The following is a 57,671-nucleotide window of genomic DNA, read 5'->3' on the forward strand; positions in this document are numbered from 1 at the left end:
TCCTCTAAAGCAACGCCACAGACACATCTTCAGGTGAATAACCACGATTTTATTGATCTAAGCAACTCCACACGCGCTCGATCACAGGGATAACCACGTTTTGCAACTTTGAGATACTTATATAATTCCAAATTGCAATCACCTATTCAAATATTATCCAGACATTTCCCCAATTGTTAAAAAAACTTACAAAAACCTATTGCTTTTCTTTTCTGAACTTTCTATAATAATAGATACATATTTCATAAATATAAATAAAAATTAATAAATATACATTCAATAAAGGATGAGATGATGAAAGCTTCTATTATTGGAACAACTGGTTATGGTGGGGCGGAGCTGCTTCGAATCTTAAATCAACACCCTGAATTTGATATCCAGTCGATCCATTCTACAAGAGACGATTTACCTATTTGGCATGAATATCCACATCTTTATAATGTTATCGATAATACATTACAGGCAATCGATCCAGAGAAAATTGCATTAAAAGCGGATGTTGTTTTCTTGGCAACTCCTTCCGGCATATCGGGGGAACTGGCAGGGAAATTTGTTGATAAAGATATTAAGGTCATTGATTTATCAGGTGATTTAAGATTGGATGCGAATCAATATCAACAATGGTATAAAAAAGAACCAGTGAATCAGGCGCTAATAAACAAAGCGGTATACGGATTATCAGAATGGAATAGTGAAGAGATTCAACCTGCGCATCTCATTTCAAATCCGGGCTGCTATCCAACAGCAGCACTGCTTAGCTTAGCACCTGTCATTAAAGAAGATATCGTCCAAGTTGACAGCATTATTGTTGACGCAAAATCGGGCATTTCCGGAGCTGGCAGATCGTTATCACGAAGCTCAAGTTTTTCTGAAGCGAATGAGAACTTTTCTGCATATAAGGTGAATCAGCATCAACACACCCCAGAAATAGAAAAGCAGTTGCATAAGTGGAATGAGAATATCCAACCAATTACTTTTACTACACAACTGTTGCCAATCACGAGAGGCATTATGGCAACAAGTTATGTCAAGCTTAAGGAAAGTTATACATCTCCGCAATTATTGGAATTATATGAACAAACATACAATAGCTGTCCATTCATTAGAATCCGTCCGGAAAACAATTATCCTTCCGTAAAAGAAGTTGCTGGCTCCAATTATTGTGATATCGGCATGCATGTCGATGAGAGAACGGGCAGAGTGACGATTATTTCAGTGATTGATAATTTGATGAAGGGTGCAGCTGGGCAGGCTGTCCAAAATGCAAATATTATGTTTGGGATGAATGAAACAACGGGGCTAAATTTTATCCCGCTTTATCCATAAGGAGGAAAAATTAAAATGCAAGCTTTGACCCAGTCAGCAAAGATAACAAAAATAGCAGAAGGAAATATTAATACGCCTAAAGGGTTTCAATCTTCAGGAATTCATGCAGGCTTACGTTATTCAAAAAAGGACCTTGGTGTAATTTTGAGTGAATCACCAGCAAGCTGTGCAGCTGTTTATACAACGAGCAGCTTTCAAGCGGCGCCTCTGATTGTAACCAAGGAAAGTATTGCTCAAGAAGGGTTGATTCAAGCGATAGTCGTTAATAGTGCTTGCGCAAATGCTTGCACTGGTCAACAAGGTTTAAATGATGCCTATTTAATGAGGGAGCTGGCGGCGAAAAAATTTGACTTAAAAGAAAATTATGTTGCGGTTGCTTCCACCGGTGTAATTGGTGAATATATGCAAATGGAAAAAATTGAGGCTGGCATTCAAACTTTAGTGCCTAGCTCTGACCAACAAAGTGCTGAGGCATTTCAGACAGCAATTTTAACGACTGACTTGGTAATGAAAAAGACTGGCTATGCAGCTATAATTGACGGAAAAACTGTTTATATGGGTGGTGCGGCAAAAGGCTCAGGAATGATTCATCCTAATATGGCGACGATGCTGGCATTTATTACTACAGACGTTCAAGTGAATAGTGCTGATTTAAGAGCTGCTTTAAAAGCAGTGACTGACCACACTTTTAACCAAATTACCGTAGATGGAGATACCTCTACTAATGATATGGTTCTAGTTGTGGCAAATGGTCAAAGTGAGACAGCTGCCTTAACACCTGAGCATCCTGACTGGCCGATATTTTTGGAGCTGCTCACAAGAACATGTGAAGATCTAGCAATGGACATTGCTAAGGACGGAGAAGGAGCTACAAAGCTTATTGAAGTGGAAGTGTCAGGGGCAGAGACAAACGATGCAGCGCGAACAGCTGCAAAGCAAATTGTCGGATCTAATTTAGTGAAAACCGCGATTCATGGAGCTGATGCTAACTGGGGAAGAATTATCGGCGCACTTGGACAAAGCGGGGTAAAAATCAATCCAAACAATGTCAATATTACAATCGGACCGATAGCTATGCTTAAAAATAGTGATCCTCAAGTGTTTTCTGAAGAAGAAGCAACTGCCTATTTGCAAAATGACAAAGTCAATATTTTTGTCGACCTAAACCTAGGAGAAGGAAAAGGAAAAGCATGGGGCTGTGATTTATCTTATGAATATGTAAAAATAAATGCCAGCTATCGAACTTAAGGAGGCGTTAACGTTTGAAAAGCATCGTCATAAAGTGCGGCGGAAGTGTAATGAATGAATTGGCCCCTTCCTTTTTTGATAGCATGAAAAACCTTGAAGTTGCTGGCTATCATTTAATTTTTGTTCATGGCGGTGGTCCTGATATTAATAAAATGCTTGAGCTTCATCAAGTGCAATCCGAATTTGTGAACGGGTTAAGAAAAACAACGAATGAAGTGATGGAAATTGTGGAAATGGTCTTATCTGGGCAAGCAAATCGAAAACTAGCTACGAAGCTGCATCATCATGGTTTTAAAGCAATTGGCATGAACGGCAGTGATCATGGATTTTTGCAGGCAGATTATATCAATGAGCAAGAGTTAGGGCTTGTCGGCGAGATAAAACAAGTAAAATCTGAATGGCTGAAAGTGATGTTAGACCATCAGTACCTCCCAGTTATTACTCCGATAGCAATGACGGAAAAGGGAGTCAAGCTTAATGTTAATGCGGATGTAGCGGCGGCTTCAGTTGCAAAGGCAATCAATGCGGAAAGCTGCATTTTCGTAACGGATGTAGAGGGTGTACTTATCGATGGAAAACGCGCCAATGAGCTCGATACCGTTGAAATCAAACAGCATATTGATTCAGGGGAAATATCTGGTGGGATGATTCCGAAAGTATTATCTGCTGTATCTGCATTAGAGCACGGTTTACAAAGCGTGATGATCGTATCAGGTAAAAATGAATTTTATGATGGATCAAAGTGGATCGGTACAAAAATTAAAAAGAGAACAGAGGTGTTACAGTGAGTCATTTATTTCCGACTTATGCTAGATGGGAAGTTGAACCGGATATGGCAGAAGGTTCGTTTATAGTTGATAAAGCTGGAAAGAAGTATTTAGATTTTACTTCAGGCATTGGGGTTTGCAATCTTGGACATCGACCGGAAGCAGTGCAAACGGCGATTACAGATCAGCTCAATCAATTCTGGCATGTATCAAATTTATTTGAACAAGGGCAGCAGGAAAAGGCAGCAAAAATGTTAGCAGATGCAGCGGGATTAGATGCTGTTTTTTTCTCCAATAGCGGTGCTGAAGCAAATGAAGGAGCGATTAAACTTGCACGAAAGGCAACCGGCAGAGAAAAGATTATTACATTTAATCAATCCTTTCACGGTCGTACATTTGCGACGATGGCTGCAACAGGACAGGAAAAAATAAAAAGCGGATATGGGTCGATGCTGCAAACATTTAAATACGCTGAGTTCAATAACATTGATTCGCTTAAGAAGCTTATAGATCAAGATACAGCAGCGGTTATGCTGGAAATCGTGCAAGGAGAAGGCGGCATATATCCAGCAAATGAAGACTTCTTGAAGGAAGTACAGACACTTTGCAAAGAAAATGGTGCACGATTAATTATTGATGAGATACAAACAGGAATCGGACGTTCAGGGCAGCCATTCGCATTTCAGCATTACGAGCTACAGCCGGATATTATTACTGCTGCAAAAGGTTTAGGAAGCGGTTTGCCGATTGGTGCGGTTGTTGGGAAAAAAGAATTAAAGGATGCATTTGGACCTGGAAGTCATGGATCTACTTTTGGCGGTAATCCACTCTCTATCGCTTCAGCACTTGCGACCATGAATTGTATTTTCAATGAGTCATTTTTAAAAGAAGTTCAACAGAAGAGTGATTACCTTGTGAAGAAATTACAAGAAACACTGCAAAAAAATAATCATGTGTTAGAAATCAGACATTTAGGTTTAATGGTTGGTATTGAACTTAACGGAGATTTATCAGGCCTATTGCAGGAATTAAGGGAGGAAGGGCTTTTAGTTCTAACTGCAGGTGTAAATGTCTTAAGGCTTCTCCCGCCATTAACAGTGTCTAAGGAAGAGATTGACTTGGCGATTCATACGATCTCCAAAATTTTAAACAAGCAAACGGTCGCAGCCATATAGGCTGAATTTTTAATCAATTAAATGTATAAAAATTTATAATGATACATGAATATTCAGGAATGCATGAGGTGCATAAAATGGAAGGTTATTTGCATTTAGAAAGCGGTCAATGTTTTGAAGGTGAATGGCTCTCAGAACCACCTAAAGAAAACATTAAAGGAGAAATTGTTTTCTTTACTGGCATGACAGGATACCAGGAAGTGTTAACAGATCCTTCCTATAAAGATCAAATCATTGTTTTTACGTATCCGCTAATTGGAAATTATGGCATAAATGAGTCAGACTTTGAAAGTAAAAAGCCGCATGTGGCAGGGGTGATTGTCTATGAAGGCAGTTCACATCCTTCACACTATCAATCAGCATATACATTAAAGGACTATTTAACAAAGTGGAATATTCCTTTAATGGGCCATATAGATACAAGGGCAATTGTTAAAAAAATAAGGTCAGTTGGAACAATGCCTGCGATAATGGCTTCACATCCTGAAATGGATCAAAACGATATAGTTCTACTGAAAGATGAAAAGGTTTATAAAGTATCTTCAACGAAAACAGAAATTTATGGAAATGGAGATACTCATATTGTCCTTTTTGATTTTGGTTCAAAGAAATCTATTGTTGATTCATTAGTGAAGCGAGACTGTCTTGTGACATCAGTCCCTTACAATACAAGCTTTGAAGATGTGGCTGCTTTAAAGCCTGATGGAATCTTATTGTCTAATGGCCCTGGCGATCCTAAGGAGCTTTCGCATTATTTGCCAACTATAAAAAAAGTAATCGAGAAGTACCCTACATTCGGTATTTGTTTAGGTCATCAGCTTGCTGCTTTAGCGATAGGGGCCAATACAAAAAAGCTATCTTTTGGCCATCGGGGTGCAAATCATCCAATAGCCGACTTGCAAACAGGAGCAGTGATGATGTCATCTCAAAACCACAGCTATGTTGTTGATGAAGTAAGCTTGATTGGCACAGGTTTTAAGAAGCGATACGTAAACCTTCATGACCAATCAATTGAAGGGTTAATGCACGAGTCTCTTAAGCTGCACACAGTGCAATTCCATCCTGAAGCACACCCGGGACCTGCAGATACTAATTATGTATTCGATGAATTTTTAATGATGATTTCTGAAGAAAAGGGGAGAGTAATCGCTTATGCCTAAAGACACCAGCATCCAATCCATCCTAGTTATTGGATCAGGCCCAATCGTCATTGGGCAAGCAGCAGAATTTGACTATGCAGGCACACAAGCATGTGCAGCTCTTAAAGAAGAAGGTTATAAGGTAATATTAGTAAACAATAACCCGGCAACGATCATGTCGGATGAAAATTTTGCAGATAGTATTTATTTCGAACAGTTAACAGTAGAAAGCTTGGAAAAAATTATTGCAAAAGAAAAGCCTGATGGGCTTTTAGGAACGTTGGGAGGACAAACTGGACTAAACTTAACATTTCAATTAAGTGAAGCAGGCATCCTTGAAAAATATGAAGTAAAGCTTCTTGGCAGCAGTATTGAAGCGATAAAAAAAGGGGAAGACCGCCAAAGATTTAGGCAGTTAATGAATGAACTAAATGAGCCTGTCCCTGAAAGTGAAATTGTCCATAAAGTGGAAGAGGCGATTTCTTTTGCTGAAAGCATCGGTTTTCCGATTATCGTTCGTCCAGCCTATACATTAGGTGGTACAGGTGGAGGTATTGCGAATGATATGGATGAGCTCACATCGCTTGTAAAAGGCGGACTAAAAGAAAGTGCCATCACTCAAGTGCTCGTTGAACGAAGTATTGCAGGCTTTAAAGAGGTTGAATATGAAGTCATGCGTGACAGCAATAATACATGCATTACCATTTGCAATATGGAGAATATTGACCCCGTTGGCATTCATACCGGAGATAGCATTGTCGTAGCACCAAGTCAAACCTTGACAGATGATGAGTATCAAATGCTCCGTTCGGCCTCTATTAAAATTATTTCCGAATTGGGGATTATTGGCGGCTGCAATATTCAATTTGCACTGGATCCTAATAGTAAAAACTATTATTTAATTGAGGTCAACCCAAGGGTCAGCCGCTCATCTGCTCTAGCATCAAAAGCAACAGGCTATCCAATTGCCAGAATGGCTGCAAAGCTGGCAGTTGGCTACCATTTATCAGAAATTATCAATCCGGTCACTGGGGATACATTTGCCAGCTTTGAACCCGCTTTAGATTATGTCATTGTTAAATTTCCAAAATGGGCTTTCGATAAATTTCCAAATGCTGAGCGCAAGCTAGGCACTCAAATGAAGGCGACAGGCGAAGTAATGGGGATCGATCGCAATATGGAAAGAGCGTTGCTTAAAGCTGTGCATTCTTTAGAAGGAAAAGGCCTGGACTTAACGTATCCATCGATTAGTGGGCTTGCAACCGAAGAATTGGAGGCTATTTTACTTAAACAAACAGATGAACGTTTTTTTGTCATCATAGAACTAATTAGACGCGGTATTTCTATTGAAAAAATAAAAGATGTGACGAAAATAGATTACTTTTTCCTCCACTCCTTTAAGCAATTAGTAGAGCTGGAGAAATGGATTGCTTCCACCTCATTAAGTGCAATTAATAAAAAGGAGATGCAGCACCTTAAGGAAAAAGGCTTTGGTGATGAGTATTTATCCTCTGTTTGGGGTGTTTCAGAACTTGAGGTCCGTCAAAAAAGAAAAAACCTCGGCATTATACCAGTATATAAAATGGTTGATACCTGTGCAGCAGAGTTTGCAGCAGAATCAAATTATTTTTACTCAAGCTATTTTGGGGAAAACGAACAAACCGAGAGTGATCGTCGCAAAATATTAATAATAGGGAGTGGCCCGATCAGAATTGGTCAAGGTATCGAGTTTGATTATTGCTCTGTTCAAGGAGTATTTGCGTTAAAAGATGCAGGAATAGAGACAGTAATGATCAATAATAATCCAGAAACAGTTAGTACAGACTTTACAACCGCTGATCGATTGTATTTTGAACCTCTCATATTAGAAGACATATTAAATGTCATCGAAACAGAAGGAATAACAGAAGTAATTGTCCAGCTTGGTGGGCAAACAGCTTTAAATCTTGCAGAAAAACTGGAAGACTGCGGCATTACTTTATTGGGTACGAACGCTCAAACAATCGCTACTTTAGAAGATAGAGAGCTGTTCTATCAATTATTAGATGAATTAAAAATTCCTCATATTGAAGGGTATGTTGCAACCTCTGAAGCACAGCTGAATGAATATGTGCAAAAGATTGGCTACCCTGTCCTTATTCGTCCTTCCTATGTTATCGGTGGAAAAGGAATGGAGGTTATTAAGAATGAGGAAGAGTTTAATCACTATCAAAATAAACTTGATATTCCATACCCTGTCTTAGTTGATAAGTTTTTGCAAGCATTTGAGGCAGAATTGGATTTAGCGGCAGATGGCAATAATATCGTCGTTCCAGCAATTATGGAGCATGTGGAAAAAACAGGTGTCCATTCTGGCGACAGCATGTCAGTTTTACCGCCAAAAAGCTTATCACAAGCTGTGCAAGATAAAATGATAGCCTATGGTAAAGCAATTGTTCAAAAACTGGATTATAAAGGAATAATGAATATCCAATATATAGTTGATGACGAAGCTGTTTATTTATTGGAAATTAATCCAAGAGCGAGCAGAACTGTACCGATTGTAAGCAAAGTGACAAGTACTCCGCTCGTGCAAATCGCAACAAAGATTTTGCTTGGAGAATATACCTTGTCAAAAGATGAGCTTCCGATGCTTGAGCAAACTCCATTCGTCTGTGTGAAGTATCCAGTTTTTTCAAACTATGCCCTTAAAGGTCTTGATGCAAAAATAGGGCCAGAAATGAAGTCAACTGGAGAAGGAATTGCGCTAGCTGCATCGTATAGCCAAGCGATGAAAAAAGCATTTAATAAAAGCAAGAAAACTGAAGAGACAATTGTATACAAAGGTGAACTTCCTGAACAATTGGTGATTGCAGCTGCAGCTTCCAATATAAAATTAATCTTTGCAAAAGCAGATTGGTTAGAGCATAAGCCTGCTGCTGTTTACAACCCATATACATTAATAGAAGATAAGGAAATGCGTGAGACAGCGGTGAAAAATAGAATTTTAACTTTCTCAGAGCCTGAGACATTAGAGGCGTATTTAGTTGCTGGGACCGAGGATATATGGGAAGCCCATTCAATACAAGATTGGCATAATGAAAAAAATGAGGAAGTGAGTGTATCATGATTGCGGCATCTGTTTGTGCAAAAAAATTCAATTTAAAAGGTCACCATCTGTTAACATTAGCTGATTATTCTCCAGAGGTCATTAAAGGTCTTGTGGAAAAAGCATATATAATGAAAAACACAGATCATCTGGAAGAGGCACCATTGAAAGGGAAAATTCTTGGAATGATTTTTGAAAAGTCTTCAACGAGAACGAGGGTGTCATTCGAAGCAGGTATGCTTCAGCTTGGCGGGCATGCACTTTATTTAAACAGTCAGGACATGCAGCTCGGCCGTGGAGAAACAATTGCCGATACGGCTAAAGTGTTATCTAATTATGTAGATGCCATTATGATCCGTACTTTCTCACATGATATCATTGAGGAATTAGCTGAACACGCAACGATTCCAGTAATTAATGGGCTGACTGATTTATATCATCCATGCCAAGCTTTAGCTGATCTGCTAACAATAAAAGAAATAAAGGGAACAATCGAAGGAATTAAATGTGTATATGTCGGAGATGGCAATAATGTGGCTCATTCTTTAATGATTGCTGCTGCAAAAGTAGGAATGGATATGACAATTGCCTGTCCAAAAGGATACGAGCCTGATGAATATGTTGTTAAGATAGCTAAAGGTTTTGCCGCAGAAAGCGGAGCTGCGATTGTTGTTGAACATGATGTAAATAAAGCGGTAAAAGGGGCGGATGTCATTTATACAGATGTTTGGACCAGTATGGGACAGGAAGAGGAGAATGAATGGAGGCTTCAGGCTTTCAAAGATTATCAAGTAAATGCTGCATTAGTGCAGCAAGCAAAGGATGACTACTTATTTCTGCACTGCCTGCCGGCGCATCGTGGAGAGGAAGTTTCTGCCGAAGTAATTGATGGAGATCATTCTGCCGTCTTTCAGCAAGCAGGTAATCGTCTTCATGCGCAAAAGGCGTTATTATCAGAACTCCTATAATTGAAAAGAGCCAAATGGATTTTTCCGCTTGGCTCTTTTATTTATGTTCTTTCGCTAAGAAAACAATATAACCAACGGCCCGGCGATAAAGCAATAAATAGCAAAATATTTTAAGTTTCCGCGCGCCATAATCCCCATAAACCATTTTAAAGCAAAATAGGAAGCAATAAATGATGCAGCAAAAGCGATTGTATAAGGTAAGACAAGCTTGTCTAAATTAGGATCGGCGAAAATATCACTAAAGCCTAAAATCATGCTTCCTACGCTGACTGGAATATAAAGCAGAAAAGAGAACCGCAATGCAGTTTCTTGTTTCATACCTAAGCCCATTGCAGCGACTATCGTTGCACCTGAGCGGCTAATACCAGGAATAAGGGCAACTGATTGGGCAAGGCCAACTATGACAGCATCCTTTAAAGTGAGATCTCTATCGCTTTTTCGTCCTTTAAAATTGCGAATAAGCCAAAGAGCAATCCCGGTAACGATTAAAGTGAACCCAACGGTCTTAATATTCCCATCTAAGTAATCGCCGAATAATACGCCTAGCACGCCTGCAGGAATGGTAGCAATGATTAAGTATATAATAAACCGGAAGTCAGCCTTAGTTTTAGGATCTTTTGTTTTAATATAGGTCATGCCATTTTGAATTAATCTTATTATGTCATGGCGGTAAATAATCAATACTGCAAAAAGTGAAGCAGTATTGACGAGTATCGCAAAGCTCATCCCTTGAATATCAACGTTAAAAAAATAAGCTGCAATTTCCACATGTCCGCTTGAAGAGACTGGGATAGGTTCAGTAAATCCTTGCAAAAGACCTAAAAACAAATATTTAAGAATAACAATGAAATCCTCCATTTATACCCCCCTAAAAGTCTTATTTTCCTCATTTAACAACAAGATTTGAATCGTGTACACTATATTTACCAAAACATTACATATATAATTAATAGTTCAATCATTCCCTTGATTTACCTTTATGATGCCAGATCTTATGGAAATAATAAAACTGTACCAATTTATCGCAGATTAATGGGCAGTAAGCCCCCAACCTTTTAGTGATGGGGGATAACTGCCTGAAAAAGCCGGATTGGTTATCAGTGGGGGATGAAGGAAAACTCCCACTGATTGAAGTTTCACTTTAGTTTAAGGGAGGGTCTGACCTTGGGACAAAATCGACAATTTAAAGCTGGACAAAAAGCGCCAAATAATGGTGTATATATAGAGATTGGTGAAACGGGGAGTAATGTAAATGACCCGCAGACAATTAAATTGAGTGCTGGAGATAGCTTCCCTAGAAACTCCAACCATAACCGAGTTTGGACATATCAAAGGAAACCTTAATGAAAGTTAAACGTATTAGTATTAACTAAAGCCATCCACAGCTTAGCGGATGGCTTTACATTTGCATATAAACGATTATAATAAAAATAAAGGTCAAAGATGGTCAAATAGGGAGGCGGACTAATTGGATTTACATTCGATGACAGAAAAGTTGCAAGAAGGCTTTTTGGAAGCGAAGAGAATCGCTGTAGAAAATCAGCATCAGGAAGTAGATGTCCCGCATTTATTCGTCGCACTTCTCAATCAACAAGACAGTTTATTGAAAAATATTTTAACTAGATCTGGAATCAGCCTTGAAGAGCTGGATCAATCATTACATAATCTTTTGCGCAAAATGCCTCAAGTGACCGGATCTGGGATAGATAGTGAAAAATTTTACGTTACATCAGAGCTGCAGCTGTTAATTACTGAAGCGGAAAAATTAACAAAGAAATGGCAAGATGATTTTTTATCGGTTGAACATGTATTGCTAGCTGCCATTTCAAAAACACAATTAAAATCCCTTCTTCACTCCAATGCGGCTGATATTGAAAAAACAATACATGAGATAAGGGGGAATCAAAAAGTGACATCGCAAAATCCAGAATCTACTTATGAGGCATTAAAAAAATATGGTCGTGATCTCGTTCAAGAAGTGAAGGCTGGAAAGCTGGATCCTGTTATAGGACGGGATCAGGAAATCCGCAATGTAATTAGAATTCTTTCGCGAAAGACGAAAAATAACCCGGTATTAATTGGTGAGCCGGGGGTTGGAAAAACAGCAATTGTAGAAGGGCTAGCACAAAGAATAGTCCGCAGAGACGTTCCAGAAGGGTTAAAGGATAAAACGATCTTTTCTCTTGATATGAGTTCACTAATTGCAGGGGCAAAATTCAGAGGGGAGTTTGAAGAGCGTTTAAAAGCGGTATTAAATGAAATAAAGAAAAGCGATGGCCAGATTTTATTATTTATCGATGAAATCCATACAATTGTTGGCGCAGGTAAGACAGAAGGAGCGATGGACGCAGGTAATATGCTTAAGCCAATGCTTGCCAGAGGAGAGCTGCACTGCATCGGAGCAACAACGCTTGATGAACACAGAAAATACATTGAGAAGGATCCTGCATTAGAACGTCGCTTCCAGCAAGTGTTAGTAAAGGAACCGGATGTGGAAGACTCCATATCAATACTGCGCGGTTTGAAGGAAAGATTTGAAATCCATCATGGGGTAAATATTCATGATCGTGCCTTAGTCGCCGCAGCAACCTTATCAGACCGGTATATTACTGACCGTTTTCTCCCTGACAAAGCAATAGATTTAGTTGATGAAGCCTGTGCAATGATTCGCACTGAAATTGATTCAATGCCAAGTGAATTAGATGAAGTCACCCGAAGAGTGATGCAATTAGAAATTGAAGAAGCAGCCTTAAGAAAAGAGAATGATGAAGTAAGTAAAGAACGACTACTATCATTACAATCAGAACTGAGTAATATTAAAGAGAAGGCGAATGTAATGAAGGCAAAATGGCTTGCTGAAAAGGAAGGTATACAGCAAGTACAAGAAAAAAGAGAGCAGTTAGAACTTCTTCGCAGAAAATTAGAGGAAGCTGAAAATAATTATGACTTAAATAAAGCTGCTGAATTAAGACATGGTCAAATACCGGCTGTTGAGAAGGAATTAAAACAGTTAGAAAAAGAAGTAAATGAAAATGAATCGGATCGTTTGCTGAGGGAGGAAGTCACAGAAGAGGAGATTGCTGGAATCGTCGCGAGATGGACAGGAATTCCTGTCACTAAGCTAGTTGAAGGCGAACGGGAAAAGCTTCTTCGCCTTGAGTCCATTCTTCAGGAAAGAGTAATTGGGCAAGATGAGGCGGTACAGCTTGTGGCAGATGCTGTATTGCGTGCAAGGGCAGGAATTAAAGACCCGAATAGACCTATTGGCTCTTTTATTTTCCTTGGGCCTACAGGAGTTGGAAAAACTGAGTTAGCAAAAGCTTTAGCAGAATCGCTGTTCGATAGCGAAGAACATATTATAAGAATTGACATGTCAGAGTATATGGAAAAGCACGCTGTATCAAGGCTGATAGGTGCACCTCCAGGATATGTCGGCTATGAAGAGGGCGGCCAGCTAACTGAAGCAGTGAGAAGAAACCCTTATTCAGTCATCCTTTTGGATGAAATTGAAAAGGCTCATCCTGAAGTATTTAATATACTTTTGCAAATGCTTGATGATGGAAGAATTACTGATTCGCAAGGCAGAACAGTAGATTTTAAAAATACTGTGATTATTATGACATCTAATATCGGATCCCACTTTTTACTGGAACGCGCTGAAGTAGAAGAGGGGGACAATATAATGGAAGAAACTCGGAATAAAGTGATGAATCAATTGCGTTCACATTTTCGTCCTGAGTTTTTAAATCGGGTTGATGAAACGATTCTTTTCAGACCTCTAGGGGTAAAAGAAGTGAAAGGGATTGTTGAAAAACTAATAAAAGATCTACAGCATCGATTATCAAATCAGCAAATCTATCTAAGCATAAACGATGAGGCAAAAGAATATATTGCAGAAAATGGATTTGATCCTGTTTATGGAGCAAGGCCGTTGAAGCGATATATACAAAAACATGTAGAAACAAAGCTCGCACGGAAAATCATAGCCGGAGGCATTCGGGAGAACAGCGAAGTGATTATTTCTGTAAGAGATGGGGAACTAGTATTAGAGGGAAGCTTGTAAAAACAAAAAGTCATCCTTAATGGATGACTTTTTGATACATTTTAATGTATACTTTCTTTCTCTGCTGGTACTTCCGGTATCACAAATGGGAAAATAAAAAGTATAATTGTCATACCTACGGATAGAATTGTAGCAGTTTGGAAGTCATATGCTACACCATTCATATTACTAACAACGTAAGTCATCATATGGACTAAAAGGAACGTCCAGATAAATGTCCAAATGTATTTCATCTTTTTCACCTCATACGTATTTCAGTCTATTTAATATTATCATACAACCATTAATTAATAAACGCGTTTAATTCAATTTATCACGCTTTTTTTAGACAAATAATTAACCACAATTTCTTCAATATTCTTTCATGTACATTCCAAAAATAAGTTTTCTAAAATTAATAGGCACCTCCCTATGCAATTTGCCTGTACAATCATACATTAGTATGAACAATAGTAAAGGGGTTTTTAACATGGAAAGCCGAAACTTTAAATTGGATACAGAATGGAATATCATCCATTACCCCGATAAGCCAAGTGGTTTCGGTATTCTTATTATTGGGGACGATCGCCATTTTGTAGATGAAAAAAGCAGTTTTTGGACACAGAATGAAGGAAAAGCAGCTATGCTAACCGATTTGAAGAAGGCAGGATATACAATATTTTATTCTAATCTATATAGGAAGAATTGGGGAAGCCGGCAAGCAATTGAAATGGCAAAAAGCTTGTATGCACATGTAATTCGCAATGAAATCATTAATGAAAAGGTTCACATTGTAGCAGAAGGAATGGGCGCGTTAGTGGCAGGCAGGCTGATGCAGGAAATGGGTGAACATATTAGATCCTCCACTTTAATCAATCCAATTCTATCTCTGCAAAGTCATTTAGAACAAGAGAAAGAGCATAAATTCTTTTACAAAAAACTAGTTAAGGAACTTGAAAACTCGCATCAAACGGAAAGAAAACCTGTAATGAATGAAGTGTTGAAGAGGAATGAGGACATTATTCAAGATATCAACATTCCAACGAAAATCATTCATATTTTATCAAGCGGAAGAGCTTACAAGCAATCAAATATGTTGAAACAGCTGTCTATCAAGTGGCAGGATAAAGACATGCCAGTATCAATTAGCTATATGCTGCCAGAAAAGAAGCAATCTCTTGCGAAACAAATCATCAGATTTTTAAAAGAAAATGAACAAGAATTATAAACTGGAGGACGGCATCAAGCCGTCTTTTTCATTAGGCAATAACTCGAACCGGTTTGCATAGTATACAGTAATAATAAGTTTAAGGGGGCATTTTTTTGGACAGGGCAGTTATTGCAGATACCTATAGTTTTATCGGGTTTTCCTTTTGTAAAGCTTTACTGGACCAAGGGGTTACTGTTATAGGAATAAACGAAATAAATGATGCATTTATTTTAGATAAACAATTAGAAATAGGCAGAAATGCAAATTTCACAGAAACGGATTTAACTGCAGCCGAGATTCTTATTGATAAAGAATCCTTCATATTTGTCGATCTTTATAGTATGTTTGTGGATGGTTTACTTCCAACAAACAAGCTCTTTACAGATTTTTTATCGCTAATAAAGAATGTAGAGAACAAGGTAGTATTAACTTTACCAATACAATGGCTTTCAGTTGATAGCCCGTTCATAAAAGAGATCAAAAGCATGAGAAATAAAGTATACAGCTATTATTTGCCAACAGTATATGGACCGTTTCAGCCAAAATCACTTCTTTTTCAACAAGCATTTTTAATGAAAATGAAGCAGTGTGATCAAATGAAGCTTAATTATCAGGAATGGCGACATGATGCTATTTACATTGAGGATGTGACGGACGCAATCCTATTCTCAGTTAAAAACGATCTTCCGGATGAGCGTGTATTAAAAAGCTCAATTGATAATCATTGGCTTAAGTGTGCTCAATATTTAGACGTTGAAAAAGATTTAAATAATGAATCTGCTATCATCGATGGAAATGAGGGGAGAAAGATTAAGTCATTAATCGTAAAAAATCGATGGGGGCTTCACGAATCTTTAGATAAACAAAGGGAACATTTATCGTTTTTATTGAACAGTTAAGTGCGTTAAAAAGAAAAAAACTTTTCAATACCAATGATATCGGGGTAGAATGATGATAGGTTAGCAGATAAGCAAATAATCTGCTGCAAAAAAGGGGCGAAGATAAAGGACATGCAAAGGAGCATAGGAAAATTTGGGTGCTTGTTTTTATGCCTTCTTTTATTAGCCTCCTGTGGACAAGCTGGTTCAACAGGCGAACTAAAAAAAGCAGGTTTGCTTGTACCGGATACGGTGAATGACCAAGTATGGGGGACTAAGGGCTATAAAGGAATGTTAAAAATACAATCTACTTATAATATTGATGTGTATTATAAAGAGGGGATGAATACACCTCTTGTTGTAGAAAGAGCTGTAAAGGAATTCTCGCAAAAAGGAGTAAACCTAATTTTCGGTAATGGGAATGAATATGCTGAATATTTTAATGAGCTATCGTCAAAATATCCTGATATACATTTTGTCAGTTTTAATGGCGATGCAAAAAATGCTAATACTACGAGTTTAAACTTTGAAGGATACGCCATGGGTTTTTTTGGAGGAATGGTAGCTGGAGAAATGACTGAAACAAATATAGTTGGAATCATTGCAGCTTTTGAGTGGCAGCCTGAAGTTAAAGGATTTTATGAGGGCGTTACCTTCCAAAACAAAGATGCCGATGTTAAAATACAATATGTTGGCCATTGGGATGATACGATAAGAGCTAGTGAACTGATGGATTCATTAATTGAGATGAAAGCAGATGTTGTCTATCCTGCGGGTGATGGCTATAATGTACCTGTGATAGAAAAAGTAAAAGAAGAAGGACTATACGCCATTGGCTATGTATCAGATCAGTCAGATTTGGGAAAGTCAGCTGTTTTAACGAGTACCATTCAGCATGTTGACGTATTATATGAACTAGTAGCTGAAAAATTTAATAATGGTGAATTAGATTCAGGCAATCTTTCTTTTGATTTTCAAGATGAGGTGATTTCACTTGGCACCTATAGTTCTGAAATGGATCAAGAATTTATCAATCAATTGAATGAAACAGTTGAAAACTACAAAGCTACAGGAGAACTTCCCAATCAATAGTTTAGTGCAGAAACAAAAGGAGCGGTGCAGCATGCAAAATGACAAGACGATGGAATTTATGCAATTGGCAATGAAGTACATGCCAGAGGCGAAAGAAGAGCTAGAGAAATCAGGGATTGAATTATCACTTGAAATGGTCCAGCCGTTTATGAATCTCTTTTCCAAAGTAATGAACGAAGCATATGAAATGGGAAAAGCAGATGCGTTAAAGGAGCAAGAGTAATTAAAAAAGCTAACGAAAATAATTCGTTAGCTTTTTTGATTAAAGAAATTTTTTATAACAGGTCCAGCTTGCTTAAGCAGTGGTTTAAGCTGTTCTGTAGAATCCATTAAATCTGATACATGAGTCATTAACTCATCGTAGTCCAGATTATTAATTATTTGTTCAACTTTGTTCTCCTTCTTCTCATATTGCGCTGTTTTTTCCTCTTGCCGGTTTCTCCCTAATATCCAATCATCACCAGAATGTCGCGGCTCTTCTTTCCCAAACATAAATTTATTGAAAAATTGGCTATTTTCTTCCTGCATTTGTGTAGACCTCCCTTTGTCTATTTTTAATATATTGGAAAATTCATGCACAGGTTTGGACGTATACATATTTTTAAGTAAAAAATGTTGCAGATTCGTCCTGCAATTTGATAAAATTAGTACCAAGTCATAATAATTGATATTAAAAATGGGTGAACACTATCTCAATAGAAATCACGGGACGTATAATGTTAAATTCGTTCTTATCAAACTAGGAGACAGTAGAAAAAATAAGGGGAGTGGAAACATTGAATACAGGAATTATTGGGATAGGCAGATGTCTTCCAGAAAAGGTTGTAACAAATGCAGATTTAGAAAAAATCATGGATACATCTGATGAATGGATCAGAACAAGAACAGGTATTCAAGAAAGAAGAATTGCCAGTGATGACATGGACACATCTCATTTAGCTTATCAAGCCGCTTGCAAGGCTTTGGAAAATGCCAATATTACTGCAGAGCAAATAGATTTAATTCTGGTGGCTACAGTTACACCTGATAACCCTTTCCCTAGTGTGGCATGTTTGCTTCAAGAGAAGCTCGGGGCAAAAAGGGCAGCTGCAATGGATATTAGTGCTGCTTGTGCAGGTTTTATGTATGGAATGGTAACAGCAAAACAATTTATTGATACAGAGACTTATAAGTATGTTCTAGTTGTAGGTGTTGAAAAGCTATCTAAAGTCACAGATTGGGAAGATAGAAATACAGCTGTTTTATTCGGTGATGGTGCAGGGGCAGCGGTGATGGGTCCTGTGTCTGATGGAAGAGGCATCCTTTCATTTGAACTTGGTTCAGACGGCAGCGGCGCTAAACATCTATACCAGGATAAATACATTATTATGAATGGAAGAGAAGTATATAAGTTTGCTGTTAGACAAATGGGTGAAAGCTGTATTAATGTATTAGATAAAGCGGGGTTAACTAAAGAAGATGTAGATTTTCTCATTCCTCATCAAGCGAATATTCGCATTATGGAGGCTTCAAGACAAAGACTTGAGCTTCCTGTTGAAAAAATGTCGAAAACGATTCATAAGTATGGAAATACGTCAGCATCTTCCATCCCGATTGCGATGATAGAAGAGCTTGAAGCTGGAAAAATAAAAGATGATGACCTCATCGTTATGGTAGGCTTTGGTGGAGGGCTTACATGGGGAGCGATCGCTCTTAGGTGGGGGAAATAATGAACTAAGCAGATAAAAAGGAGTGCATTCAATATGACAAAAAAGAGAGTGGTAGTAACAGGTGTTGGAGCTGTTACACCGGTTGGTAATGATATAGAAACATCGTGGAATAACATAAAGGCAGGTAAATCTGGCGTTGGTCCATTAACTAGACTAAATGCAGATGAATACCCGGCGAAAGTTGCAGCAGAAGTGAAAGATTTTAATATTGAAGAGTATCTAGAAAAGAAAGATGCACGGAAAATGGATAGATTCACTCATTTCGCAGTCGCATCAGCACTAATGGCTGTTAAAGATGCAAAGCTTGAAATCACAGACGATAATGCTCATAGAATAGGTGTATGGGTAGGATCAGGAATCGGCGGCATGGAAACATTTGAAAATCAATTTGAAACATTTTTAAACCGTGGATATAGAAGGGTAAGTCCGTTTTTTGTTCCGATGATGATTCCTGACATGGCTGCGGGACAAGTATCGATTACACTTGGTGCGAAAGGTGTCAATTCATGTACAGTAACAGCTTGTGCAACCGGTACAAACTCAATCGGAGATGCATTTAAAGTCATTCAGCGCGGCGACGCGGATGTGATGATCAGTGGGGGAGCAGAAGCACCGATTACGAGAATGTCGGTTGCAGGTTTTTGTGCGAACACTGCATTATCAACGAATCCGGACCCAGAGACAGCGAGCAGGCCATTTGATAAAAATCGTGACGGGTTTGTTATTGGTGAAGGGGCAGGACTTGTCGTGCTTGAAGAACTTGAACATGCTTTGGCAAGGGGTGCTCATATTTATGCGGAAATCGTAGGTTATGGATCTACTGGAGATGCTTATCATATTACAGCACCCGCTCCAGCAGGAGAAGGCGGCGCAAGAGCAATGAAAATGGCGCTTGATGATGGTGGTTTAACTCCTGAAGATATCGACTACATCAATGCTCACGGTACAAGTACAGATTATAATGATAAATTTGAAACATTGGCAGTGAAGGAAGTCTTCGGTGAACATGCATATAAATTAGCGATCAGTTCTACAAAATCGATGACTGGGCATCTGCTAGGAGCTGCCGGCGGAGTGGAAGCGATTTTCTCAATCCTTGCGATTCAGGATAGCATTTTACCGCCTACAATTAATTATGAAACACCAGATCCAGAATGTGACTTGGATTATGTTGTGAATGAAGCAAGGGAAAGAGAAATAAATGCAGTCATGAGTAATTCATTAGGATTTGGCGGTCATAACGCAACCATCGTTTTTAAAAAGTATCAACAATAATAAATACTAAAAGCTTCAAGAAGGTTGGTTTACATTCTTTCTTGAAGCTTTTTTGTTTGAAATTTATTTACTGCAGAACATAAGGGGAATTTTTCTCAGAACCAAACATCTAAATGATCCATAAAATGTAGGTAGAAATTTTGCGAGCAAGGAGGAGGAAAAATGCCAGTCATACAAACGGATCTTTGGTTAGATGAGAATTTTGACGACCCCGAAAAGTTAATTAATCCTTTGCTGGAAACCTTCGGAGAGGATGATGCCTATAAGTTATACGGCTTTCTGCAATCGTTCGGGATGTACCGTCCTAATAGACGAAGTAAATATATATATGAGGAACTTAAAGAGAATGGGGCATGGGGGAAGGTTGAAAAATTATTGAAGATGTATCAACAGAAATGGCGAGGACCTGATATTCCAATCTATATCTTTCCAGCTGCCCCTGGAGGGCTCTTCTCTGACAGTAAAAAATCAGGGCTCTCTTTTACAGATAAAGTGTTTCTCTTTTTGCCGGTGCTAGAGGACGACAAAGAGCTTGAAGCATTATTTGTCCATGAATATCATCACGTATGCAGAATAAATAAGCAGAAGAAAAATATTAATCTATATACGCTTTTAGACAGTATTGTATTAGAGGGACTGGCGGAATTTGCTGTAGAAACCTGCTGCGGGAAACAATATCGTTCAAATTGGTGTACACAATATTCTAGAGCGGAATTAGAAACCTATTGGAATAAATATTTAAAAGAGAATCTGGACTTAAAAAAGAATAGAAGGGCGCATGACCAGATATTATTTGGCGATGGGAGATATCCTAGGATGCTTGGTTATTCAGCTGGATATGAAATTATATCAATATTTAGAGAGAAAGAAAAATTAAGCATAAAAAATAGTTTTACAATCGATGCAAAAAAATTTCTTCCTAGCTTCGAAAAAAACTAAAAAGTATTGAGAAAATAAGGCAAATATAACAATCTTTTTGCCTTATTTTTTACATAAAAGATGGCTCGGCTTACAACATATATCATGTTTCCTATTGATAATATACTATTTTAAATAGTAACAAAAAATAGATTTTTTAAAAAATTTCTTGTATTCGTAATCATTTTGTAATAATATACAGATAATTACCAAAGATTTTACCAGTTGTCTTATGTATTTCTATAATTTAGAAAAATATATTGATATATTGATTCTACTTATCTATTTCTTTCTTATGGACGGAGGATAACATGACGGCATTATTAGAATTGAAGAATTTAAAGACTCATTTTAAAAGAGATAAAGTAAGCATTCCTGCTGTAGATGGTGTTGACTTAACCATCAATAAAGGGGAGACAGTCGCTCTAGTAGGAGAATCTGGTTCTGGAAAAAGCATTACCTCTCTTTCTATTATGAAGCTTATTCCAAGCCCACCGGGCAAAATTGTTGATGGCTCAATCATTTTTAATGGAAAAGATCTCGTAAATCTCAATGAAGATGATATGTGTAAAATTCGCGGAAATGATATTTCGATGATCTTCCAGGAGCCGATGACATCCTTAAACCCTGTATTAACAATTGGTGAACAGATTATTGAAGTGCTCATGTATCATCAGAAAATGACGAGGGCTCAAGCGGTGAATAAGGCTGTTGAAATGCTTGAGATGGTTGGTTTCTCAAGAGCGAAAGCGCTGATTAATGAGTATCCGCATAGGTTGTCAGGCGGAATGAGGCAAAGGGTGATGATCGCCATTGCGATGAGTTGCAATCCGAAGCTATTAATTGCAGATGAACCAACGACAGCACTTGATGTGACGATTCAGGCGCAAATATTAGATTTAATGAAGGATTTAAGCAAGCAATATGATACTTCAATATTGATTATTACACATGATTTAGGAGTAGTGTCTGAAGTAGCAGACAAAGTGGTAGTCATGTACTGCGGACAAGTCGTTGAAGAAGCATTGGTCGATGATTTATTCGATGAACCGCTGCATCCTTATACTATTGGGTTAATGGGGTCCATTCCATCGCTTGAAGACGAAACTGACAGGCTTCAATCAATAGAAGGCACCGTACCGCCTCCGGAACATTTCCCGACAGGATGCCGCTTCGCCCCACGCTGTCCTCATGCTTTTGACCGATGCAGAGAGGAAGCACCAAGCTTGATTCAAATGGCAGGCGGCAGAAAAGCACGCTGTTTCTTACATAGTGACAAGGAGGCAACTTTATGAATGCAACAACACTCGAGAAGAAAGGGTCAAATCACCTATATAGCAGCTCCGACTACTTGCTTGAGGTGACAGAACTAAAAAAACACTTTCCGATAAAGGCTGGAATTCTTCAGCGGACAGTAGGATCTGTAAAAGCTGTCGATGGGGTTAGCTTTAGAGTCAAAAAAGGGGAAACGATTGGAATAGTCGGCGAATCTGGCTGCGGTAAATCAACAGCAGGCCGAACGTTAATCAGACTGTATGAACCGACAGGCGGAGATATTCTGTTTAAGGGGAAAAATATTTCAAAAATGAGAGAGTCAGAGCTCAGAAGAACGGTAAGAAAAGATATACAAATGATATTTCAGGATCCTTTTGCATCATTAAATCCGCGAAAGACATTAAAGCATATTCTGGCCGAACCATTGATTACACATAATTTGTATAAAGGCAGGGAACGAGAAGATAAAATTCAACAGCTGCTCGAAAAAGTAGGCTTTAACCCTATGTTTATCAATCGTTATCCACATGAGTTTTCTGGCGGTCAAAGACAAAGAATCGGCATTGCAAGAGCATTAGCTGTAAATCCAGACCTAATCATTGCAGATGAACCAGTATCGGCACTAGATGTTTCTATTCAAGCTCAAATTATTAACTTGATGGAAGACCTGCAAGATGAGCTTGGTTTAACTTATGTATTTATTTCGCATGATTTAAGTGTTGTTCGTCATATAAGTGATAAAGTAGGGGTCATGTATTTAGGCAGGATGATGGAGTTTGCTAATAAAAAGGACTTGTATGATGAGCCTCTTCATCCATATACACAAGCATTGTTATCAGCGGTTCCTGTGCCAAGGAGAAAAGGTGTAGAAAGAAGAGAGCGCATTATTCTTAAAGGAGATTTACCAAGCCCGTCTAATCCTCCGCAAGGCTGTGTATTCCATACCCGCTGCCCTGCAGCTACAGCGATGTGCTCAGAGAGGGTGCCTGAATATAAAGAAGTGAAAAAAGATCACTTTGTTGCATGTCATCTATATTAAGATGATGGATATGTCCCTTATTTTTGGAAAATTATAAATACAAACAAAATTTTTATCATTTGAAGGGGGGCGATGCACAAATAACTTATTCCACTTTATATGTTAAATGAAATGAATTCAATAAACACGAGGGGGAAAATTAAATGAAAAAGCAAGCTTGGCTGCTTAGCTTAATGCTAATTTTAGCGATGTTTTTAGCTGCATGTTCCGGCGGTGGTGGCACGTCCACTGAACCGGAAAAAGAAGGCGAAGATGGAAAAGATACTGAAGAAGCTGCTGGTGAACCGGTGCAAGGCGGTGACTTTATTATTGGTTCAACTGGTGCTCCAACTATGTTTAATCCATTATATTCAAGTGATGCGTCAAGTTCTGATATTGAAGGAATGATTTTTGACACATTAGTAGGGTCTGATTTAGAGTTCAACCCAGTACCAGAGAATGGAATAGCGGAATCAGTTGAAATGGCTGAGGATGGACTGACTTATACTGTAAAAATTGTTGAAAATGTAAAATTCCATGACGGTGAACCATTAGATGCTGATGATGTTGTATTCACTTATAATATTCCATTAAGTGATGATTATGATGGACCTCGTAAGTCGAATTTTGAAGCATTAGAATCAGTTGAAAAAATTGACGATTATACAATTAAATTCAATATGAGCAAAGTCGATGCACAATTTGAAAGTGTCACTTTTGGTAGCTATGGTATTTTACCAGAGCATATTTTAAAAGATGTCCCTATTGCAGATTTAGGAGAACATGAGTTTAATAGTAAAAATCCAATTGGGTCAGGACCATTTAAATTTGAAGAATGGAAAGATGGAGAGTATATAAAAGTAGTTGCAAATGAAGATTATTGGGAAGGTCGTCCTTATTTTGATTCAGTAACATATAAGCTTATTCCGGATGCAAATGCAATTATTGCACAATTGCAAGCTGGAGATATTGATTATTATGCAGGAATTGCCCAACAAGATGTCGCTACGGTTGAAGGATTTGCTGATTCCGTAGGTTTAAGATTAGAATCAGGGCTTGCACTATCCTACACATTCTTAGGATTTAACCAACGGATGGATATGTTTAAAGATGTTAAAGTTCGACAAGCGATTACACATGCTATTGATCGTGAATCAATTGTTGAAAATATTATGGCAGGTCTTGGGGAAGTTGCCCATGTTCCGGAATCTCCACTTAGCTGGGCATACAATCCTGAAGTACCAAAATTTGAGTATGATGTAGAAAAAGCGAAAGAAATGCTCGCAGAAGCAGGGTGGACACCAGGTTCTGACGGTATCCTTGAAAAAGATGGCGAAAAATTCTCATTTGAATTAAAAACGAACCAAGGGAACAAAGTTCGTGAAGATATTGTTGTTATTCTTCAACAGCAATTGAAAGAAGTAGGCATTGAGGTCAAGCCTCAAATTGTTGAGTTCAGCTCACTGATTGCAGATATTGACCCAGGGGTATGGGATTTTGAAGGTATTGTCTTAGGATGGAGTTTGGCAATTGATCCAGATCCAAGCGGGATTTTCCATACAAAAGAAATTGAACAAGGTCTAAACTTTACTGGATATTCAAATCCAGAGTTAGATAAGTTAATGGACGAATCTTTACAAGAGCTTGATAAAGACAAGAGAAAAGAAATGATTGGTAAAGTTCAAGTCGGATTAGCAGAAGATCAAGCGTATAATTTCCTATATTATCCGGAAGAGTATCGTGCGTTACCAGCTAATCTAGAAGGTTTCGAATTCCATGCTAAAAATCAACTATACAATATCGAAAAATGGTGGCTTAAGCCAGAGTAATATAAAAATGAATGAGAAAGGGAACTCACCCTTCCCTTTCTTTTTTAAATTATTAATATTTTCACCTAAGTATAATTTTATGGATACTGAAAATTCTACAGGTTTTGTTCAGAGCCTGTATTTAGAATAAAATGAACTGACCGAAAGGGAGATAAGGCAATGATCTCATACATTATACGGCGAACGTTAATGGCTATCCCTCTATTATTTGGCATTACCATTTTATCTTTTGCAATCATTCAAGCTGCTCCTGGTGGACCTACAACAATGATGATGGACCCTTCGATGAAGCCCTCGGACCGTGAAAAGTTTGAAGAGAAATACGGATTAAATGATCCGGTACATGTGCAATATGTAAAATGGTTAGGAAATATGATAAAAGGTGATTTTGGTGATTCACTCATCAAACGCGGAACGCCAGTTAGTGAGTTAATCATGAATAGGCTTCCAAATACTATATTATTAATGGGAGCTTCATTTATTTTAGCAGCCATTATTGCAATACCATTCGGGATTTACTCTGCCATGCGGCCTTACTCGAAGCTAGACAATACAATTACTGTTACTTCCTTTTTAGGAGTAGCAACGCCTAATTTCTGGTTCGGGTTAATTTTAATTATGTTTTTATCTGTTAAGATGGGATGGTTCCCAACGGGTGGTGTAGCCACTTTAAATGCAGATTTCAATTTATGGGACAGGATTCATCATTTAATTCTACCTGCATTTGTATTAGCAACAGCGGACATGGCAGCATTAACCCGTTATACAAGATCATCAATGCTGGAAGTTTTACATCAGGATTATATCCGTACAGCAAAATCAAAGGGCTTTAAAGAAAAACGAGTCGTATTGAAACATGGTTTGCGTAACGGTCTTATCCCTATCATCACTATTTTTGGATTAATGCTTCCATCCTTTATTGGCGGTGCAGCAATCACAGAGAAAGTTTTTGCCTGGCCGGGAATTGGTCAACTATTTATTGATTCAGCATTCCAGCGTGATTATCCGGTTATTATGGCATTAACCGTCGTATCTGCAGTGTTAGTTGTCATTGGAAATCTTGTAGCAGACATTTTGTACGCGATCTTTGATCCGCGTATTGAGTATTAAGGAGGGATTACAGTGTCACAAACAAATCCAGAAATCTCTCAAAGTGAATTGGAACTTAACCCCAATTTAACAGAAAAGCCGGAAACACTTACAAAAATATTTTTAAGAAAGTTTATGAAAAACAAACTAGCTGTAATAGGTGCTGTATTTTTATTTATTATCATTTTAGCTTCAATATTAGCACCTGTAATAACCCCATATTCTTTTGAGCAAGTAAACCTTATGGCAAAACTCCATCCGCCAAGTGCTGATTACTGGCTCGGTACCGATCGTTATGGACGAGATATATTTACAAGGCTAATGTACGGTGGACAGATTTCTTTAATGGTGGCTTTTGGCTCAGTAATTGGTGCATTAATCATTGGAGTTTCCATCGGGGCACTTGCTGGCTATTATGGAGGAATTATTGATGCCATTCTTATGCGTATAGTAGATATTGTAATCTCTATACCAAGTATTTTTCTTCTAATTACAATTGTTACAATTTTTAAACCGAGTGTAGGAAACTTAATCATAGTCTTTGCACTTACAAGCTGGACAAGTACAGCCCGTTTGGTTAGAGGGGAGTTTCTTTCTTTAAGATCAAGGGAATTTGTACTTGCCTCTAAAACAATAGGAACCAAGTCATATAAAATTATTTTTAGCCATATATTGCCAAATGCGATGGCGCCAATTATTGTAGCAGCAACACTATTAGTTGGTTCAGTCATTTTAGCAGAAGCTGGCTTAAGTTATTTAGGTCTCGGCGTCCAGCCGCCACTAGCGAGCTGGGGTAATATGTTGCAGGGTGCACAAAACTATACAGTAATGTTAACTGCACCATGGTATCCGATATTTCCAGGTTTGCTTATTCTACTCACCGTTTTAAGCTTCAACTTTGTTGGCGATGGTTTAAGAGATGCATTAGATCCGAAATCAATAGAGTAAATAAAAAAGCGCTCATAACGAGCGCTTTTTTATTTACATTCAAATACTATTTTTAAAAAATTGGAAATGAATAAAAAGTGAATAATTTAACAGAATAATTCCATTATCGAAATATATTTACATAGGAGTGGAATTTTATAAAAATTTCCTAACTTATCTATTTAGGGAGCTAAATAATTGAAACAAATATAAATGAAAGCAGGCAATCGAGATTCCTGTCATTGTTAAGGAATAAATTTACTTTTAATTGCCTATACTGATTGACAAACAGTTATTGTGAAGCGGGGGTAAAAAAATGTTATATCTTCATGATGTTTGGGTCAATTGGTTTGAGGGAGAAGAGAATGGTTATAATGTTTGTGATTTTCATGAGTGGCGGAAGGATGATGCAGTAGAATTGTTAGATCAGGTGCCATTATTGAAAATTGAACCGGTCCTTTATAATTTTATTGAGAATGATCTTTCTGAATTGCCACAGCAATTGCTTGATGATGTTTTTCAAAAGGCATATTTAAGAAAAAATCATGAGAGAGTGCAAATGGATTATTGTTTTGTGGTGACAGACGGATCCGGGATTTTAGCGATTGATACAATTGGCTATAATATTCCCATTAGAAAAAGCAGATTAATACCAAGGCAGGAACAATTGGCGTATGAAATGATAACGAACCAAGATGGGCTGCAATATTCTTTTAATGATCAATCGTCATTGAAAGGATTTCATATCCTTTCACCATCTCCAGATTTGATGAAAGGGTTAACGCGAAAAGAAAGACAACTAAAGCAATTGATGTTTATGGCTTTAGATCAGCTTCATTCATCGAAAAATCAGGCGGAAATACGCTATTGGTTTACTGAGTGGAGTCCAGAGCAATATGCTGATATTCAACAAATGAACTTTGAAGAGGCATGGGAGAATTTGTTCGAAGAAAGTAAAGAAGGTTGGACAAGCAAGCATGAAAGGTTTTGCGAAAATTTGATTAAGGGACAGCCGTTTTTCGAGAAATTATGGGAAATGGAACATGGTTCAAAGGTCAATTAAATCCTTACATAATTTGCTAAAGACTGTTAAAAAGAAAACAAAAAAGCTGAGAATTGCATCTCAGCTTTTTTGTTATTTTCTTTTCCGTCCTAATCCCATCGCATTTTCCATTTTCTTAGCCATTTTTCCGGCTACTAGGTTTGCTTTTTCAGCACCATGATCGAGAATATCGTCGAGCTCCGTGGATTCCATTAGTTCATTGTACTTGTCTTGAATAGGTTTTAGTTCATTAATAATGACAGTGGCCAAGTCACCTTTAAAGTCGCCATAACCTTTTCCTTCATATTTCTTTTCAATTTGTGGAATTTCCTCCCCTGAAAAGATAGAGTATATTGTCAGTAAGTTTGATACACCGGGTTTGTTTTCTTTATCAAATTTAACAATCCCATCAGAATCAGTGACAGCACTCTTTATTTTCTTTTCAATCTGCTTAGGTTCATCAAGAATAGAGATGAAGGCTTTTTGATTAGGGTCTGACTTGCTCATCTTTTTCGTTGGATCCTGTAAAGACATGATTCTAGCGCCAACTTTTGGAATGCGCACTTCAGGAATTGTAAAGATATCATTATATTTCTTATTAAATCTGTCAGCCAAATCTCGCGTTAATTCTAAATGCTGCTTTTGGTCTTCTCCTACTGGAACTAAATCAGTATTGTATAGTAAGATATCTCCTGCCATTAGCGGCGGGTAAGTGAGAAGACCTGCCGAAACTGCATCTTTACCTTCAGACTTGTCTTTAAATTGCGTCATTCTTTCAAGTTCACCAATGTAGGAAACACATTGCAGCATCCATGCTGCCTGAGCGTGTGCAGGCACTTCTGATTGGACAAATAATGTCGCTTTATTTGGGTCAATTCCGACGGCAACATATAGAGCAGCAAGACTCCGGATATTGTTGCGGAGCATCAGGCGATCCTGTGGTACAGTGATTGCATGTTGATCAACTATACAAAAATAACAATTGTATTCATTTTGTAATTCTACAAATTGCTTTAAAGCTCCGATATAATTACCGATTGTAATCGTGCCGCTAGGCTGAATGCCGGAAAAAATTGTTTTCTTCATTTCTTTTTCCTCCTAAATGCTGTGTAAACAATAAATTTCAAAGAGAATGCAAAAAAGACCATTCGTCCCTATACCTATAGGGACGAATGGTCCGCGTTGCCACCCTAAATTACTCATAAATGAGTCACTCTGTATCTTGATAGAATAAAATATCAAAATTAACTGATAACGCAGCTATGCGTAAAAATAAGGCGAGTCGCTTATTTTTGAAAGCTCTAAAAGTCCATTCCATAAACGAGGATACTTGTTCTCACCAGCCACAAGTTCTCTGAAAACCTCCATTAATGTACTATTCTTTTATCACAGCAATAATTGTATTCTCTTTTTAATAATAATATTATATTTAATTTTGTAAATCAAGTGAATGCTATAACAGGTGATAAAAAACACGCTGTTATATACCAAAATATTTTCGACAAAACCCTTTATGAAAACCCTTACATACCAATGATTCTGCATATTTCATTATTTAATTTTAAAAATATAGATAATTTGCATTATTTAAAACGGACTTGCAATAAAGATTTAAAGAAACTATAATAAAACCACCAAACGACCTCTTTACAATTTGATTACATTCTTTACTTTACAAAGGGTGTAAAAGTTGAAACATGGTAAGTTTATACTATTTCTTTAAGATTGGTCATCCATTATATCACATCGAGAATTATCAGAATATAAGGAGATATCAATCTTTGGGTTTAAGTTAAACTTGCTTTTTTAGTAGTGCTTTTAATAGTTTGAAATTTAAAATATCGTAAATTGACAGATTATTGAAGAAATCTACTCCATGTGCACAATTGTAAATGGGCAAAAGATGCGTTTGGAAAAATATTAGGGGGTTTCACCGTGAAAAAAAGATTGTCTATCTTTTTTAGTATGTTGCTTGTAGTAAGCATGTTCTTAGCAGCCTGCGGTGGCGGCGGCGACAATGCTGACGGCGGCGGCGACGGAGGTAAAGATGTACCTCAAGAATTAAAAGTGAATATCAATACTGAACCACCGTCCTTAAATCCAGGATTGGCTCAAGATTCTACATCAGGTACAGTACTTCGTAACATTATGGAAGGTTTAACACGTATTGGTCAAAAAGATGAGCCAGAAGCAGCGATGGCTGAAAGCTGGGAAATCTCTGATGACTTAAAAACTTATACTTTCAAAATTCGTGATGCACAGTGGTCTAATGGAGATCCTGTAACTGCACAAGACTTCGAATATGCTTGGAAATGGGCGCTTGACCCTAACAACCAATCAACATATTCTTACCAACTATACTACATTGAAGGCGCAGAAGCTGCCAACACTGGTAAAGGAAGCATGGATGATGTTGGTGTAAAAGCGATCGATGATAAAACTCTAGAAGTTAAGCTAGTGAACCCAACTCCTTACTTCCTAGAATTAACTGCTTTCTATACGTATTTACCAGTTAACAGCAAAATTGCTCAAGAAAACAAAGACTGGGCAACTGATGCTGGAGACGACTACACAACAAACGGTCCATTCCATATGACAGAATGGTCTCACAGCGATAAAATCATCCTTGAAAAGAGCGATACTTACTGGGATAAAGATACAGTTAAACTTGACTCTATCGAAATGGTTATGATTAATGATCCTAACACTGAATTATCAATGTTTGACAACGGCGAGCTTGATTGGGCTGGAGCGCCAACAGGTGCACTTCCAACTGATGCAATGCAAGCACTTAAAGACAACGGCACATTAGTTACTCAAGCTATTGCTGGTGTATACAACTATAAATTCAACACAACTGTTGAGCCGTTAAATAACGAAAATATTAGAAAAGCACTATCACATGCACTTAATCGTGAAGAATTAATTGCAAATATTACTCAAGGTGAGCAATTGCCGGCAATGGGTATCGTACCGCCGACAATGTTCCCTGAAAACGAAAAAGGTCACTTCCCAGATAATGATGTGGAAGCTGCGAAGGAATTCTTAGAAAAAGGCTTAGAAGAACTTGGTTATGAAGATGCATCTGAATTACCAGCTATCGCACTTTCTTATAACACTTCTGAAGCACATCAAAAAATTGCACAAGCAGTTCAAGATATGTGGAGCCAAAACCTTGGTATTGAAGTAACACTTGATAATGCTGAGTGGAATGTATACCTAGATAAATTAGATAATATGGATTTCCAAGTAGCTCGTTTAGGTTGGTTAGGTGATTTCAACGATGCGATGAACTTCTTAGAAATGTACAAAGATGCTGATGGTGGAAACAACCAAACTGGGTGGGAAGACCCAGAATTCCAGAAGCTGCTTGAACAATCACAAACAGAAACAGATCCTGATGCTCGTCTGCAATTGTTAAAAGATGCAGAAGCAATCTTTATGGATGCAATGCCAGTTGCTCCAATTTACTTCTACACTAATAACTGGGTACAAGATGAGAGCTTGAAAGAAGTCTTTGTATCTGGTCTTGGTGATGTGCAATACAAATGGGCATATTTTGAATAATTTATGATTTTGGCGAGAGGTATATGGGATTAATTACGCCCATATACCTTCGTTTCTGTAAAAAAGAAACATCCTGCTTGTTACATTTTATGAAGAAATTTCTATTTATGGCAGGCATTTCACAACTTTAGACAATTGCCCTTCTTTATCTAAATTAGTATTAAATTGGAGGTGTTGGACAATGGCGAAATATATCGGAAAGCGTCTGCTGTATATGATTATTTCTTTATGGCTTATCGTAACAGCAACATTTTTCCTCATGCGCGTTGCACCAGGAAACCCGTTTGCTTCTGAAAAAAAACTTCCACCGGAAATTGAAGCGAATTTACAAGCTCACTATGGTTTGGACAAGCCATGGTATCAACAATATACGGATTATTTAGTGAATGTAGTAACATGGGATTTCGGTCCATCATTCAAATATAAAAGTCAAACAGTAAATGATTTAATCTCTGAAGGTTTTCCAGTTTCTTTCTTGCTTGGTATGGAAGCCATTTTCATAGCAGTAGCCTTAGGCGTACTGTTCGGAGTTATAGCAGCTTTAAAGCAAAATAAATGGCAGGACTACACGACGATGGCCATCGCCGTATTAGGTATATCCGTCCCATCCTTTATTATGGCGTCATTTTTACAGTATTTTTTAGCTATTAAATTAGGGGTTTTTCCCGTTGCAAGATGGGAATCGTTCCAACATACAATTTTGCCAGCGATCGCTCTTGCTGCAGGACCGATGGCCTATATAGCCAGATTAACCAGGTCTAGCATGATTGAAGTTCTGGCAAATGATTATATTAAGACTGCAAAAGCAAAAGGCTTAAGCAGCGGTGTAATTACAGTGAAGCATGCAATGAGAAATGCTCTTCTTCCTGTTGTTACTTACTTGGGACCATTAACTGCGAGTATTCTTACAGGTAGTTTCGTTATAGAAAAAATCTTTGGTATTCCAGGGTTAGGATTCCACTTCGTAACAAGTATCACAAACCGCGATTATACCGTCATTATGGGTGTAACAGTGTTCTATAGTATCATATTGCTTGTCGCTATTCTCCTTGTTGACATTGCATATGGAATTATCGACCCACGGATTAAGCTTGCTGGCGGGAAGAAAGGAGAGTAAATAATCATGCAGAGCACGAATGATAAATTTAAAGTAGTCGGCACGCAATTAAGTGATGCTGAGAAAATTTCTAAGCCAAGTCTTTCTTTCTGGAAAGATGTGTTTATTAGATTCCGAAAAAATAAGCTTGCTATGTTTGGATTAGTGCTGCTCGCAATTCTAATCTTTATGGCAATCTTTGGACCATATATGACAGAGTATGATTATAAAACGAATGATTTAACAAACAAAAATCAGCCTCCTTCTGCAGAGCATTGGTTTGGTACTGATGATCTTGGACGTGATATGTTTACACGTACTTGGGAAGGTGCAAGAATTTCAATTTTCATTGGTGTTGCAGCAGCGCTTATCGATTTATTCATCGGTGTTGCCTGGGGCGGTATAGCCGGTTATAAAGGCGGTCGAACTGATGAGACAATGATGCGGGCTGCCGATATTCTTTCTGGTATTCCCTATCTATTATTAGTTATCTTATTAATGGTCGTATTAGGTCAAGGCTTGGGAACTATGATTCTCGCAATGACAATAACCGGATGGATTAACATGTCCCGGATTGTCCGTGGCCAGGTTCTCATGCTTAAGAGTCAGGAATATGTGTTAGCATCGAAAACCCTTGGTGCAAATACGACTAGAATCATGGGTAAACATTTAATTCCAAACTCAATGGGACCAATTTTAGTTACGATGACGCTAACTGTTCCTTCCGCGATCTTTACTGAAGCGTATTTAGGATTTTTAGGACTTGGTTTAACACCTCCACTTGCAAGTTGGGGTACAATGGCGAATGATGGTTTACCAGCACTTCGTTACTATCCATGGCGTCTATTCTTCCCAGCTATATTTATTTGTTTAACGATTTTTGCCTTCAATGTAGTCGGAGACGGATTACGTGACGCTCTAGACCCAAGAAGTCGTAAATAAGGAGTGAGAAGATGGAAAAAGTACTAGAAGTAAAAGATTTAAAAGTCTCATTCCAAACATATGGAGGTACTGTTCAAGCAGTGCGCGGTGTAAGCTTTGACCTTCATAAAGGTGAGACATTAGCAATTGTTGGCGAATCCGGATCAGGAAAAAGTGTTACATCACAAACATTGATGAAATTGATTCCCATGCCTCCAGGCAAAATAACTGGCGGACAAATTTTATTTAATGGCGAAGACCTTGTTCCTAAATCTGATAAAGAAATGGAAAGTATTCGCGGTAAAGAAATAAGCATGATCTTCCAAGATCCGATGACATCCCTTAATCCAACCATGAAGGTTGGAAACCAGATCATGGAAGGTTTAATTAAACATCAAAAGGTATCTAAAGCTGATGCAAAAAAACGTGCAATTGAGCTGTTAAAACTTGTTGGTATTCCGATGCCGGAAAGTCGTGTCAATCAATATCCACATGAATTTTCAGGCGGTATGAGACAGCGTGCGATGATAGCGATTGCCCTAGCTGCAAGTCCAAAGCTACTAATTGCGGATGAGCCAACAACTGCTTTGGATGTAACCATTCAGGCGCAAATCTTGGAGTTAATGAAAGGCTTGCAAGACAAGCTTGATACTTCGATTATATTTATCACTCATGATTTAGGCGTAGTAGCAAATGTAGCTGACCGTGTTGCAGTTATGTATGCAGGTCAAATCGTCGAAATCGGCACAGTTGATGAAATATTTTATGATCCGAAGCATCCTTATACTTGGGGATTGCTTGCTTCAATGCCTAGCTTGGAAAACGACGGAAATGATGAATTGGCTGCTATTCCAGGTACACCTCCGGATTTAACTAATCCACCAGTTGGTGATGCTTTTGCACCTAGGAACAAATATGCACTTGCCATTGATTATGAAGAAGAGCCGCCAATGTTTCAGGTTTCTGAAACTCATTTTGCAAAAACTTGGCTGCTGCATCCTGATGCGCCAAACGTTGAACCGCCTGATGCGGTAAAACAGCGTATTCGTAAAATGTCCTCCAACTTCGATAAACCAGTGCTTGTGAAGGAGGGGAAATAAAATGGCTGAAAAGTTATTAGAAATTAAAAACTTAAAACAGCATTTTAACGTTGGCAGACCTAATATGGTAAAAGCAGTAGATGGCATTTCTTTTGATATCTATAAAGGTGAAACATTAGGTCTTGTAGGTGAATCCGGCTGTGGTAAATCAACAACTGGACGTACAATTATACGGCTCTATGATGCGACAGACGGTCAAGTTATATTTGACGGTGAAAATGTACATGGTAAAAAGTCTGCAAAAGCTTTAAAAGCATTTAACCGTAAAATGCAAATGATTTTCCAAGATCCTTATGCTTCTTTGAACCCGCGTATGACTGTTGCGGATATTATTGCTGAAGGCATCGATATCCACGGCCTTGCTAAAACTAAAAAGGCGCGTATGGAGCGAGTCTATGAGCTTTTAGAAACAGTTGGCTTGAACAAAGAGCACGCTAACCGCTATCCGCATGAATTCTCCGGCGGTCAAAGACAGCGTATCGGAATTGCACGGGCGCTTGCAGTAGATCCAGACTTCATTATTGCGGACGAACCGATTTCAGCACTTGATGTGTCTATCCAGGCTCAAGTTGTTAACTTAATGAAGAAGCTGCAGCGAGAAAAAGGATTAACATATTTGTTTATTGCCCATGACTTGTCGATGGTTAAGTATATTAGTGATAGAATTGGTGTTATGTACTTTGGAAAGCTAGTGGAATTAGCACCGGCTGATGATCTTTACAACAACCCTATTCATCCATATACCCAATCTTTATTATCGGCAATCCCTCTTCCTGATCCGGAATCAGAAAGAACACGTCAGCGCAGAGCTTATGACCCAGCATCTCATCAATATGCTGATAATGAAAGCTTAGAAATGCGTGAAATCACACCAGGACATTTTGTATATTGTTCTGAAAAAGAGTTTAAGGAATATCAACAACAATACACGAAATGAGCAAAAAGCGATCTCAACTTTGAGGTCGTTTTTTGTCGAGAGAAAAACGACAAGTAACAACAATTTGAATTTTTAAAATTTGTTTAGTGCTTTCACTCACTAACGTATGAATATAGTATACATTATTTTGCATGAAATTACTATTGTAAATTTTAAAATTTATTGACTTTTTGTTTAATTCTCTTTTTTTGCATTTAATGATACTTCTTGTAGAATAAGGGTAGATAGAAAACAGGACGGAATAAAGGGGGAAGAACGGTTGAATGCTTCAAAAAATATACTAACTATGATGTTGTTTTTATCGATGTTAGTCATTGGCACAAACACAAGTGCAGAAGAGGTTGAAAAAGAATTTAATCTACATACGCAAAAGTCTTTTTATGGATTTGTTCGGGAATTGCCTGAGCAAATGAATCGGTTTCAGTTTGATTCAGGATTTACATTTAATTATCCCGATGCTGTGAGAGGGATTTATGTAACTGGTCCGTCAGCAGGCGGACAAAAATTTAATGATCTCATAGCTATGATGAGGGAAACAGATTTAAATGCAATGGTGATTGATATGAAGGAAGATTGGGGAAATCTTACTTATATTCCGGAAGATAAGGAAAAGTACAAGGACATTATTGAGCCATATATCAAAAAACCTAAAGATTTACTCGCAAAAATGGAAGAAGAAGAAATTTATCCAATTGCAAGAGTAGTTGTATTTAAGGATACTGAATTAGCTAAAGCAAAGCCTGAATGGACCTTTAAAAAAGGGGATGAAATATGGAAAAATGGACGTGGTGAGGCGTTTGTTAATCCGTTTTTAAAAGAAGTATGGGATTATAATATTGATATTGCAATAGATGCTGCGAAACTTGGATTCCAGGAAATTCAGTTTGATTATGTCCGCTTTCCTGAAGGGTTTGAAAATATGGATAAGTCGCTGAAATATAGCAAAGGTCATTATAAGGATGAAATTGATGGCGATGATGTGCAGATGAGGGTAAAGGCAGTTACAGACTTTGTTGAGTATGCGAAGGCGAAGCTCGAGCCATATGGAGTCAAGGTCTCCGTTGATATATTTGGTTATACAGCTACATTGCCGGAGGCTCCAGGGATAGGGCAGAACTTCTCCAAAATATCTGAACATGTGGATGTCATTTCATCGATGATTTATCCAAGTCACTGGACTTCATATTTTGGCATACCGAAGCCTGATTTAGAGCCGTACAAGCTAGTAAAAGAATATGCGAAGCTTGAAAACAAAAAGATTGGGGAGCTTGAAAACCCTCCTGTTTCAAGACCATGGCTGCAAGATTTTACTGCTTCATATTTAGGCAAGGGAAATTATAAACCTTATGGAAAGAAAGAAGTAGAAGAGCAAATCAAAGCGCTAAATGAGGAAGGAATTGATGAATTTCTCCTATGGAATGCAGGTAATTCCTATACGAAGAATGTCGATTATACGCCGTTAACTGATTAAAAAAAGAAAGCAGTTATTGCCATTCCAAAGGGCATATAACTGCTTTTTATTTGACACTTCTCCTTAATTCGTTATCATAGAATAGTGGATAGAATATTATTTTTTGTTTCCACCTACATGATTCCATCCAGTTTGCACTCTTGCTGATCGGTCTACGAATTCGGATTTTTTCTTGCCGCCAAATAATTTTTCTCCCAGCCCATTTGTAATCACACCTAAAAAGGCTGTAAATCCAATTATGAGCAATGAAACAATAATTAAGTCTGAAAAGTAACCAATCATTGATAAACCTCCATCTTTCTTTTTGCAAAAATGAATGACAGCCTTCCGAAAGAATATTCTCAATTTTATTTTAATCTATCTTTCATTGTATGAAAAGAGGCTATTTCACAAATACTTCCTATAGGAAATGCGGCTGACAAGCGTTAATGATATGCATATGTATATAAATAAAAAATATACGTTGAATAAGTCGTTGAAAGGAAAGCTGGGAGCTTATCATACTGGAAAACTAATAATGAAGGAGCTTGGTCCATGCATTGGTATGAAAAACTGAATCAATATTTTCCAATTGAAGAAATGAAATCAAAAGAACATATGGAAACTTTATTAAAAGAAAGGCCTGATATTTACCATAAGGATGAAGGTCCCATGCATGTCCTGATGTATGTGGAGCTTGATACGTTCGTGTTTATTGATTATTTATTCGTTTCCAAAGAATCTAGAGGCCTAGGACTTGGCCGTAAATTAATTGAGAAATTAAAAGAAAAAGGAAAACCAATCATTTTAGAAGTAGAGCCTGTTGATTACGAAGATACGGATACTGAGAAAAGACTGCGTTTTTATAAAAGAGAAGGATTTGAGCATGCTCAGTCAATCGGATATCGCCGGCGTTCCCTGGCAACGAGAGAAGTAAATGAAATGGAAATTTTATATTGGGCACCGGAAAATGAAAGTGAAGAAATGATATTTGATTCAATGAAAAAGACGTATGAACTAATTCATACTTATAAAGATACACATTTTTATGGAGAATCGTATCAGCCGGTTGATGAAGTATTAACATTCGCGGATAAAGAGGAAGAGCGTGACATGTTAAAAGATATTTAAACATAAAGGTGGCAGGAAGATTGATTCCTGCCATCTTTCTTTATTTTCAATATTTAATATTAATTGAGAATGAAGTAGGTAGGTTTAACAGTTTTTGATTGTGGGTATATAAAGACTAATTGAACGATAAAATTGTATTTTTTGTGAACTGTTCTAATTAATTGCTGAAAAATAATAAAAAAGTGAAACCTTTTTTGTGTTAAAACGTCTTATATTATAGATTCACCTAGGCGAGTTCATTGTTTAATTAGCGTATGAGACTTTTATAATGAATATAAAAACATATACCATAACATAATCTATTGGTGTATAATAAATATTGTAAATGCTTATTTATAGTAATTTTAAATTACTTGAATGACTTCACGGAAGAGCCTAGTGAATACTTTAACAGACAACTGTTGCAGTTGATGATTACGCAAGTAAAAATCTTGCTGTAAAAGCCTAATTAAACAATATATTTTGAATGAGTTTATATATGTCTAAATTTAAGGAGTGTGAAATTGTAAAATGGTCACATTATACACTTCACCAAGTTGTACATCATGCCGGAAAGCAAAATCATGGTTAGAAGAGCATGACATTAGTTATAAAGAAAGAAATATTTTTTCTGAGCCGTTATCAATTGAAGAAATTAAAGAAATCCTTCGCATGACAGAGGATGGTACGGACGAAATTATTTCAACACGTTCTAAAACATTCCAAAAACTTGATGTGAATTTAGAAACGATGCCATTGCAAGATTTGTTTGAATTGATTAAGGATAATCCTGGTTTATTGCGCCGTCCGATTATTCTCGATGAAAAACGCTTGCAGGTAGGTTATAATGAAGATGAAATACGCAGATTCCTGCCAAGGAAAGTTCGTACTTATCATCTCCGTGAAGCACAGCGTTTAGTAAATTAATATGATAAGATCTTCATTATAAAGATTTAAAGGCTGTTGAGTATTTCTCAACAGCCTTTTATATTGGCGAATTTCCAATAACGCTTAACAGATGTATAAGTCTCATTAAGGCGAGCGCTGAAATGATAAGTGGAGACAAACTTATTTTGTCTCTTTTAATTATACAGTCCTGAGAAAGGTTTTATTTCTCCATTTTATAATTGAAACATGTTTCTTGTGAGGGAGTATTTTTTTTGATAAAATACAAGCACTAACAATTTTCATGTTTATTATTGTTAATGGGTCAAGTTAATGTAAAAAAATATATAGGCATTCATTCGTTTTTCAGGAGTTAGGTTATTTACATTCCCCATAACGAATTTTTGTCATAAAATGAAAGCAATAAGAAGATAATAACTTTTATTTATTAGTTTAAATTTTTTTATTAGTAAGGAATATTTCCCTTTATATAGGGAAAATGTGTTACAGATAGGATGTTATGGGGGTATTTAGTCCCTTCACCAATCGCTAGAAGGGAGAGTTGCTAAATGGAAATTGAACGAATAAATGATCACACTGTTAAGTTTTATATTTCTTATGTAGATATAGAGGAAAAAGGCTTTGACCGCGAGGAGATCTGGTATAATCGTGAGCGGAGTGAAGAATTATTTTGGGAAATGATGGATGAAGTTCATCAGGAAGAAGACTTCTTGATGGAAGGCCCATTATGGATTCAGGTGCAGGCTCTTGATAAGGGATTGGAAATTTTAGTTACTAAAGCACAATTATCCAAAGACGGACAAAAGTTTGAGTTGCCAGTTTCCGATGAAAAGCTAAAGGATTTAGCGGTCGATGAAAGGGTTGAGGCTATGCTTGATCAACATTTCAACATTCCGACAGAAGAAGAGGATGACGAAAAACTGGAGTTTGTTCTTGCTTTTAATGATTTCGAAGATTTGATTTCTTTAGCAAAGCGAACAGAATTAGATGAAGTTACAACCTCATTATATTCTTATAATGGAAAATATTATTTAATTGTCGAATTCCCAGAGGATGTATTTGAAGAAGACGAAATTGATAACCTTCTAAGTATTTTCCTTGAGTTTGGCTATGAAACAGATACGACCATTCATATTATGCAAGAATATGGAAAAGTGATTTTGCATGAAAATGTATTTGTGGAATTAAGAAAATACTTTAAATAAAGAAGCCGATTTCTTTTTGAAATCGGTTTTTTGTTGTTTAAATATGCATAATGAGAAGGGATTTTTGATCGAATTTAGAATTAATAATACAGAACTAAAAAGGGGGAATAAACAGTGCTTATGGCGATAAGCAAAGAAGGAAAAGTGATTCAGCTTGATCGAAAAACAAGTGAGTTAAGGCTAAACCAATTAAAGCTGGAAGCCCAGTTTTTTTGCCCGGAATGCGAGGAAGCGTTAATCCTAAAAGCAGGAAGCAAACGTATACCGCATTTTTCCCATAAGAGGAAAAGCGATTGTTTTGAAAGCTATGAGAGAGAAACAAAAAAACATTTAGACGGAAAGCAGTTATTGTATGAATGGTTAACGAATCAGGGATTAAGGCCCGATATGGAGAGCTATTATCACGAAATAAGGCAGCGAGCAGATTTAGGCTATACTCTCCACAATATAAAAAATGCGATTGAATATCAATGCTCGATTATTCCTGAAGAACTGTTGTTAAAAAGAAATCAATGTTATATCCAGGCAGGAATACGGCCGCTTTGGATTTTGTCAGATGACCATTATCATCGCAAGGGTTCACAAAAATTATCCTTATCTTCTTTTCAATATCTTTTTCTGCAAATTAATGCCTCTGGCCAAACGGTCATTCCCTTTTTCAGTCCTCAAACAAACACCTTTCTCCTAATACATCATCTAATGCCACTTACACCGAAATCCGCCTTAGGAAAATTATCTTTTAGAAGCCTGTCAAATATTCCTATTCACCAAATGTTACGAGGGTCAATTGAACCGATTCATTTTTCTCGGTGGCAAACGGAAATACGAAGGATGAAGACATATGCAAATATACAATTCGGACTTTTTCCACGCACTTTCCTTGATGAATTATATCAATCTTCTATTTACCCTGCATCATTGCCGCCGGAAATAGGCATTCCTGTCAAAAATGCATATTATATTGCCACATCGCCGATTCAATGGCAAACCTATTTATATCTTGATGTTTTCCGTTTTAGAAAGACTTTTTCACTTCATGAAATATATAATAGCTTTAAAAAAAGATGTCTCAATAAGCATATAAAACTAAGAGCACTGTCATTTGGTATAGAAGGAGGAGGGTTAGTAGCAGTTAGAGAGTATGTTGAAGTTTTAAGGAAGCTAAGGATCTTATCAACTTCTAATCATTTCGACTATTACCTTGAAAAACCTATTCAAATGGAAGACAATCTTCAACATTTGCTTGAGATTGAAAAAAATTTTTATCAACAGTATGGAGAGAAAATAATGAGAAATGCAATAAAATAATCAAATATTAATTTTGCGGAAATTGGTGAAACATATTAGTGAACAAAAATATTTGATTCATGTATCATAGAGGTAATCTCTTCCGGTTACCGGAATTTTAAAAAGGAGGATGTAATAGAATGTCAAATGAATCAACCGTAAAAAAACTACCAGCTAGAAGCGAGATTCCAGTAGAAGAAACATGGAATCTTGAGGATATTTTTGCAACTGATGATGATTGGAATAAAGAATTTGACGAAGTTAAAGCGTTGCTGCCTGGTGTTCAGGCGTTTAAGGGGAAGCTGGGAGAAAGTCCAGATTCACTATATGATGCCCTTCAATACCAGGATCAATTATTATCTAGACTTGTAAAATTATATACATACGCACATATGAGATATGATCAGGATACAACTAATTCTTTCTATCAAAGCATGGATGATAAGATAAAGGGACTATATTCTATGGCAGCAAGTGCGCTAGCATACATCGTTCCAGAGCTATTGGAAATTGAAGAGCAAACATTAAACAACTTTTTAACAGAGAAAGAGGAGTTGAAATTATATAAACATGCTTTAGAAGAAACAAATCTGCAGCGTCCGCATGTATTATCTGCTGATCAAGAGGCATTGCTTGCAAAGGCTTCTGAAGTAATGGATGCCTCAAGTAATACATTTGGCATGCTTAATAATGCCGATTTAGAATTTCCTACTATCCAAGATGAGAATGACGAGGAAGTAGAAATCACGCATGGGAGATTTATTAACTTTTTAGAAAGTGATGACCAGCGTGTACGCAGAGATGCATTTAAAGCAGTTTATGAAACGTATGGCAAGTTTCGCAATACGTTTGCAAGTACATTAAGTGGAAACGTGAAGAGAAATCATTTCAACGCTGAAGTTAGAAAATATGAGTCTGCACGTCATGCTGCTCTTTCAGCTAATCATATTCCAGAATCAGTATATGATAATTTAGTTAACACAATCAATGACAACCTCCATTTATTACATCGTTACGTCAAGCTGCGAAAAAAAGTGCTTGGTGTTGAAGAGCTTCACATGTATGATTTGTATACGCCGCTTGTGAAAGAAGTAAAAATGGATGTTCAGTATGACGAAGCAAAAAGCATGATTTTAGAAGGGTTAGCACCATTAGGGGATAACTATTTAACTGTGTTAAAAGAGGGCTTTGAAAACCGATGGGTTGACGTTCAAGAGAATAAAGGAAAAAGAAGCGGTGCCTATTCATCTGGTGCATATGGAACAAATCCCTATATTTTAATGAACTGGCAAAATAATGTAAATAACCTATTTACTTTAGCACATGAATTTGGCCATTCAGTCCACAGCTATTACACAAGAAAAACTCAGCCTTACCCATATGGGGATTATTCAATTTTTGTCGCTGAGGTGGCATCAACTTGTAATGAAGCATTATTAAATGATCATCTATTAAAAACAATCGATGATGACAAAAAGAGATTATTCCTTTTAAATCATTTCCTCGAAGGCTTTAGAGGTACGGTTTTCCGTCAGACGATGTTCGCAGAATTTGAACACCTAATTCATCAAAAAGTTCAAAGCAATGAAGCGTTAACAGCAGAGTCATTAACAGCAGCATATTATGATTTAAATAAAAAATATTTCGGCGAAGAAGATATCGTCATTGACGAGGAAATTGGACTGGAGTGGTCAAGGATTCCTCATTTCTACTATGATTACTATGTGTATCAGTATGCGACAGGCTATAGCGCAGCTACAGCATTAAGTAAGCAAATACTTGAAGAAGGGAAGCCGGCTGTTGAACGCTATATTGAATTCTTAAAATCCGGAAGCTCAGATTTCCCAATTGAAGTATTGAAAAAAGCAGGCGTCGATATGACTAGCACAAAGCCAATCGAAGACGCATGTAAAGTGTTTGAGGAAAAATTAAACGAAATGGAAGAGCTATTGACAACAGTGAAATAAATTCGAGGGCATCGGAATGTTTGAACGACATTCTGATGCTTTTCATATTTAGAACCCTCTAAATCTTTTTCGGTTATTTACGTAATAAATAATAATAAATATCGAAATAAATAATAGAGGAAGGGTAATAATAGGCGGGATTAATTGCATTAGTCCCAATATATTTAAAAAGAATGCAACCACAACAAATGTTAACATAATAAGAATAGGCATTTTTTTCATGGAGATTGTCAGTCCTTTTTTGATAGTTGCTATTAAATTTATGTTTATTGAAGGCAGTACATGCCTTTAATAAACACTAATTCATGAGAATTTGACAATTATGTGAAAAGATACACAAACTCTTGTCACGTTCTCTTCACCATGATATATTTATGTTGTGAAGTTAATCACAAACAAACATTTACCCCTTTGTTTGATCGTGAAAAATTTCTCCCATCCCCTTTGTTTGTATAATAATAAATGAAAAGCCATACGCCTCTTAGAGAGTGTATGGCTTTTTCCCTGTAAAAACTCCAGAAAAATTTAAACAGTGGCATCAGCCGAATAAAATCGGTTTCCGCAGAATAAAAGAAATTTTGCTCAAGCAGAAATCATGAAACTAAAAGCTCAAACAATTTGAAATAAAAAAGACTGATGGGTTCAACCCATCAGTCTTGATATCTCCAAAATGTACCATGCTTCGCCGGTACTTGTTCGGCCAGCTGCTTCAATTGCAGCTTTTTCATTTCACGATTTACTTCTTGTTCGCTCATATTATAGACAACGGAAATCTCTTTCGTTGCAACAAGCTTAAAGTGCTTTAAAAAATTTTCAATTGACGGAAGAGGTGCTCTCTCAGGTTTAAATGGCAGCATCTCTCCTAGAATTTGCTCATATACATCATATTGATAATAGCCGGTAATTTTTATACCTTCATCTTCTATATTTTCATTAAAGAAGACGAGAGTAGGAATTTCATCTACGTCCATCTCTGCAGTAATTTTCACATCGCACTGAAAAGCTTTTGCTGCACTTTCGGAATGGATGTCGGTGATAAATTCAACTACATCTAAACCGATAGCTTTAGCACATTCTTTCAAAACATCAAAATCTGAAACATTTTGCTTTTCTAGGAATAATACTTCCTGCAGCTTCCGTAAAAATCTGATCCCAGCTTTTCTGCCTTGTAGCTCAGCAGCTTTTATCGCAATCGATGCAAGATGCGGCGAAGAAACCGGATTGTCATACCATACTGTTCCATCACATGACATTCCTGAACGGCTACCGGTTTTTTCCCATTGCTCGACAAGCTGATCATAGCTTTGGCGTCTTCCCATATTTAATGATGTTAATTTACCACTCAGTACATGTTTGAGTGAGAAATAACGTCCATATTCCACTGAGAGCTTTTTAATGAGTGGTTCTAAACTCCAGCATTCAGGACAAAGAGGGTCGACGAACATATAGATTTCTAACGGCTTTTTTTCGCTGCCATGACAATGAGGTGATGTCGACTTTCTTTCGAATGATTCCTGATTATTCACTTGTTATCACCCTTCATTTCATCATTTTCAGGTGTGTTAACCATATGCTGTGCGGTTAGACCTAATCGTGCAAAAAAGTCCTCTCTGAAAGGTCCTTCTAACCCAATTTCATCCATAGCTTCGCTCATGCAAGTAAGCCAAGCTTTCGCTCTTGTCATTGTGATAGGAAAATGCATATGACGTGCTCTTAACATTGGATGACCATGCTCTTCGGTATACAAAGATGGCCCGCCTAAGTATTGAGTTAAAAATTGTTTTTGTTTCCGAGCAGTTTCAGTTAAATCGCTTGGGAAAATTGGGGCGAGATCAGGATGTTCTCCGACTCGGCTATAAAAAGCGTCAACTAGTTGATGCAATCTCTCTTCTCCCATTGCGTCGAACGGAGTATTGATTTTCTCGACCATTATGATAGAACCCCTTTATTATAATGTGGTAGTGGCCGGCTCAATAGTATATTAGCACTGTTTGCCACTGCTACTATAAATCATTCGTCTTTATATTTTTAAATCATCTGTATACATTTTATCAAGGCGTGCTTTATATCTCAAACAAATAGCTCCGTGACTCGAAATAAAGAGTTTCTCATGAACATAATGTACGCTAATTTAAACATTTATATCAATATTATAGTAAACAGGGGAGCTTGCTTAGGCGCCAAAAAAACCAACAATCTTTTTTGATTGTTGGTTTTCGGTAAAAGACAAACTTATTTTAAGTTTAAAAGTGCACGCATTGGAATTTCTGAGGATTATCGCTTGCTTCCTAAGCGGTTCCGAGCATCGAGCAGCTTCTTCGCTCCGGAGCCTTTTGTGTCTCGACTGTCTCGATTCTCCATTAGGAGTCGAGCTGACACCTCTTTCAAATCCAACTGAAAATATCGTTATTTTCACTATCAACACTCTGAAAGCAATAATCTTTCTGATTGCTGGTTTCCCGTTAAATGAAACTAGGCGAAATTTGCTTTCACTTTCTGAACATAATTTTTTGTTTCATTAAAGGGAGGAATGCCTCCATATTTATCTACATTGCCAGGTCCAGCGTTGTATGCCGCTAATGCAAGATCAACATTATTTTGATAGCGATCCAGCATCTGCCGTAAATATTTCGTACCGCCCATAATGTTTTGCTCAGGGTCAAAAACATTTGAAACACCCAACCCTTTGGCAGTTGCAGGCATTAACTGCATTAATCCTGCAGCACCTGCATAACTGACGGCGTTTGGATTAAAATTTGATTCTTGTTTAATGACAGATTGAATTAAATCGATAGGCACATTATACATTTCCGAAGCCTTTTCAATTAAAGATTGAAAATCCGTTCTCTGTCCTGATTGCTTTGATAGTTGAACTGGCAATATGCTCTGATACAAGGGTGCTACTTGCTGCTGTTCAACATTTAATGAAGCGATTGCTCCAAGGCCACCGATTGTCTCGGAGGACAAGCCATTGTTGCCTTGTTCGTTCATTATTTGTGTAAGAATATTGCCAAAGCCGCTATTATTGTATGTTGATGGAGATTGAAAGCTTTGTAAGTTTTGAATTTCTATCATTAATTTTAATTGTTCAACATTCATTTTTTAACCTCCATTAAAAGAGTCAATCGTTCAATAGCCGATATTTTTCTTTATAGAAACGCATAATTTTGTTATCTGTTTTTCTTATCGGTATATGTAATTCGTTTAAAAGGTTTTCAAAAGAAATTGAGCCTTTTTTCCTATCAGTCACTTCATACTCTAATTCAAAGTCTTCTTTATTTAAATAACAGCTGTGATCTAAAACAATTAGACCGTTTTTAAAATCGGTTTCAGCTCTTGTTGTTTGCAGAGCTCCGAAGTATTTTATTTCTAAAGGATTGATGCCCATATCCTTTAGAAGCTGTATGATGTTTATATTTTGTAGAGCACTGCCATGAAAAAGTTCCTCAGCTTCCTTGTCACTAATCACTTCATTGGTTTCGAGCAGTCCATCATGGTAAGGCTGTTTCAACGTAAGTTCAAACTTACCGTTCTTTTCTCGTATTCTTAGTGCGCTTTTAAGCTTTTTTAATGAGAAAGAAGGAGTATCAAAGTAATAGTTTTCTTGTGTGAAGAAATGTTCTTCTTTAAAATGAAAATAATCCTTTACTAGGAAATATTCCTCTTTTGTCAGCATATTTTTAAATTCAATTTCTATATTTTGCGGCATGATTTTTTCCTTTCTAATTTTCCTTTAACTATATTATTATGTAATTTCGCTTCTGCTGCAATCATCTTTGAGATTTCTCCTAATCCTATGGTAAAATAATACGGAGTATGGAGGTCGATAAAATGAATACTAAAATTAATGTAAACAAAGCAGAGTGGAATGAAGGAAAAAGGCAATTACATTTAATCATCGGCGATGAAATATCGTTAAGTGAACTAACCCCTAGGGAGCAAATGCTAGTTGATTCGGATCATTTATCCTTTATATACATAACAGAAAAAGATGAAGATTATTCATATATCATGCTGCCGGATTCCATTTGGCCGCAATTAAAGGTGGCCCTTGCTGAAAATGGTGATATATACTTGTCACAGCAAAACCAGATTCTTCAGCTTCCTTTATTCCAAGAGGAATTGGAATATTTAATCGAAAATATTAAAGGAAACAGCAATTATGGTGAAGAAATGGTAAATAAGGTCGAAGAAATCTTTAATTAAATGTCCTGCGCCTTGCGATTATTAAAGGAACAGAGACTAGGGGAAGCTTGTGCAGTGATTGCTTCTATACTAACATGTACCGTTTTATATATGATTGTAGGGCGCTTGCTATTTTATCGGAATGACTAGCTCTAGTGCCTTTTTTATGTAAAAGGAAAAAGAGCTTTTCTTTAAAAGGTGGTGCATGTATGAAACATTGGGATCAATTTTTAGGGCCATATAAGCAAGCGGTTGAGGAGCTAAAAGTTAAATTAAAAGGGATGAGAAGCCAATTTGAATTTGTACCTGACCATTCGCCAATTGAATTTGTAACCGGTAGAGTTAAGCCGATTGCCAGTATTTTAGATAAGGCAAATGAGAAGGGAATTCCGCTTGATAAGCTGGAATTTGAAATGCAGGATATTGCAGGGATTAGAATGATGTGTCAATTTGTTGATGACATAATGAAGGTGGTTGAGCTCCTGCGTATGAGAAACGACTTTGAGATTGTTGAGGAAAGAGATTATATTTCACATAAAAAAGCGAGCGGCTATCGCTCTTATCACGTCGTTATCTCCTATCCAGTTCAAACGATTAAAGGCGAAAAAAAAATACTTGCTGAAATTCAAATTAGAACGCTGGCTATGAATTTTTGGGCAACTGTTGAGCACTCATTAAATTATAAATATAAAGGACAGTTTCCTGAAGACATACAGATGCGTTTGCAAAGAGCTGCAGAGGCAGCTTTCAGACTGGATGAAGAAATGTCTTTAATCAAAGGCGAGATTCAGGAAGCTCAAGCATTCTTTTCTAGAAATAAGGAAATGCAGCAGAAGAATAAATCATAAGACGATTTATCGCAAATAAGCGGGCCGGTAAGCCCCTTGCTTTCACTTTATAAAAGAGGAGCTATGAAACAATGAGGTTTGCTATCACTTCAAAAGGAGATTCAAAATCGAATACACTCATGCATAAAATGAAATCTTATTTGCTCGATTTCAATTTAATCTATGATGACGAGCAGCCGGATATTGTTATTTCTGTTGGCGGCGACGGCACATTGTTATATGCGTTTCATCGGTATAGCAGCCGCCTTGATAAAACGGCGTTTGTAGGGGTGCATACGGGTCATTTAGGTTTTTATGCTGATTGGGTCCCTGAAGAAATTGAGAAGCTTGTTATCGCGATTGCAAAAACACCATTCCAGGTAGTCGAATATCCATTATTAGAAGTGATTGTCAGATACCAAAATGGTGGCCGGGAGACGAGATACTTAGCTTTGAATGAATCAACAGTTAAAGCAGTCAATGGTACTTTTGTGATGGACGTGGAAATCAGAGGCCAGCATTTCGAAAGATTTAGAGGAGATGGTCTTTGCTTATCTACACCTTCCGGTAGTACAGCTTATAATAAGGCGCTTGGAGGGGCTATTTTGCATCCGTCATTACCGGCTATTCAACTGGCAGAAATGGCGTCCATTAATAATAAAGTTTTTAGAACAGTAGGTTCGCCGCTCGTTTTGCCTGCTCATCATGCGTGCTTGCTAAAACCGGTTAATGAGCCTGATTTTAAAATAACGATTGATCATTTATCGCTTTTACACAAGGATGTAAAGTCGATACAATTCCGAGTTGCGGATGAAAAAATCCGATTTGCCCGATTCAGGCCATTTCCATTTTGGAAAAGAGTTCATGACTCATTTGTAGCCGATTAAATGAAGTAACCGAAACGAAACCATCAGTAGTAAACTGATGGTTTTATCATTATGTAAAGGAAGTAAAGAGATGACAGTATTTAAAATGAAATGGGTAATGTGTGAGGAGGATGCTGGGCTAACGATAAAAGCATTCTTAAAAGAGCATGACATTTCAAAAACTGCGTTGACGGATATAAAGTTTTCAGGCGGGTCCATTATCGTCAATAATAAGGAAGAAAATGTCCGATATATCTTGAAATCAGGTGATGTGTTGAAGGTCTATTTTCCTCAAGAAAAAAGAAGTGAAGGAATGATAGGGGAGAATATCCCTTTAAATATTGTTTATGAAGATGAATATGTACTAGTTGTCAATAAACCTGCAGGAATGAGTTCGATACCGTCAAGAGAACACCCTACAGGAAGTTTAGCAAATGCGATCATCGGTTATTTTGAAACAATCAAATTGGCAGCTACTGTCCATATTGTAACTAGACTCGATAAAGATACTTCTGGCCTCGTTTTAATCGCTAAGCATCGCCATGTTCATCATTTATTTAGTAAATTACAGCAGCAAAGTAGTGTCCAGAGGAAATATATTGCATTTGCAGAGGGGACATTATTGGATGACCAAGGAGTAATTGAAAAACCGATTGCAAGAATGCCGGACAGCATCATTCAACGCGAAGTAAACGCTGCAGGCAAATATGCTTGCACTCATTTTCTTGTATTGAAACGTACAGGGCTTTTTACTGTTGTCCAACTAAAGCTGGAAACAGGTAGAACCCATCAAATTAGAGTTCATCTTTCATCAATCGGCCATCCTTTAATAGGTGATGATCTGTATGGTGGATCATTAGAGCTTTTACAGAGACAGGCGCTTCATTGCAATCAACTGTCGTTTTATCATCCATTTTTAAAGAAATTAATTGAATTAAAACAATCATTACCTGAAGATATGGGCCAGTTGCTTCCATGAGCAAACTGGCCCTTGTTAAAATGATCGGAATTTCTCCTCAACATAGGGCATGCTGGACGGAACTGAGACAACTTCTAATTCAGGATACCGAAGCGCCGACAATTTATTTCCAAATACGGCTCCAGTATCGATATTAAAAGTTTTATTTATGATACGAACTTCCTTTACTGGTGTATGTCCGTATACAATGATAGCCTCTCCCTTATAATCCACTGCCCAATCAGCTCGAATAGGGGAGCCGTCTTCATGGGTTTTCCCATTGATATCTCCATAAAGTACAAAGGTTTTCACTTTTTTATTATTTAGACCGATTAACTCCTGTTTAATGCCTGCATGTGCTAAAATTAGTTGCCCATTATCCAACACATGATATAGCGGTGAGTTTTCATATAGCATAATAAAATCTTTGCGAACAGCTTGCTTTTGTTGATCATCTAATTTGGTGAATTCTTGTACTGTTGTCTCCAAGCCATGTGTAATTTGTACATTATTGCCGAGAAAATAGCGGTACAGTTTATTGCAATGGTTCCCTGGTACATAAAAAGCGAGCTCATTCTTTACAAGTCGACACACTAGTTGAAGCGTTTTTATTGAATGCGGTCCTCTGTCAGCAAGATCTCCAATAAAGGCTAATTTCCTGTTATCTTTGTGGACTGGATAGCCTTCTTTGGACCAGTCGTATCCTAATTCTATCGTCAGCTGCTTCAATTCATTATAGCAGCCGTGTATGTCTCCGATAATATCAAGCTTCATCGTCCTACACCTCTTTTTAATAGTTATTATCTCCACATTTACATACCAAATATGTTTAGGGAAATGATTATATAAGAAACTACTTTTTATTTGCATTATTATTCATCCTATGTTTTGATGTTAAATCTAAGCAAAAAATATGTATTGTGAAAAAGGAGTGAGATGATGGAAGGACACGGTGCTTCACTTACATCACTAATGATTGTAATTATTATTGCTTTTATTACGCCGATCGTATTGCATCGCCTTAAAATTAATTTTATTCCTGTGGTGGTAGCTGAAATCATCATGGGATTAATTATAGGTAAAAGCGGTTTTAACCTTGTACAGGAGGATATGTGGCTTGAGACGCTATCGACATTAGGGTTTATTTTCTTAATGTTTTTAAGCGGACTCGAAATTGATTTTACGGCATTTTCCTCAAAAAAGAAAAAAGAAGTGCTGCCAAATGGGAAGATGGAGCCTAACACATTTTTAGCAGCAACCATCGTTTTTCTGGGAATATTTATCGCTTCAGTTGGTTTATCCTATATTTTCGTACTTGCTGGATTTATAGACAACGTATTTTTAATGACATTAATTATTTCAACCATTTCGCTTGGGGTTGTCGTACCAACATTAAAAGAAGGCAAACTAATGAAATCTGCCATAGGTCAAATAATCTTACTAGTGGCGGTTATTGCTGATCTAGTCACGATGATCCTGCTGGCAGTGTTCGTCTCCTTAAATGATGGAGGGGAAGGAAATACTTGGCTCTTACTTGTATTATTTGCTGCTGGTGTGGTGCTTTACTTTGTAGGAAAGCGATTTAAAAACAGAAATTTTCTCGACGGCATGTCAACTGGAACTGTTCAAATTGGCACACGGGCAGTCTTTGCTTTAATTATTTTCCTTGTAGCATTATCTGAAAGCGTAGGAGCGGAAAATATTTTAGGCGCTTTCTTGGCGGGGGTGCTTGTCTCATTGCTTGCTCCAAATCAGGAGCTAGTGCATAAGCTTGATTCTTTTGGGTATGGTTTTCTCATTCCAATTTTCTTTGTGATGGTAGGAGTTGACCTTGATTTATGGGCTTTATTTGGTGATGTGAAGCTTTTATTATTCATTCCGCTATTGTTAATTGCACTATTATTGTCCAAATTGCTGCCTGTATTTTTCTTGAAGAGATGGTATAATACATCAACAGTAATGGCATCAGGCTTTCTGCTGACGTCAACATTATCTCTCGTAATCGCAGCAGCAACCATTGGTGAGAGGATGGGTGTGATTACTCCTGAAATGTCAGGAATTCTCATCCTTGTCGCAGTAATCACCAGTATTTTTACACCAATTGTATTTAAAAAACTAATGCCGAAGGAAGCTGCCAAAGAAAAACAGCTTAAGCTAGCTTTTGTTGGTGCGAATCAGCTTACTATGCCTGTATCAAAAGAACTGGAATCTGATTTGTACGATACTACTGTGTACCATACTTTCCAGGAAAAAGAAAACCAAATAACTGATTCAGTTTTTGAAATCGAGGAAATTGAGAATTTTTCACTTGAGTGCTTACAGAAGTCTGGAATTCTTGAATCAGATATTGCCGTTATCTCAACTGGACATGAAACTAAAAATATCGAATTAGCGATCGCCTTAAAACAAGAAGGGATTGAGAGGGTCATTTGCCGTATAGAAAGTCCATCTATGGAAGATAAATTAAAAGAGCATGAAATAGAGGCCTTTTCTTCAATACTGTCAACTAAAATGCTTCTCCGTGCATTAATTGAGACGCCTAGTGTAATCAATATTTTGGAGAATCAAGAAACGGCACTTTATGAAATTGAATTAAGGAATCGAAAATTTGAAGGGATGATTTTAAGGAGATTTCCTTTTACCGGAGACGTCATTTTCGTCAGGATTTTTCGCGGGAACGACTCGATTGTCCCTCATGGTGATACGGAATTATTATTAAAAGATCGTTTAATCGTGACAGGATCAAGAAAATACGTGGAAGAGTTAAAATGGGAGCTAGAACTAGGTGAATAAATAGTTTTGAATAACAGGACGGCTTTAATAGAGCCGTCTATTTTAATTTATGACGATACAGTTTTATTTTTCAGCTTTCTTTTTTCAACATTGTATTGTAAAATTAGCACTAGGTACTAATAACTTGTGTTAATAATGTTAGGGGGATATATAATGACGATATCACTTGAAGGAAAAACGTTTGTAGTAATGGGAGTAGCTAATAAGAGAAGTATTGCTTGGGGCATTGCGCGTTCGCTTTACGAGTCTGGCGCCAATTTGATTTTTACTTATGCCGGAGAACGTTTGGAGAAAAGTGTCCGCGATTTAGTTGAAACACTTGATGGTGTAAACCCGCTAGTCCTGCCATGTGATGTAACCAATGATGAAGATATTGCCAGCTGTTTCGCACAAATTAAAGAAGCTGCAGGTACGATACATGGTGTGGCACATTGTATCGCGTTCGCTAATAAGGAAGAGCTACAAGGGGAATACATGAATACAACAAGAGACGGATTCCTGCTTGCGCATAATATTAGCTCATATTCATTAACTGCTGTTGCTAAAGAAGCAAGAGGACTTATGACAGAGGGTGGAAGCATTGTTACACTTACTTATCTTGGCGGCGAGCGTGCGATTAAAAACTATAATGTAATGGGTGTAGCCAAAGCTTCACTTGATGCAAGTGTTAAGTACTTAGCAGCTGACCTTGGAAAAGACGGAATTAGAGTCAATTCAATTTCAGCAGGTCCGATTCGTACGCTATCAGCAAAAGGTATTGGCGAGTTTAACTCCATCCTTAAAGAGATAGAAGAAAATGCACCACTACAACGCACAACAACTCCTGAAGAAGTGGGAGATACAGCAGTGTTTCTATTCAGTCAGCTATCACGCGGCATAACAGGAGAAAATATTCATGTCGATTCAGGATATCATATTCGCTAAAAAAACTGACTCCAATATGGAAGTATCAGACTCAACAACGAGGTTGAATAAATAACAAGGCTGTCAACACTTCCATGACAGCCTGAGCCCCTTCAATGAATTGGAGGGGTTTTTTAATACTACCTTTTAGATTTTGCTAGAAAAATTGATATTCTAGCATGATCACTTTTAGTGGAAAAGTATGAGCTTAGCAGGCAATCTAAAATTGGCTATAGAGTGGGTGGTCTTTATTGAAATTTGTTATATTGTCCTAACTGATCATTATTAAAAATTCATCAAAAATTTAAGTGGATGATTAAAAGATGAGGGCCATTGGATAAACCCATTACGTATTAGAAGGTTAATGAAGGATGGATTGACCTTTTTCCTTTCGTCCAAGAATGATAGGGATAGACAATATATACCTCATGTTACATTTTATTTTAGTTATCTTCGACCAGATGAAGATAATCTATTTTCTCTTATTCAAGCTTCTCTTCCTACAAGTTAATTTTTACATCATCCCAACTAGAATGAGAAGGCTGCGATTCTACTATTTCCAGTACAAATAATTAGGAGAGTATTCATACATTAAGATAAAGTAATAAAATTTTAATGGATTGTTTCAATTTAATTTTCCTATGTTGAAAATAATTAAGGCGATTTTATTGGCTGTTTTAAACTTTTTTGTGATTAAAAAATGAACGCCCATTTTTTTAGAACATATAATGCATGTGTAAATAAAAAATGAAGGGTGTGTACGAAGGATGAACGTAAAAAATAAAAGGCAGCCGCTGCTTTATATTCATCAGCCTGATCTTTCATTTCCACAGACATCGATGCAAACGACATTTTCGAGTAAACAGGCAGTGGTTGAGGAAGAGGAAAAAGCAGCAGCACAATTAAATATAGATGAAATGGCAGAAAAAGCGGAAGCGAGTGCCATTGAAGAGATAGCAAAGGATGAAGTAATTGAAGAAAAGAAAGCAGAGGAAATCCAGAATAAAGCGGATTTAGCATCATATGGAACAGAGGCGAAAGTACAGGAAGTCATATCAGAATTTGAAAAAGTGCAAAACAACGAAAGAAAAGGGCTGCAAAGGATAAAAAAATTTAAAGAAATGAATAAATTAGAACGGATAGATTATTTACTTCATTTTCCTAAGCAGCTGCCTCCGGTTCCGTGTGTGTTTATAAGTGAAGGGGAAGAAGTCCGCGGATTTATTGTATCCTCTGAAAACGATGAAATAAAAGTGAGGACGCTTGATGGGAATATTCAAACAATTGATTTACAATTATTAAAAACAATAAAAATGATTGGTTTTAGGTAAATGACTCTTACTTATTAATAAAAAGGCCAGCCGGATATCGACTGGCCATATTTTAAAAGTTTAATCTTCGTATTCCGCACAAGTATCAAGATTTATATGAACATCTTCAATACACTGCACAGCACAGAAGCAATCTAAATCAACAGTAATACAGCTATCAGTGCTACGGAATCCATCCACTTTACAAATCTTTGATAAGTCGATGCAACAGCCATCAACGATATCTGCTGTTTCATAGCATCCATTTGACACTTCTTTTACCGGCTCCAATACTCTAAGTGTAGCACAGCAATTGTCAAATACTTCTTCTACTCTAAAGAAGATTGAAGTACATGCACAATTATCAACGTTTGTCATAAATGCATGAAATGGTGACCCGTCCGCATTGCTTAAAACAAATACACGCGTGTTAGGACGACGTTTTCTTCTTCTCTTTTTATCATTTTTTGGTGAGATAGAGCCAATTGGTTCAAGGAAGCAGCTTGAGCCGCATTCGCAATCTTTTTCGTGTACTTCATCTTGGATATCTTTTATAGCACGGACTACTTCACACACACAACTTCTGTGTTTGTGATCGTCTTTTTTTCCACTACCCATATTGTTTTTCCTCCTTATTTATTTCTTGTGATCTACATTAATAACATATTGGAGAAACAGGCAATGGGTAACGGACAAACGCCTTGTTTTGTAAAAAAATAGGCGTATTTTTAATTTAATTAATAGGAGTGTTTGATGATGGATATAAGTTCTTTTGAATTTATTTTAATAGGACTTGCAACCTTTCGATTGACTAGATTAATTGTATTTGACCAGATTACAGAATGGATGAGAGCACCTTTTATGAAAGAAATAGATGAGGAAAATGAAAACGGTGAAATGAGCACATATATTGTTCCTAAAGAAGGTGGCATATTTGGTTTTTTTGGGAAGTTATTAAGCTGTTACTGGTGCACAGGTGTATGGTCCTCAATTATTCTATGTGTGCTTTATTTTTGGTGGCATCCTTACGGCAGCTATCTAATAATTCTTCTGGCTGTGGCATCATTGGCAGCTATAATTGAGGCGATTATGCAAAAGTGGATAATCGATTAAACTTAGGCTAATCAATTATACAAGCACTTCTTAATTGCATAGTTTATATTAGGAAGCATTTTCTTAGTATGAGGAGTGATTGTATATGAATAAGAAAATGGTATCAAATAAAGCGGCATTTAAAAAGAGAATGACAGAAAAGAGCAAGTTTGTTAAGAAATCATCAGGTTGCGGTTGTGGAAAAAAGTTAAAAAAAAATAATGATTGAAAAGTCGGGTCTAAGCTCCGGCTTTTTTTATTGCTTTCTTCATTTAAATTCTAGGGCTTCACTAAGATAAATCGCTTTTATCTTAGTGAAAGGTTCGCTTTTCAGTGACTTCATATAAATAAACTTTAAACATTCCTAAAAGTGTTTGGATAAGATGTATTTTTTTAGAGAAAATAATGTTTAAAGACTTTTACATAGGAAGGGAAGCTAATGAAAAAAATTATAGGAATGGTTTTAATAATTATGCTCATAACAGGCTGCAGTAAGCATGAGTCAGAAGAAGCTCCGTTATCGCTCGTAAAAGTGACTCACCCTACACCGTCGCTTATTCAAAGTGACCATCGGGATGATGATGCAGAGCTGCTGCAAAGTATCGAGAAGGATGTAGAAGACTATAAGGAATTATATGATGCCGCGATTGTCAAAAATAAAGACCAAATATTAGTGGCATATAAAGTAAAGCATCTACAACGTTTTCATATGAAGAAAATTGAAAAGAAACTAAAGGATTCATTGGAAAAGGACTATCCAGATGTAGAGTTTATTGTCTCAAGTGACTTTAAGATTTTCTTAGAAGTAGTTGAGCTCCATGAAAAAATGAAGAGTCCTGAATTTGATGTAAAGAAAGCTGAAAAGAAGTTTAACAATATTGTTGAATTACAGAAAGAATTGACATAGGAAGGAGCAGATAATGTGAGCGGACAAAACAAGAAAACGCCAGATCAGGAAAAATACCAGCAGTTAGAACAGAAACATGAGACAAAAAGGCCAGTGCTAAAAAATTGTATTAGAGCTTTTTGGGTCGGCGGATTGTTCTGTGTAGTTGGGCAGGCACTTACTTATTTTTACATTTACTTTTTTAATTTCACTGAACAAACAGCGAGCAATCCAACTGTAGCCACCATGATATTTATTGCGATGCTCTTAACAGGCTTTGGAGTATATGA

General features: G+C 37.2%; 56 protein-coding genes and 1 other annotated feature (1 of these 57 running past the window's edge). Of the genes, 44 read left to right on the top strand and 12 right to left on the bottom strand.

Annotated features, from left to right (window positions below):
* Positions 1-294 precede the first annotated feature (294 nt).
* The 7 genes from argC (at position 295) to argF (ending at position 9,711) form a co-directional block, all read left to right on the top strand.
* Positions 295-1,326: an N-acetyl-gamma-glutamyl-phosphate reductase gene (gene argC, locus CWS20_RS14800; protein ID WP_066196188.1), complete on the top strand. Its 1,032-nt coding sequence runs from the start codon at positions 295-297 to the stop codon at positions 1,324-1,326.
* Positions 1,327-1,341: 15 nt separating this feature from the next.
* Positions 1,342-2,574: a bifunctional ornithine acetyltransferase/N-acetylglutamate synthase gene (gene argJ, locus CWS20_RS14805; protein WP_066196191.1), complete on the top strand. Its 1,233-nt coding sequence runs from the start codon at positions 1,342-1,344 to the stop codon at positions 2,572-2,574.
* A gap of 14 nt (positions 2,575-2,588) precedes the next feature.
* Entirely contained in the window at positions 2,589-3,362 is a 774-nt protein-coding gene (gene argB / locus CWS20_RS14810; protein ID WP_066196194.1) for an acetylglutamate kinase, read from the top strand.
* Entirely contained in the window at positions 3,359-4,516 is a 1,158-nt protein-coding gene (gene argD, locus CWS20_RS14815; protein WP_066196198.1) for an acetylornithine transaminase, read from the top strand. The genes argB and argD overlap by 4 nt, the downstream gene beginning before the upstream one ends.
* A 77-nt stretch (positions 4,517-4,593) precedes the next feature.
* Complete coding sequence (locus CWS20_RS14820; RefSeq protein ID WP_066196201.1) at positions 4,594-5,676, top strand: carbamoyl phosphate synthase small subunit; 1,083 nt, start codon at positions 4,594-4,596, stop codon at positions 5,674-5,676.
* On the top strand, positions 5,669-8,764 hold the full coding sequence (carB, locus tag CWS20_RS14825; RefSeq protein ID WP_066196206.1) for a carbamoyl-phosphate synthase (glutamine-hydrolyzing) large subunit: 3,096 nt from the start codon (positions 5,669-5,671) through the stop codon (positions 8,762-8,764). Before CWS20_RS14820 ends, carB begins: the two co-directional genes overlap by 8 nt.
* A complete protein-coding gene (gene argF / locus CWS20_RS14830; protein WP_066196209.1) occupies positions 8,761-9,711 on the top strand; it encodes an ornithine carbamoyltransferase in 951 nt (316 codons plus the stop codon). Before carB ends, argF begins: the two co-directional genes overlap by 4 nt.
* 54 nt (positions 9,712-9,765) lie before the next feature.
* Here argF and CWS20_RS14835 read toward each other — a convergent pair whose 3' ends face one another.
* Positions 9,766-10,569: an undecaprenyl-diphosphate phosphatase gene (locus CWS20_RS14835; RefSeq protein WP_066196211.1), complete on the bottom strand. Its 804-nt coding sequence runs from the start codon at positions 10,567-10,569 to the stop codon at positions 9,766-9,768.
* A 306-nt stretch (positions 10,570-10,875) separates the two neighbouring features.
* Here CWS20_RS14835 and CWS20_RS14840 point away from each other — a divergent pair, with 306 nt between their 5' ends.
* Positions 10,876-11,055, top strand: coding sequence for a YjzC family protein (locus CWS20_RS14840; protein ID WP_066196214.1), 180 nt, complete (start codon positions 10,876-10,878; stop codon positions 11,053-11,055).
* Positions 11,056-11,179: 124 nt separating this feature from the next.
* The gene (gene clpB / locus CWS20_RS14845) at positions 11,180-13,774 is read left to right on the top strand and encodes an ATP-dependent chaperone ClpB (RefSeq protein WP_066196217.1); all 2,595 of its coding nucleotides are present in this window, start codon (positions 11,180-11,182) and stop codon (positions 13,772-13,774) included.
* Between the two features lie 41 nt (positions 13,775-13,815).
* On the opposite strand, the gene CWS20_RS14850 is transcribed toward clpB, so the two are convergent.
* Complete coding sequence (locus tag CWS20_RS14850) at positions 13,816-14,007, bottom strand: YjzD family protein (RefSeq protein ID WP_066196220.1); 192 nt, start codon at positions 14,005-14,007, stop codon at positions 13,816-13,818.
* Positions 14,008-14,243: 236 nt separating this feature from the next.
* Between CWS20_RS14850 and CWS20_RS14855 the strand changes: the two genes are divergently transcribed.
* The 4 genes from CWS20_RS14855 to CWS20_RS14870 all read left to right on the top strand — a co-directional run bounded on the left by CWS20_RS14855 (position 14,244) and on the right by CWS20_RS14870 (position 17,156).
* Entirely contained in the window at positions 14,244-14,981 is a 738-nt protein-coding gene (locus CWS20_RS14855) for a lipase family protein (RefSeq protein WP_066196223.1), read from the top strand.
* 95 nt (positions 14,982-15,076) lie between these two features.
* A complete protein-coding gene (locus CWS20_RS14860; protein ID WP_066196227.1) occupies positions 15,077-15,862 on the top strand; it encodes a hypothetical protein in 786 nt (261 codons plus the stop codon).
* Positions 15,863-15,973: 111 nt separating this feature from the next.
* Entirely contained in the window at positions 15,974-16,933 is a 960-nt protein-coding gene (locus tag CWS20_RS14865) for a BMP family ABC transporter substrate-binding protein (protein WP_066196230.1), read from the top strand.
* 31 nt (positions 16,934-16,964) lie between these two features.
* Positions 16,965-17,156: a ComZ family protein gene (locus CWS20_RS14870; RefSeq protein ID WP_066196233.1), complete on the top strand. Its 192-nt coding sequence runs from the start codon at positions 16,965-16,967 to the stop codon at positions 17,154-17,156.
* Between the two features lie 26 nt (positions 17,157-17,182).
* Here the strand turns inward: CWS20_RS14870 and CWS20_RS14875 are convergent, their stop codons facing one another.
* On the bottom strand, positions 17,183-17,461 hold the full coding sequence (locus CWS20_RS14875) for a hypothetical protein (RefSeq protein ID WP_066196235.1): 279 nt from the start codon (positions 17,459-17,461) through the stop codon (positions 17,183-17,185).
* Positions 17,462-17,709: 248 nt separating this feature from the next.
* On the opposite strand from CWS20_RS14875, the gene CWS20_RS14880 reads away from it, so the two are divergent.
* The 9 genes from CWS20_RS14880 (at position 17,710) to CWS20_RS14920 (ending at position 28,036) form a co-directional block, all read left to right on the top strand.
* A complete protein-coding gene (locus CWS20_RS14880) occupies positions 17,710-18,642 on the top strand; it encodes a beta-ketoacyl-ACP synthase III (protein WP_066196237.1) in 933 nt (310 codons plus the stop codon).
* Positions 18,643-18,675: 33 nt separating this feature from the next.
* On the top strand, positions 18,676-19,917 hold the full coding sequence (fabF, locus tag CWS20_RS14885) for a beta-ketoacyl-ACP synthase II (RefSeq protein WP_066196239.1): 1,242 nt from the start codon (positions 18,676-18,678) through the stop codon (positions 19,915-19,917).
* Positions 19,918-20,079: 162 nt separating this feature from the next.
* On the top strand, positions 20,080-20,856 hold the full coding sequence (locus tag CWS20_RS14890; protein WP_066196243.1) for a DUF2268 domain-containing putative Zn-dependent protease: 777 nt from the start codon (positions 20,080-20,082) through the stop codon (positions 20,854-20,856).
* Between the two features lie 290 nt (positions 20,857-21,146).
* Entirely contained in the window at positions 21,147-22,130 is a 984-nt protein-coding gene (locus CWS20_RS14895) for an ABC transporter ATP-binding protein (protein ID WP_066196245.1), read from the top strand.
* On the top strand, positions 22,127-23,149 hold the full coding sequence (locus CWS20_RS14900; protein WP_066196248.1) for an ABC transporter ATP-binding protein: 1,023 nt from the start codon (positions 22,127-22,129) through the stop codon (positions 23,147-23,149). Before CWS20_RS14895 ends, CWS20_RS14900 begins: the two co-directional genes overlap by 4 nt.
* Before the next feature lie 143 nt (positions 23,150-23,292).
* Positions 23,293-24,957 (top strand): peptide-binding protein, encoded by a 1,665-nt coding sequence (locus CWS20_RS14905; RefSeq protein WP_066196254.1) that lies wholly within the window; start codon positions 23,293-23,295, stop codon positions 24,955-24,957.
* A gap of 159 nt (positions 24,958-25,116) precedes the next feature.
* Complete coding sequence (locus CWS20_RS14910; RefSeq protein ID WP_066196257.1) at positions 25,117-26,067, top strand: ABC transporter permease; 951 nt, start codon at positions 25,117-25,119, stop codon at positions 26,065-26,067.
* Between the two features lie 12 nt (positions 26,068-26,079).
* Complete coding sequence (gene opp4C / locus CWS20_RS14915) at positions 26,080-26,994, top strand: oligopeptide ABC transporter permease (RefSeq protein ID WP_101226340.1); 915 nt, start codon at positions 26,080-26,082, stop codon at positions 26,992-26,994.
* Between the two features lie 295 nt (positions 26,995-27,289).
* A complete protein-coding gene (locus CWS20_RS14920; protein ID WP_066196262.1) occupies positions 27,290-28,036 on the top strand; it encodes a YjbA family protein in 747 nt (248 codons plus the stop codon).
* Between the two features lie 72 nt (positions 28,037-28,108).
* Here CWS20_RS14920 and trpS read toward each other — a convergent pair whose 3' ends face one another.
* On the bottom strand, positions 28,109-29,101 hold the full coding sequence (gene trpS, locus CWS20_RS14925) for a tryptophan--tRNA ligase (RefSeq protein ID WP_066196265.1): 993 nt from the start codon (positions 29,099-29,101) through the stop codon (positions 28,109-28,111).
* A gap of 75 nt (positions 29,102-29,176) precedes the next feature.
* Positions 29,177-29,414, bottom strand: a binding site (T-box leader).
* 536 nt (positions 29,415-29,950) lie between these two features.
* Here trpS and CWS20_RS14930 point away from each other — a divergent pair.
* The 6 genes from CWS20_RS14930 (at position 29,951) to CWS20_RS14955 (ending at position 37,107) form a co-directional block, all read left to right on the top strand.
* On the top strand, positions 29,951-31,582 hold the full coding sequence (locus tag CWS20_RS14930; protein ID WP_066196267.1) for a peptide ABC transporter substrate-binding protein: 1,632 nt from the start codon (positions 29,951-29,953) through the stop codon (positions 31,580-31,582).
* A 181-nt stretch (positions 31,583-31,763) separates the two neighbouring features.
* Positions 31,764-32,699 carry an ABC transporter permease gene (locus CWS20_RS14935; RefSeq protein WP_066196270.1) on the top strand — a complete coding sequence of 312 codons (936 nt, stop codon included), beginning with the start codon at positions 31,764-31,766 and terminating at the stop codon, positions 32,697-32,699.
* A 6-nt stretch (positions 32,700-32,705) separates the two neighbouring features.
* The gene (locus CWS20_RS14940; RefSeq protein ID WP_066196272.1) at positions 32,706-33,620 is read left to right on the top strand and encodes an ABC transporter permease; all 915 of its coding nucleotides are present in this window, start codon (positions 32,706-32,708) and stop codon (positions 33,618-33,620) included.
* An 11-nt stretch (positions 33,621-33,631) separates the two neighbouring features.
* Positions 33,632-34,699, top strand: coding sequence for an ABC transporter ATP-binding protein (locus CWS20_RS14945; RefSeq protein WP_066196275.1), 1,068 nt, complete (start codon positions 33,632-33,634; stop codon positions 34,697-34,699).
* 1 nt (position 34,700) lies between these two features.
* Positions 34,701-35,636, top strand: a complete 936-nt coding sequence (locus CWS20_RS14950; protein ID WP_066196278.1) for an ABC transporter ATP-binding protein — start codon at positions 34,701-34,703, stop codon at positions 35,634-35,636.
* Between the two features lie 286 nt (positions 35,637-35,922).
* Entirely contained in the window at positions 35,923-37,107 is a 1,185-nt protein-coding gene (locus CWS20_RS14955; protein ID WP_066201484.1) for a putative glycoside hydrolase, read from the top strand.
* Between the two features lie 96 nt (positions 37,108-37,203).
* Here CWS20_RS14955 and CWS20_RS14960 read toward each other — a convergent pair whose 3' ends face one another.
* Positions 37,204-37,389, bottom strand: a complete 186-nt coding sequence (locus CWS20_RS14960; RefSeq protein ID WP_066196281.1) for a hypothetical protein — start codon at positions 37,387-37,389, stop codon at positions 37,204-37,206.
* Positions 37,390-37,641: 252 nt separating this feature from the next.
* Here CWS20_RS14960 and CWS20_RS14965 point away from each other — a divergent pair, with 252 nt between their 5' ends.
* From CWS20_RS14965 to pepF, 5 genes are all read left to right on the top strand, one after another.
* The gene (locus tag CWS20_RS14965; protein ID WP_066196284.1) at positions 37,642-38,217 is read left to right on the top strand and encodes a GNAT family N-acetyltransferase; all 576 of its coding nucleotides are present in this window, start codon (positions 37,642-37,644) and stop codon (positions 38,215-38,217) included.
* Between the two features lie 510 nt (positions 38,218-38,727).
* Entirely contained in the window at positions 38,728-39,123 is a 396-nt protein-coding gene (gene spxA / locus CWS20_RS14970; RefSeq protein ID WP_066196286.1) for a transcriptional regulator SpxA, read from the top strand.
* Positions 39,124-39,650: 527 nt separating this feature from the next.
* Positions 39,651-40,307 (top strand): adaptor protein MecA, encoded by a 657-nt coding sequence (gene mecA / locus CWS20_RS14975; RefSeq protein ID WP_066196287.1) that lies wholly within the window; start codon positions 39,651-39,653, stop codon positions 40,305-40,307.
* A gap of 120 nt (positions 40,308-40,427) precedes the next feature.
* Complete coding sequence (locus CWS20_RS14980; protein WP_241504202.1) at positions 40,428-41,615, top strand: competence protein CoiA; 1,188 nt, start codon at positions 40,428-40,430, stop codon at positions 41,613-41,615.
* A gap of 119 nt (positions 41,616-41,734) precedes the next feature.
* A complete protein-coding gene (pepF, locus tag CWS20_RS14985) occupies positions 41,735-43,561 on the top strand; it encodes an oligoendopeptidase F (protein ID WP_066196293.1) in 1,827 nt (608 codons plus the stop codon).
* Positions 43,562-43,609: 48 nt separating this feature from the next.
* Here the strand turns inward: pepF and CWS20_RS29485 are convergent, their stop codons facing one another.
* From CWS20_RS29485 to CWS20_RS15005, 5 genes are all read right to left on the bottom strand, one after another.
* On the bottom strand, positions 43,610-43,783 hold the full coding sequence (locus CWS20_RS29485) for a hypothetical protein (protein ID WP_488175130.1): 174 nt from the start codon (positions 43,781-43,783) through the stop codon (positions 43,610-43,612).
* A 428-nt stretch (positions 43,784-44,211) separates the two neighbouring features.
* Positions 44,212-45,087 carry a ClpXP adapter SpxH family protein gene (locus CWS20_RS14990; RefSeq protein WP_066196296.1) on the bottom strand — a complete coding sequence of 292 codons (876 nt, stop codon included), beginning with the start codon at positions 45,085-45,087 and terminating at the stop codon, positions 44,212-44,214.
* On the bottom strand, positions 45,084-45,491 hold the full coding sequence (locus CWS20_RS14995) for a globin domain-containing protein (protein WP_066196298.1): 408 nt from the start codon (positions 45,489-45,491) through the stop codon (positions 45,084-45,086). Before CWS20_RS14995 ends, CWS20_RS14990 begins: the two co-directional genes overlap by 4 nt.
* Before the next feature lie 542 nt (positions 45,492-46,033).
* Positions 46,034-46,660 (bottom strand): lytic transglycosylase domain-containing protein, encoded by a 627-nt coding sequence (locus CWS20_RS15000; protein WP_066196300.1) that lies wholly within the window; start codon positions 46,658-46,660, stop codon positions 46,034-46,036.
* A gap of 22 nt (positions 46,661-46,682) precedes the next feature.
* Positions 46,683-47,270 (bottom strand): CYTH domain-containing protein, encoded by a 588-nt coding sequence (locus tag CWS20_RS15005; RefSeq protein ID WP_066196302.1) that lies wholly within the window; start codon positions 47,268-47,270, stop codon positions 46,683-46,685.
* 122 nt (positions 47,271-47,392) lie between these two features.
* Between CWS20_RS15005 and CWS20_RS15010 the strand changes: the two genes are divergently transcribed.
* The 4 genes from CWS20_RS15010 (at position 47,393) to CWS20_RS15025 (ending at position 50,418) form a co-directional block, all read left to right on the top strand.
* Positions 47,393-47,767, top strand: a complete 375-nt coding sequence (locus CWS20_RS15010; RefSeq protein WP_066196304.1) for a UPF0738 family protein — start codon at positions 47,393-47,395, stop codon at positions 47,765-47,767.
* Positions 47,768-47,955: 188 nt separating this feature from the next.
* Entirely contained in the window at positions 47,956-48,594 is a 639-nt protein-coding gene (gene yjbM, locus CWS20_RS15015; protein ID WP_066196308.1) for a GTP diphosphokinase, read from the top strand.
* A 71-nt stretch (positions 48,595-48,665) separates the two neighbouring features.
* The gene (locus tag CWS20_RS15020) at positions 48,666-49,460 is read left to right on the top strand and encodes an NAD kinase (RefSeq protein ID WP_066196310.1); all 795 of its coding nucleotides are present in this window, start codon (positions 48,666-48,668) and stop codon (positions 49,458-49,460) included.
* A 70-nt stretch (positions 49,461-49,530) separates the two neighbouring features.
* Positions 49,531-50,418: an RluA family pseudouridine synthase gene (locus CWS20_RS15025; RefSeq protein ID WP_066196313.1), complete on the top strand. Its 888-nt coding sequence runs from the start codon at positions 49,531-49,533 to the stop codon at positions 50,416-50,418.
* A gap of 15 nt (positions 50,419-50,433) precedes the next feature.
* On the opposite strand, the gene prpE is transcribed toward CWS20_RS15025, so the two are convergent.
* Positions 50,434-51,171: a bis(5'-nucleosyl)-tetraphosphatase PrpE gene (gene prpE, locus CWS20_RS15030; RefSeq protein ID WP_066196316.1), complete on the bottom strand. Its 738-nt coding sequence runs from the start codon at positions 51,169-51,171 to the stop codon at positions 50,434-50,436.
* A gap of 165 nt (positions 51,172-51,336) precedes the next feature.
* On the opposite strand from prpE, the gene CWS20_RS15035 reads away from it, so the two are divergent.
* The 3 genes from CWS20_RS15035 to CWS20_RS15045 all read left to right on the top strand — a co-directional run bounded on the left by CWS20_RS15035 (position 51,337) and on the right by CWS20_RS15045 (position 55,424).
* Positions 51,337-53,190, top strand: a complete 1,854-nt coding sequence (locus tag CWS20_RS15035; protein ID WP_066196318.1) for a monovalent cation:proton antiporter family protein — start codon at positions 51,337-51,339, stop codon at positions 53,188-53,190.
* Positions 53,191-53,343: 153 nt separating this feature from the next.
* Entirely contained in the window at positions 53,344-54,114 is a 771-nt protein-coding gene (gene fabI / locus CWS20_RS15040) for an enoyl-ACP reductase FabI (protein WP_066196321.1), read from the top strand.
* Positions 54,115-54,860: 746 nt separating this feature from the next.
* A complete protein-coding gene (locus CWS20_RS15045; RefSeq protein WP_066196323.1) occupies positions 54,861-55,424 on the top strand; it encodes a CotO family spore coat protein in 564 nt (187 codons plus the stop codon).
* A gap of 60 nt (positions 55,425-55,484) precedes the next feature.
* Here CWS20_RS15045 and CWS20_RS15050 read toward each other — a convergent pair whose 3' ends face one another.
* Complete coding sequence (locus CWS20_RS15050) at positions 55,485-56,021, bottom strand: CotY/CotZ family spore coat protein (protein WP_066196326.1); 537 nt, start codon at positions 56,019-56,021, stop codon at positions 55,485-55,487.
* A gap of 135 nt (positions 56,022-56,156) precedes the next feature.
* Here CWS20_RS15050 and CWS20_RS15055 point away from each other — a divergent pair, with 135 nt between their 5' ends.
* From CWS20_RS15055 to spoVAC, 4 genes are all read left to right on the top strand, one after another.
* Positions 56,157-56,516, top strand: a complete 360-nt coding sequence (locus CWS20_RS15055; RefSeq protein WP_241504199.1) for a DUF1360 domain-containing protein — start codon at positions 56,157-56,159, stop codon at positions 56,514-56,516.
* A gap of 85 nt (positions 56,517-56,601) precedes the next feature.
* Positions 56,602-56,724: a hypothetical protein gene (locus CWS20_RS29010; RefSeq protein ID WP_276328312.1), complete on the top strand. Its 123-nt coding sequence runs from the start codon at positions 56,602-56,604 to the stop codon at positions 56,722-56,724.
* 210 nt (positions 56,725-56,934) lie between these two features.
* Positions 56,935-57,402 carry a YhcN/YlaJ family sporulation lipoprotein gene (locus CWS20_RS15060; RefSeq protein WP_066196332.1) on the top strand — a complete coding sequence of 156 codons (468 nt, stop codon included), beginning with the start codon at positions 56,935-56,937 and terminating at the stop codon, positions 57,400-57,402.
* 15 nt (positions 57,403-57,417) lie between these two features.
* Positions 57,418-57,671: the 5' portion of a stage V sporulation protein AC gene (gene spoVAC / locus CWS20_RS15065; protein WP_066196334.1), read on the top strand. The gene runs 220 nt beyond the window's last position; the window shows 254 of its 474 coding nt (coding positions 1-254); the start codon lies at positions 57,418-57,420; the stop codon falls past the right edge of the window.

Source organism: Cytobacillus horneckiae (assembly GCF_002835735.1).
GTDB classification, from domain to species: Bacteria; Bacillota; Bacilli; order Bacillales; family Cytobacillaceae; genus Cytobacillus; species Cytobacillus horneckiae.

Excerpts from the sequence above, each read along its gene's own strand:
- argC (WP_066196188.1), top strand. The coding sequence starts at position 295 with ATGAAAGCTTCTATTATTGGAACAACTGGTTATGGTGGGGCGGAGCTG.
- argJ (WP_066196191.1), top strand. The coding sequence starts at position 1,342 with ATGCAAGCTTTGACCCAGTCAGCAAAGATAACAAAAATAGCAGAAGGA.
- CWS20_RS14820 (WP_066196201.1), top strand. The coding sequence starts at position 4,594 with ATGGAAGGTTATTTGCATTTAGAAAGCGGTCAATGTTTTGAAGGTGAA.
- carB (WP_066196206.1), top strand. The coding sequence starts at position 5,669 with ATGCCTAAAGACACCAGCATCCAATCCATCCTAGTTATTGGATCAGGC.
- argF (WP_066196209.1), top strand. The coding sequence starts at position 8,761 with ATGATTGCGGCATCTGTTTGTGCAAAAAAATTCAATTTAAAAGGTCAC.
- CWS20_RS14835 (WP_066196211.1), bottom strand. The coding sequence starts at position 10,569 with ATGGAGGATTTCATTGTTATTCTTAAATATTTGTTTTTAGGTCTTTTG.
- CWS20_RS14850 (WP_066196220.1), bottom strand. The coding sequence starts at position 14,007 with ATGAAATACATTTGGACATTTATCTGGACGTTCCTTTTAGTCCATATG.
- CWS20_RS14855 (WP_066196223.1), top strand. The coding sequence starts at position 14,244 with ATGGAAAGCCGAAACTTTAAATTGGATACAGAATGGAATATCATCCAT.
- CWS20_RS14865 (WP_066196230.1), top strand. The coding sequence starts at position 15,974 with ATGCAAAGGAGCATAGGAAAATTTGGGTGCTTGTTTTTATGCCTTCTT.
- CWS20_RS14870 (WP_066196233.1), top strand. The coding sequence starts at position 16,965 with ATGCAAAATGACAAGACGATGGAATTTATGCAATTGGCAATGAAGTAC.
- CWS20_RS14875 (WP_066196235.1), bottom strand. The coding sequence starts at position 17,461 with ATGCAGGAAGAAAATAGCCAATTTTTCAATAAATTTATGTTTGGGAAA.
- fabF (WP_066196239.1), top strand. The coding sequence starts at position 18,676 with ATGACAAAAAAGAGAGTGGTAGTAACAGGTGTTGGAGCTGTTACACCG.
- CWS20_RS14890 (WP_066196243.1), top strand. The coding sequence starts at position 20,080 with ATGCCAGTCATACAAACGGATCTTTGGTTAGATGAGAATTTTGACGAC.
- CWS20_RS14895 (WP_066196245.1), top strand. The coding sequence starts at position 21,147 with ATGACGGCATTATTAGAATTGAAGAATTTAAAGACTCATTTTAAAAGA.
- CWS20_RS14900 (WP_066196248.1), top strand. The coding sequence starts at position 22,127 with ATGAATGCAACAACACTCGAGAAGAAAGGGTCAAATCACCTATATAGC.
- CWS20_RS14905 (WP_066196254.1), top strand. The coding sequence starts at position 23,293 with ATGAAAAAGCAAGCTTGGCTGCTTAGCTTAATGCTAATTTTAGCGATG.
- CWS20_RS14910 (WP_066196257.1), top strand. The coding sequence starts at position 25,117 with ATGATCTCATACATTATACGGCGAACGTTAATGGCTATCCCTCTATTA.
- CWS20_RS14920 (WP_066196262.1), top strand. The coding sequence starts at position 27,290 with ATGTTATATCTTCATGATGTTTGGGTCAATTGGTTTGAGGGAGAAGAG.
- trpS (WP_066196265.1), bottom strand. The coding sequence starts at position 29,101 with ATGAAGAAAACAATTTTTTCCGGCATTCAGCCTAGCGGCACGATTACA.
- CWS20_RS14935 (WP_066196270.1), top strand. The coding sequence starts at position 31,764 with ATGGCGAAATATATCGGAAAGCGTCTGCTGTATATGATTATTTCTTTA.
- CWS20_RS14940 (WP_066196272.1), top strand. The coding sequence starts at position 32,706 with ATGCAGAGCACGAATGATAAATTTAAAGTAGTCGGCACGCAATTAAGT.
- CWS20_RS14945 (WP_066196275.1), top strand. The coding sequence starts at position 33,632 with ATGGAAAAAGTACTAGAAGTAAAAGATTTAAAAGTCTCATTCCAAACA.
- CWS20_RS14950 (WP_066196278.1), top strand. The coding sequence starts at position 34,701 with ATGGCTGAAAAGTTATTAGAAATTAAAAACTTAAAACAGCATTTTAAC.
- CWS20_RS14955 (WP_066201484.1), top strand. The coding sequence starts at position 35,923 with ATGATGTTGTTTTTATCGATGTTAGTCATTGGCACAAACACAAGTGCA.
- CWS20_RS14960 (WP_066196281.1), bottom strand. The coding sequence starts at position 37,389 with ATGATTGGTTACTTTTCAGACTTAATTATTGTTTCATTGCTCATAATT.
- CWS20_RS14965 (WP_066196284.1), top strand. The coding sequence starts at position 37,642 with ATGCATTGGTATGAAAAACTGAATCAATATTTTCCAATTGAAGAAATG.
- spxA (WP_066196286.1), top strand. The coding sequence starts at position 38,728 with ATGGTCACATTATACACTTCACCAAGTTGTACATCATGCCGGAAAGCA.
- mecA (WP_066196287.1), top strand. The coding sequence starts at position 39,651 with ATGGAAATTGAACGAATAAATGATCACACTGTTAAGTTTTATATTTCT.
- CWS20_RS14980 (WP_241504202.1), top strand. The coding sequence starts at position 40,428 with ATGGCGATAAGCAAAGAAGGAAAAGTGATTCAGCTTGATCGAAAAACA.
- pepF (WP_066196293.1), top strand. The coding sequence starts at position 41,735 with ATGTCAAATGAATCAACCGTAAAAAAACTACCAGCTAGAAGCGAGATT.
- CWS20_RS29485 (WP_488175130.1), bottom strand. The coding sequence starts at position 43,783 with ATGAAAAAAATGCCTATTCTTATTATGTTAACATTTGTTGTGGTTGCA.
- CWS20_RS14995 (WP_066196298.1), bottom strand. The coding sequence starts at position 45,491 with ATGGTCGAGAAAATCAATACTCCGTTCGACGCAATGGGAGAAGAGAGA.
- CWS20_RS15000 (WP_066196300.1), bottom strand. The coding sequence starts at position 46,660 with ATGAATGTTGAACAATTAAAATTAATGATAGAAATTCAAAACTTACAA.
- CWS20_RS15005 (WP_066196302.1), bottom strand. The coding sequence starts at position 47,270 with ATGCCGCAAAATATAGAAATTGAATTTAAAAATATGCTGACAAAAGAG.
- CWS20_RS15010 (WP_066196304.1), top strand. The coding sequence starts at position 47,393 with ATGAATACTAAAATTAATGTAAACAAAGCAGAGTGGAATGAAGGAAAA.
- yjbM (WP_066196308.1), top strand. The coding sequence starts at position 47,956 with ATGAAACATTGGGATCAATTTTTAGGGCCATATAAGCAAGCGGTTGAG.
- CWS20_RS15020 (WP_066196310.1), top strand. The coding sequence starts at position 48,666 with ATGAGGTTTGCTATCACTTCAAAAGGAGATTCAAAATCGAATACACTC.
- CWS20_RS15025 (WP_066196313.1), top strand. The coding sequence starts at position 49,531 with ATGACAGTATTTAAAATGAAATGGGTAATGTGTGAGGAGGATGCTGGG.
- prpE (WP_066196316.1), bottom strand. The coding sequence starts at position 51,171 with ATGAAGCTTGATATTATCGGAGACATACACGGCTGCTATAATGAATTG.
- CWS20_RS15035 (WP_066196318.1), top strand. The coding sequence starts at position 51,337 with ATGGAAGGACACGGTGCTTCACTTACATCACTAATGATTGTAATTATT.
- fabI (WP_066196321.1), top strand. The coding sequence starts at position 53,344 with ATGACGATATCACTTGAAGGAAAAACGTTTGTAGTAATGGGAGTAGCT.
- CWS20_RS15045 (WP_066196323.1), top strand. The coding sequence starts at position 54,861 with ATGAACGTAAAAAATAAAAGGCAGCCGCTGCTTTATATTCATCAGCCT.
- CWS20_RS15050 (WP_066196326.1), bottom strand. The coding sequence starts at position 56,021 with ATGGGTAGTGGAAAAAAAGACGATCACAAACACAGAAGTTGTGTGTGT.
- CWS20_RS15055 (WP_241504199.1), top strand. The coding sequence starts at position 56,157 with ATGATGGATATAAGTTCTTTTGAATTTATTTTAATAGGACTTGCAACC.
- CWS20_RS29010 (WP_276328312.1), top strand. The coding sequence starts at position 56,602 with ATGAATAAGAAAATGGTATCAAATAAAGCGGCATTTAAAAAGAGAATG.
- CWS20_RS15060 (WP_066196332.1), top strand. The coding sequence starts at position 56,935 with ATGAAAAAAATTATAGGAATGGTTTTAATAATTATGCTCATAACAGGC.